34 protein-coding genes, 2 tRNA genes and 1 rRNA gene (1 of these 37 only partly in view) are annotated in these 51,913 nt (G+C 35.0%); 32 read left to right on the top strand and 5 right to left on the bottom strand.

What is annotated here, in order from left to right; translation table 11 throughout:
• Positions 1-195 precede the first annotated feature (195 nt).
• The 3 genes from rrf (at position 196) to ACFFLS_RS02110 (ending at position 539) form a co-directional block, all read left to right on the top strand.
• A 5S ribosomal RNA gene (gene rrf / locus ACFFLS_RS02120) occupies positions 196-305 on the top strand.
• Positions 306-374: 69 nt separating this feature from the next.
• Positions 375-447, top strand: a tRNA-Phe gene (locus tag ACFFLS_RS02115).
• A gap of 6 nt (positions 448-453) precedes the next feature.
• Positions 454-539: transfer RNA gene (locus tag ACFFLS_RS02110), tRNA-Leu, on the top strand.
• Positions 540-895: 356 nt separating this feature from the next.
• Here ACFFLS_RS02110 and ACFFLS_RS02105 read toward each other — a convergent pair.
• The 3 genes from ACFFLS_RS02105 to ACFFLS_RS02095 form a co-directional block, all read right to left on the bottom strand.
• On the bottom strand, positions 896-1,915 hold the full coding sequence (locus ACFFLS_RS02105) for a proline iminopeptidase-family hydrolase (protein WP_379685419.1): 1,020 nt from the start codon (positions 1,913-1,915) through the stop codon (positions 896-898).
• Between the two features lie 297 nt (positions 1,916-2,212).
• Positions 2,213-2,854 (bottom strand): response regulator transcription factor, encoded by a 642-nt coding sequence (locus ACFFLS_RS02100; protein WP_379685420.1) that lies wholly within the window; start codon positions 2,852-2,854, stop codon positions 2,213-2,215.
• Between the two features lie 12 nt (positions 2,855-2,866).
• Complete coding sequence (locus ACFFLS_RS02095; RefSeq protein WP_379685421.1) at positions 2,867-5,056, bottom strand: tetratricopeptide repeat-containing sensor histidine kinase; 2,190 nt, start codon at positions 5,054-5,056, stop codon at positions 2,867-2,869.
• 301 nt (positions 5,057-5,357) lie between these two features.
• Here ACFFLS_RS02095 and ACFFLS_RS02090 point away from each other — a divergent pair, with 301 nt between their 5' ends.
• The 22 genes from ACFFLS_RS02090 (at position 5,358) to ACFFLS_RS01985 (ending at position 39,607) form a co-directional block, all read left to right on the top strand.
• Complete coding sequence (locus ACFFLS_RS02090) at positions 5,358-5,807, top strand: PepSY-like domain-containing protein (RefSeq protein WP_379685422.1); 450 nt, start codon at positions 5,358-5,360, stop codon at positions 5,805-5,807.
• A gap of 125 nt (positions 5,808-5,932) precedes the next feature.
• The gene (locus ACFFLS_RS02085) at positions 5,933-6,961 is read left to right on the top strand and encodes a LacI family DNA-binding transcriptional regulator (protein ID WP_379685423.1); all 1,029 of its coding nucleotides are present in this window, start codon (positions 5,933-5,935) and stop codon (positions 6,959-6,961) included.
• 58 nt (positions 6,962-7,019) lie between these two features.
• Positions 7,020-7,856 (top strand): helix-turn-helix domain-containing protein, encoded by an 837-nt coding sequence (locus ACFFLS_RS02080; protein WP_379685424.1) that lies wholly within the window; start codon positions 7,020-7,022, stop codon positions 7,854-7,856.
• Positions 7,857-7,943: 87 nt separating this feature from the next.
• Positions 7,944-8,486: a YbhB/YbcL family Raf kinase inhibitor-like protein gene (locus tag ACFFLS_RS02075; protein ID WP_379685425.1), complete on the top strand. Its 543-nt coding sequence runs from the start codon at positions 7,944-7,946 to the stop codon at positions 8,484-8,486.
• A gap of 404 nt (positions 8,487-8,890) precedes the next feature.
• A complete protein-coding gene (locus ACFFLS_RS02070) occupies positions 8,891-11,035 on the top strand; it encodes an alpha-glucuronidase family glycosyl hydrolase (protein ID WP_379685426.1) in 2,145 nt (714 codons plus the stop codon).
• A 185-nt stretch (positions 11,036-11,220) separates the two neighbouring features.
• Complete coding sequence (locus ACFFLS_RS02065; protein ID WP_379685427.1) at positions 11,221-11,958, top strand: SDR family NAD(P)-dependent oxidoreductase; 738 nt, start codon at positions 11,221-11,223, stop codon at positions 11,956-11,958.
• Between the two features lie 113 nt (positions 11,959-12,071).
• Complete coding sequence (gene uxuA / locus ACFFLS_RS02060) at positions 12,072-13,244, top strand: mannonate dehydratase (RefSeq protein WP_379686372.1); 1,173 nt, start codon at positions 12,072-12,074, stop codon at positions 13,242-13,244.
• Between the two features lie 139 nt (positions 13,245-13,383).
• Entirely contained in the window at positions 13,384-15,990 is a 2,607-nt protein-coding gene (locus ACFFLS_RS02055; RefSeq protein WP_379685428.1) for a glycosyl hydrolase 115 family protein, read from the top strand.
• A 118-nt stretch (positions 15,991-16,108) separates the two neighbouring features.
• On the top strand, positions 16,109-17,254 hold the full coding sequence (locus ACFFLS_RS02050) for an endo-1,4-beta-xylanase (protein WP_379685429.1): 1,146 nt from the start codon (positions 16,109-16,111) through the stop codon (positions 17,252-17,254).
• Positions 17,255-17,544: 290 nt separating this feature from the next.
• Positions 17,545-18,978, top strand: a complete 1,434-nt coding sequence (locus ACFFLS_RS02045; protein ID WP_379685430.1) for an MFS transporter — start codon at positions 17,545-17,547, stop codon at positions 18,976-18,978.
• 23 nt (positions 18,979-19,001) lie between these two features.
• Positions 19,002-20,036 (top strand): glycoside hydrolase family 43 protein, encoded by a 1,035-nt coding sequence (locus ACFFLS_RS02040; protein WP_379685431.1) that lies wholly within the window; start codon positions 19,002-19,004, stop codon positions 20,034-20,036.
• 20 nt (positions 20,037-20,056) lie between these two features.
• On the top strand, positions 20,057-21,799 hold the full coding sequence (locus ACFFLS_RS02035; RefSeq protein WP_379685432.1) for a glycoside hydrolase family 43 protein: 1,743 nt from the start codon (positions 20,057-20,059) through the stop codon (positions 21,797-21,799).
• Between the two features lie 451 nt (positions 21,800-22,250).
• Positions 22,251-23,258, top strand: a complete 1,008-nt coding sequence (locus ACFFLS_RS02030; RefSeq protein ID WP_379685433.1) for a GntR family transcriptional regulator — start codon at positions 22,251-22,253, stop codon at positions 23,256-23,258.
• A 2-nt stretch (positions 23,259-23,260) separates the two neighbouring features.
• Positions 23,261-24,742 (top strand): xylulokinase, encoded by a 1,482-nt coding sequence (locus ACFFLS_RS02025; protein WP_379685434.1) that lies wholly within the window; start codon positions 23,261-23,263, stop codon positions 24,740-24,742.
• 9 nt (positions 24,743-24,751) lie between these two features.
• Entirely contained in the window at positions 24,752-26,077 is a 1,326-nt protein-coding gene (gene xylA / locus ACFFLS_RS02020) for a xylose isomerase (protein ID WP_379685435.1), read from the top strand.
• Between the two features lie 370 nt (positions 26,078-26,447).
• Complete coding sequence (locus ACFFLS_RS02015; protein ID WP_379685436.1) at positions 26,448-26,618, top strand: hypothetical protein; 171 nt, start codon at positions 26,448-26,450, stop codon at positions 26,616-26,618.
• Between the two features lie 628 nt (positions 26,619-27,246).
• A complete protein-coding gene (locus ACFFLS_RS02010; protein ID WP_379685437.1) occupies positions 27,247-30,417 on the top strand; it encodes a SusC/RagA family TonB-linked outer membrane protein in 3,171 nt (1,056 codons plus the stop codon).
• A gap of 10 nt (positions 30,418-30,427) precedes the next feature.
• Positions 30,428-32,059, top strand: a complete 1,632-nt coding sequence (locus tag ACFFLS_RS02005; RefSeq protein WP_379685438.1) for a RagB/SusD family nutrient uptake outer membrane protein — start codon at positions 30,428-30,430, stop codon at positions 32,057-32,059.
• A 30-nt stretch (positions 32,060-32,089) separates the two neighbouring features.
• Entirely contained in the window at positions 32,090-33,451 is a 1,362-nt protein-coding gene (locus ACFFLS_RS02000; protein WP_379685439.1) for a glycan-binding surface protein, read from the top strand.
• 17 nt (positions 33,452-33,468) lie between these two features.
• A complete protein-coding gene (locus ACFFLS_RS01995) occupies positions 33,469-35,676 on the top strand; it encodes an endo-1,4-beta-xylanase (RefSeq protein WP_379685440.1) in 2,208 nt (735 codons plus the stop codon).
• Positions 35,677-35,816: 140 nt separating this feature from the next.
• Entirely contained in the window at positions 35,817-37,439 is a 1,623-nt protein-coding gene (locus ACFFLS_RS01990) for a GH35 family beta-galactosidase (protein WP_379685441.1), read from the top strand.
• Positions 37,440-37,693: 254 nt separating this feature from the next.
• Positions 37,694-39,607, top strand: coding sequence for a sialate O-acetylesterase (locus ACFFLS_RS01985; protein WP_379685442.1), 1,914 nt, complete (start codon positions 37,694-37,696; stop codon positions 39,605-39,607).
• A gap of 417 nt (positions 39,608-40,024) precedes the next feature.
• On the opposite strand, the gene ACFFLS_RS01980 is transcribed toward ACFFLS_RS01985, so the two are convergent.
• On the bottom strand, positions 40,025-40,900 hold the full coding sequence (locus ACFFLS_RS01980) for a LysR substrate-binding domain-containing protein (RefSeq protein ID WP_379685443.1): 876 nt from the start codon (positions 40,898-40,900) through the stop codon (positions 40,025-40,027).
• A gap of 103 nt (positions 40,901-41,003) precedes the next feature.
• Between ACFFLS_RS01980 and ACFFLS_RS01975 the strand changes: the two genes are divergently transcribed.
• On the top strand, positions 41,004-41,756 hold the full coding sequence (locus ACFFLS_RS01975) for an MBL fold metallo-hydrolase (RefSeq protein WP_379685445.1): 753 nt from the start codon (positions 41,004-41,006) through the stop codon (positions 41,754-41,756).
• Between the two features lie 63 nt (positions 41,757-41,819).
• On the opposite strand, the gene ACFFLS_RS01970 is transcribed toward ACFFLS_RS01975, so the two are convergent.
• A complete protein-coding gene (locus ACFFLS_RS01970) occupies positions 41,820-42,425 on the bottom strand; it encodes an RNA polymerase sigma factor (RefSeq protein ID WP_379685446.1) in 606 nt (201 codons plus the stop codon).
• A 278-nt stretch (positions 42,426-42,703) separates the two neighbouring features.
• On the opposite strand from ACFFLS_RS01970, the gene ACFFLS_RS01965 reads away from it, so the two are divergent.
• The 6 genes from ACFFLS_RS01965 to ACFFLS_RS01940 form a co-directional block, all read left to right on the top strand.
• Entirely contained in the window at positions 42,704-43,849 is a 1,146-nt protein-coding gene (locus ACFFLS_RS01965; RefSeq protein ID WP_379685447.1) for a FecR family protein, read from the top strand.
• A gap of 223 nt (positions 43,850-44,072) precedes the next feature.
• Positions 44,073-47,645 carry a SusC/RagA family TonB-linked outer membrane protein gene (locus ACFFLS_RS01960; protein ID WP_379685448.1) on the top strand — a complete coding sequence of 1,191 codons (3,573 nt, stop codon included), beginning with the start codon at positions 44,073-44,075 and terminating at the stop codon, positions 47,643-47,645.
• A 17-nt stretch (positions 47,646-47,662) separates the two neighbouring features.
• Complete coding sequence (locus tag ACFFLS_RS01955) at positions 47,663-49,069, top strand: RagB/SusD family nutrient uptake outer membrane protein (protein WP_379685449.1); 1,407 nt, start codon at positions 47,663-47,665, stop codon at positions 49,067-49,069.
• Between the two features lie 66 nt (positions 49,070-49,135).
• Entirely contained in the window at positions 49,136-50,341 is a 1,206-nt protein-coding gene (locus ACFFLS_RS01950) for a redoxin domain-containing protein (RefSeq protein ID WP_379685450.1), read from the top strand.
• Positions 50,342-50,445: 104 nt separating this feature from the next.
• Entirely contained in the window at positions 50,446-51,579 is a 1,134-nt protein-coding gene (locus tag ACFFLS_RS01945; protein WP_379685451.1) for a redoxin domain-containing protein, read from the top strand.
• A 122-nt stretch (positions 51,580-51,701) separates the two neighbouring features.
• Positions 51,702-51,913, top strand: partial view of a M16 family metallopeptidase gene (locus ACFFLS_RS01940; protein WP_379685452.1) — the 5' portion only. The gene runs 2,560 nt beyond the window's last position; the window shows 212 of its 2,772 coding nt (coding positions 1-212); it begins with the start codon at positions 51,702-51,704; the stop codon falls past the right edge of the window.

The raw sequence follows: 51,913 nt of genomic DNA, 5'->3' as shown, positions 1-51,913 counted from the left end.
ATGTCACAGTCGAGTAGTACTAATAATCCGTAAGCTTATGTACGCCCTTTTCTCCCGGCTGCGGCCGGGAGAAGAAACTTTCTAGACAAATACTTCTTTTCTTTATCTCAGTATGTTAAGATATTGCTTAATTGATGATTAACAATTCATGATTGATAATTAATGATTAAAAGTTGCCCAAGCAACGAACAGCCTTAAGGTGGTTATTGCGGCGGGGCTCACCTCTTCCCATTCCGAACAGAGAAGTTAAGCCCGCCTGCGCAGATGGTACTGCATCATTGTGGGAGAGTATGTCGTCGCCTTTCTTTAGAAATCCCGATTTATACTAATCGGGATTTTTTATTCTTATTTCATGTAATGATATAAGTAAAATAGGTACCTTAGCTCAGATGGTAGAGCAATGGACTGAAAATCCATGTGTCCCTGGTTCGATCCCTGGAGGTACCACATAATGCTCGGATGGTGAAATTGGTAGACACGCTGGACTTAAAATCCAGTGAACAGCAATGTTCGTGCGGGTTCAAGTCCCGCTCTGAGTACTAAAAAAAACTTCAATTGGCTCTGCTAATTGAAGTTTTTTGCATTTATAGAGTTTTTTTTAAATGTAGTGAAACCAGCTTCAAAAGCTGAGGATTATGCAAAAAGATTGAATAATCTGAAGAGAAGAAAAGGGGATTAACACAAAAACCTTTGAACAGTAAAAAATTAAGTATAGATATTAGTTAGTTTCGTAACATTCTTATAATCCAATGCGTTAGGGATGGGAGCGGCATCTCGCGATTTAGAAAAACAAGGCTTTTTCGGCCGTAGTTTTTGTTAATCGGGAATATAGCGGACAGCCCGGCCCGGAGGGAACGCCATAATTATCTTTATACGTTAATTTATATTTGCAGTCTTAAATTTTGTTTTGATCAACATTATGAATAAACTGAATTACACCATTCATAAATATTTTTTGATCATCCCACATGGCTAAATGACTTCCGTTGGGGCAATACAAATAAACTCCTTTTTTTACCATTTTGCTTTGTTCTTCCATTGCCTTAGGATCCATTGTGTCGTATTTGGCACCAATCATTAAAGTGGGAATTTCGATTTCATGAAGCCTATTTTTAATGTCCCATTTTGCGAGTCTGCCACTAATTCCGAACTCGCTTGGTCCTTGCATCAATGTATATATTTCTGAATTTACATGTTTGCTGGCGCGATTAAGGCCATCTGGCCATTCCTTTAATCGACATAAATGTTCTTGGTAAAAATTTGGAATTAAAAGCTCCATATAACGTGGGTTTTCAAAATCTTTCTTGGCTTCCAAATCTCTTATTTCTTTTAAAATTTCTGGTTTCATTTGCTTAGCGAGAACTTCATCAGCATATTTTCCATATTCTGGAGCGCTGGCAACCATATTTGCGACAATTAAGCCTTTTAGATTTTGCTGATGTTTAAGAGCATATTCCATTGCCAGAATTCCTCCCCATGAATTTCCTAAGACATAAAAATTATCTTTATCTGCATTAATAGCTTTTCGAACCTGCTCAACTTCATCTACAAAGCGATCAATAGTCCATAAACTGCTGTCCTTTGGCTGATCACTATAGTAAGACCCAAGTTGGTCGTATTCGTAAAATTCAAATCCTTCACGTTGAAAGAATGTTTCAAAACATTCCATGTACTCGTGTGTCATTGCTGGGCCACCATGCAGTAATAGAATTTTTATTTTTGGATTATTTCCAAGTCGTTTAGTCCATACTTTAAAATTTCCGGCACGAGTCTTAATGGGAATCATTTTTATTCCGGCTTCTTCCACTTTTTCTTCAGCATTATAAGTGAAATAATCTTTTAAAGATGATGATTGGCTTTCGTTTTTACAAGAAACAATTGCTAAAGCTATAAATAATAAGAATAATTTACGCATAAATCGTATTTTTAAGTTTTATTAAAAATACGAAATTTATTCGCTCAGTCGAAAATGAAAAGAGGTGAACAGTAAAATCATTATTTATGATGATTTATTAAATATATTAAAATAATAATTTTGCAACTTTAATTACAATCAAGTTTTGATAGTAGGAAATTGTTTTTTTTATTATTACCAGCCTGAGTAATCTAACATAGCAATGGGGGGTTGTGCCGGATTATTCAGGTTTGGTTTTGATAGAAAACGAACCTAAAAAATTTTTCTATTGTTTTCTAATCTACTTTAGATAGAAAATTAATCTACCAAACCATTTTCGACCGCATATTTTACAAGACCTGCAGTATTTTTCGCATTTAGTTTAGATAATAAATTGCGACGATGCGTATTTACGGTATTTAAGCTTATAAATGTTTTCTCTGCAATTTCTGCAGTATTGTATTCGTGGGCAATCAGTATTAGGATTTCTTTTTCACGAGAACTGAGTTCTGTTAAGTTAGAAACCTGTTTTTCGATTTTTGAACTGTTTAGTGAGTGTTTTTCAGCCAATTCTTCTGCAAAATAGTTTTCGCCGTTGGCGATGGTATTGATGGCTTTTAAGAGTTCTTCTTTTTCGGCATTTTTTAATAAATAACCATTTACTCCGATTCTGATCAATCTCGAAATAATCATTACATTGCTGTGGGTACTGACAATTAGTATTTTAATGTTCGGATGTTTTTTACGCAGAATTTTGCTCAATTCAATTCCGTCCATATCTGGCATGCTGATATCCAAAATAATAAAGTCTACAACACCTTTATTTATAATTTCCAAAGCTTCAATCCCGTTTATAGCTTTGTCAACAATAGTAATATTTGATTCTTGTACTAAAAGAGAAATTAATCCTTGCAGAAACATAGTATGATCGTCGGCGATAAGTAGGTTTATGGTATTCATTTAACAAATATATTAGTTGCTTTTTAATTCATCAAGCTGATTTTTTAAATCGATGCCTTTTATTTTGGTTTTAGTTTTTGAATGCGAAATCGGAATTTCGATATTTACAATTGTACCACGTTTAGGTTTAGAATCAATTACAAAAGATCCTTTTAGTTTATTGATCCTATTTTCAAGATTGATAAAACCAATGCCTTTTGAATGATTTTTCATTTCAAAACCGATTCCGTTATCTTCAAATAAAAGATTTAGTATGTTTTCTACGTAGTTTAGTTGAATTTCTACTTCAGAAGCTTTGGCGTGTTTTATTGTATTAGTCAAAAGTTCCTGAATCATTTTAAACATTTCAATCTGAATGTTTTCTTTCAGATTATTGATTTCATTTTTTGGATATGGAAGCAGGATAATTTTTATCTGACTTGCTTGGCTGATGTTGACCAGATAAGATTCTAAAACTTCTAGGAATTTGTGCTGACTGAATTTTTTAGGAAGAAGTGTATGCGATAGACTGCGAACTTGTTGATATGTATCGTCTAATTGCATGCTAATTTTTTGAATCATAGAAAAGTCAGAAGGATTTAAATGATTTACCTGCAGTTTTATGGCGGCCAAATTGCCACCGATGCTGTCATGAAGCTCTTGAGAAATTCGTTCACGTTCCTTATCCTGACCGCTTATTGAGGCTTTAATAAGTTCTAATTCTTGCTCTCTTAAAATAGTATTGATTTCCTGTTGATTAATTTCGGCTTGTTTGCTGTTCAATAAACGCTGTGCCTTTAATCGTTTATAATATTGAAATAAAAGTCCGATGATGGGTACCAAAAGAACTAAAAATCCGACTATGGTGAAAAGTTTTGTTTTTTTCTGCTGATTGATTTCTAGAGTTTTTAGCTGCTGATCTTTCTTTAAAAGCGAAATCTCATTTCGTTTTTTATTGGAAGCATTCTGAAAAGCCAAAATGGTATTTTCATTATTTTTCTTTGAAATTTGTTCCTGTAGAAGCATATTTTCTAGAGCTTCTTCTTGATTGGCAAGTGCTAGTTTTTTTGCCTCATTTTCAAAACGCAATACTTCGATTTCTTTCTGTTTTTGAGCCGTTTTGTATTTTATTTCTAATTCGTTTATTTCTTTTATTTTCTGAAGTTGATTTATTGAATCTTTTAAATGCGTAGTCTTCTCAAAAAAGGAAAAAGCGCTTTTATAATCCTCCTCGTGAATGGCAATTTTTTTCAGTTCATCATAAATGTAAGTCTGATTCTGCAGTAATCCAAAGTGAACAGACATTTGAAGCGCTTCAGAAAAAATCAACTTTGCATCTTTGTATTTTTTTAATGAAATATAACTGTTTCCAATGCTGCTTCTTGAAATGACCGATAATTGATTCAGTTCTTGTTTATCAGCAATTGTAAGCGCTTCGCCAAATGCTTTTAGGGCTTCTTGGTGTTTGTTTTGGATTTGGTAATTTTCTCCTAATCCTAATAGAATAATGGTCTTTCCTAAATCGTTTTTGGTCTTTTCACAGAGAATTTTTCCTTTTTTATAAAAAATAGATGCATTATCGTAATCTTTCATGCGAGAATAAATATCCCCAAGGTTAATGTAACTTCCAAGAATTATCTCGTCATCGTCTTTACATTCAAGACATTGTTTGAAGAGTTTTATGGCGTTTGCATAATCCCCCAGTTCAGTATAAGCTTGTGCAAGACCATGAGTATGTGTGTAAAGTAGATTTTTCTCGTTGTACTTTTGAGAAGCTTCAATGCCTTTAATATGCCATTTTTTACTTTCATTAAATAAACCTCTTTTTTTATAATTAATTGCCAAGAGATTGTAGCCCAGCGAAAAAAGTCTATTTTTTAGAGAATCATTTACAACAGTATTATATTTTAAAGCCTGATGAGTGTAATAAATTGAGGAATCGATTATCGCTCTTTTGTTGAAATAATAGGCAAGAAGCAAATTTGTTCGTGCCAAAGCTCTATTGTCTGTTTTTGATTTTAGAATTAAATGTGCCTTTTTATATGCTTTTTTTTCTTCGCCTTTGTTGTATAAATCATAAAGCGCAAGTGTCTTTTTGTCCTTTTTGACAGGAATTGGTTTTTTGGAAACAAAGGATTTCTTTTTACTTTCAATCTGCGCATTCAGACTAAATGATAAAAAGACGAAGAGCAATAAAAAAAGTCTTCTGAACCAGATTTCCATACAATAAGTTTTATACTCAAACAGAAAAATGAGTAGTTTCTAAGTCTTGTAAATTTGGGATTTTATAAGATTAAATTGATTTTTTAACAGATGCTAAAAGTACTACAAAAGAATTAGAAAAAGATTTCTAAAAATAGTTTTTTTGAACCAAGTTGTGATATAAATTGATATTTATTTAATGTTTAATTTGTTGTATGTTAGTGTTTTGTGATTGTTTGAAAAGACTAAAACTTTCTTAAAAACATTTGAATGCATTTTTTCTTGCAGTAAATTAGTGAGACTATACTTAAAAAATCAGATTATGAAAACGAAAATATTTTTAGTCATGACATTGTTTATCCTAACAATCTCAGCCAGCGCACAGAAGAAAATTGAAGTTGCAGAACTTCCAAAACCGGCACAAGAATTCTTAAAGAAACATTTTAGCCATACTACGGTAGAAAAAGCCCAAAAAGATCCTGAACATGGAGAAAAAGGATACGAAGTTAAGCTGAAAGATGGTACAGAGGTAGAATTCTGGAAAGACGGATCGTATCGAGAAGTTGATGGCGGAGATAAACCAATACCGACTGCATTTATTCCGAAGGAAATAAAGGATTATGTTGCGAAAAATTATCCGAAGGAAAAAATCACTCATATCGATTATGGCCACAAAGATTTGGACGTTGATTTAACTGGGAAAATTGATTTGGAGTTTACAAAAGAGGGTAAGATATTGAAAGACAAGAAGAATAACATTCCTAAGAAATAGATTTTGAAAAGCGAAAATGTCTTCGATTACTTTTTTGAGGGCATTTTTGTTTCAATCAGCTTTTTTTTCGAAAGATGTTCTTGAGGGAAAATAACCTATATTTACATCTTCTATTAGTTGTTTTTATGGAAGAGAACAAACATGTAACGATTTATGATATTGCCGAGAGACTAAATTTGGCAACATCAACTATTTCAAGAGCTTTAAAAGATCATCACACCATAAGTGATAAAACGATAAAAAAAGTCAAGAAAACGGCTGAAGAAATGGGATTTGTACCAAATACTTTAGCGGCAGGTTTGCGTGGAAACAAAACCAGAACTATTGGAGTTTTGATTCCTACTGTTACACAGCCTTTTTTATCGTCACTAATCAGCGGAATCGAAATTACGGCTCAAAAGTCTGATTATACCGTAATCATTATGCAGTCGCACGACTCGTATGAAGAAGAAGTAAATATGGCGAAATCTTTATACAGCAATCGCGTAAGCGGCGTAATTTGTTCGCTGGCTATGGAAACGCGTGATACATCACATTTTCATCAATTCTCCAACAATAATATTCCGTTAGTTTTTGTCGACAGGGTTCCGAAAAATTATAATACTTTCAGAGTTGTTATCGATAATTATACAGCGGGTTATAAAGCAACTAAACATCTTATTGAGCAAGGATGTATTCGTATTGCACACTTAACTGCGGGGTCTGAATTAGGTAATTTGTACAACGAAAGAAAAAGAGGCTATATAGAAGCCTTAAAAGATCATAATATCGAAGTAGAAGAAGAACTGATTATCAATCTAAATTCGGTTACTTACGAAGATGGCGTAAAAGCAAGCAATGCTTTATTCGATTTAGATCCAATTCCCGATGGATTATTTGCGCCAGGAGATATTTTGGCCGTAAGTGCCGTTCAGACTGCAAAAAAACGAGGTCTGAAAGTGCCGGAAGACTTTAAAGTAATTGGTTTTAACAATGATCCGATTTCGCAGATTATCGATCCTAATTTATCCACAATAACGCATCCTGCAGAAAAAATGGGAAAAGCCGCCGCAGAAATCATCATTAAGAATTTGAAATCGGCTAAAAATGACGATGCCAAAGAGATTACTTTTTTAAATACAGAAGTCCTCGCGAGAGAATCTACCCAAAAATAAAATCAAAAACATTCTAAATAGTAAGGCTTATCATTCGTTTGATAAGTCGTTGACTTTTATGAAAACAATTACACTTCCGGACGAAATGAATTTAGAAACATCACAACACGTACATGTTGTTGGCTACAGTAGTTCTAAAGACGTTTCGAAACAGCAGATTATCTTAAATCAGAATATAATCAGTTTTTTGATTGAAGGAACCAAAGAGGTTATTTTTGATGATCAAGCGTTGTCTATTACGCCATCGAAGTTTATTGTCATGAGATCCGGAAATTGTTTGATGACAGAAAAACGAATCTCTGAAGCTTCTGGATATAAAAGTATTCTTTTGTTTTTTTCTAATGAAATGGTTCATAGTTTCATCAGAAAAATGGAATCGGAGAAATCAGAATCAATCCAACCAAAATCGGTTTATGCCTTTGATTATGATGATTTCTTAAAACGTTTTGTAGAGAGTTTGACTGATATTACTAAACTTTCAAAAAGCATTCAGACTAAACTGTTAGAGGTTAAGTTTGAAGAAATAATGCTTTATTTAACGGCTCAATACGGAAGCGATTTTTTGTATTCGTTAACCGCAAATAACGACAACGCTTCTCGAAAATTCGTTAGAATTATCGAAAACAGCCATTTAAGTAGACTGACTTTAAAAGAATTGGCTTTTTTGTGCAATATGAGTGTTTCTACTTTTAAAAGAGAATTCGAAAAATATTATTCGGAGTCGCCTATAAAATGGTTCCAGAACAAAAGACTCGAATATGCACATTACTTGCTGAGTCAGGAAAAAAGCCCATCTGAAGTCTATTTTGAAGCCGGTTATGAGAACCTCTCCAGTTTTAGTCAGGCTTATAAAACCAAATATGGTGTAACGCCAAAACATCACAAAACGATTTGAGCTTTTAGCAACAGTTTTTGAACCTTTTCCGATAATTTTTCAGCCATTCCAAATCTAACTTTGCTTAAAATTTTAAAAACAGATAAAATGAAAAAGCTAAGTATGATTTTGGCGATCTCAGCCATTTTTTCAACATCGATTTTTGCACAAAAAACATTTACTTTGACCAGTAAAGATTTGGGAGGGGAAACAACTAAAGTTCAAGAATTCAACGGATTTGGATGTTCAGGAGAAAATCAGTCTCCGCAGTTATCATGGAGAAATGCTCCGGAAGGAACTAAAAGTTTTGCCGTAACGATGTACGATCCTGATGCGCCTACAGGAAGTGGATTCTGGCATTGGGTTGTAGTTGATATTCCTGCAAATGTAAACGAATTGATAACCAATGCTGGAACTAAAAATCTTGTTCCGAAAGGAGCCATTCAAAGCGTTACCGATTATGGAATCAAAGGATTTGGAGGGCCTTGTCCACCAGTTGGTCACGGATATCATCAATATATCATCACCGTTTATGCTTTAAAAACCGATAAATTGGGAACAGACGAAAATACAAATCCCGCTGTAGTAGGATTTAATCTTTGGAACCAGACTTTAGCCAAAGCCAGTATTGTAGCTTATTATAAAAGATAATGATTTGAGGATTTAAAGTCTAAATCAAACCCCGTTAAAGCAGGATAGTTTTTTTAATTATCCTGCTTTTATTTGTTATACAGTTTTGTAAATCAAAACAATAGATTTTCAAGCTGTATAATGTGTATGAATAAAACAAATAGAACAAAAAGGTAAAGCAAAAATTGATGTAAATTGTTTGATAAACTGGTATGATAGAAATTTTTTAGAAAAAAAAGACACGTTTAATTTTTTTCTTAAACAGTAATCTTATATTTTTACGCAACCGATTGCAATTGTTGTTTTATTTAGAATAATGTATTTTTTGAATTAAAATTTTATCAAATACTTTTTAATGAAAACAAAATGCTGGTATTGTGAAAATAAGATTGTAAAGAATAAATTAAAACCAAATGACTTCAAAAATGAGATTTGTTTTCCTGTTTTTTCTGATTTCCTTTTCAACTTTGGCACAAAAGGATTATAAATTGTGGCTTCAATATAATAAAGTTGCCAATTCTTCATTAGTTTCAGAATACAAAAACAATTTTAAAAGCATTGTTGTTTTGGGAAATTCCGAAACCATTAAAATTGCTGAAAAAGAACTCAAAACAGGATTTTTGGATATGTTGGGAAATATTCCCGAAATCAAATCAGATATAAAAGGAGAGTGCAATTTAATTGTTGGTTCTCAATCAAATTTAAGTTCCCAAATCAAAACCGAACTGCAGTCTGATTTGGTTAAAATCAATGATGAAGGTTTTATTATTAAATCCATTTCCTTTAAAAATAAAAGACAAATCATCATTACTGGAAAAACTGATGTTGCTGTTTTATATGGAGTTTTTAATTTCCTGAAAATAGTGCAGACCAATAAATCGGTTCAAAATTTAAATATTGCTGATTCTCCAAAAACGAATATCAGAATTCTCAATCATTGGGACAATCTCGACAGAACGGTAGAACGAGGTTACGCAGGATTTTCACTTTGGAACTGGCAGAAGCTTCCTGATTTTATTGATCAGCGCTATATTGATTACGCTAGAGCGAATGCTTCAATCGGAATCAACGGAACGGTTTTGACCAATGTAAACGCCAATGCTTTAATTCTGACACCACAGTATTTAGAAAAAGTGGAAGCTTTGGCCAATGTTTTCAGGCCTTACGGAATAAAAGTTTATTTAACCGCGAGATTTTCAGCACCAATTGAAATCGGAAATCTAAAAACCGCAGACCCTAAAGATGCCCAAGTGATTCAGTGGTGGAAAAATAAAGCAACAGAAATCTATAAACGAATTCCGGATTTTGGAGGATTTTTGGTGAAAGCAAATTCAGAAGGTCAGCCAGGTCCGCAAAATTACGGAAGAAATCATGTCGACGGAGCCAATATGCTTGCTGATGCCGTTGCTCCTTTTAGTGGTGTCATTATGTGGCGAGCGTTTGTATATTCAGAGCACGATGCCAATGATCGTGCTAAACAGGCTTATGCTGAATTTCAACCCTACGACGGAAAATTCAAAGAAAATGTAATCGTTCAGGTCAAAAATGGAGCGATTGATTTTCAGCCTAGAGAACCTTTTCATCCTCTATTTGGCGCAATGCCTAAAACGCCTTTAATGATGGAATTTCAGATCACGCAGGAATATTTGGGTTTCAGCACGCATTTGGTTTTTCTGCCTAAATTGTTTCAGGAAGTTTTAGAATCTGATACCTATCAAAAAGGAAAGGGTTCAACTGTAGCCAAAGTTATTGACGGCACTTTATATCAAAATAAACTAACGGGAATTGCCGGTGTCGCTAATATCGGAAACGATTTAAACTGGACAGGACATCCGTTTGCACAGGTCAATTGGTATGGTTTCGGAAGACTGGCTTGGAATCCTTATTTAGATTCTGAAATTATTGCAGATGAATGGTTAAGAAGCACATTTTCTAACGATGAAAATTTCATTAAAACAGTAAAAAATATCATGATGGAATCGCGTGAAGCAGTTGTCAATTATATGACGCCGCTTGGTTTGCATCATATTATGGATACAGGACATCATTACGGACCAGGGCCGTGGGTTTCTGACTTGTCAAGACCCGAATGGAATCCGACCTATTATCATAAAGCAGACAAAAATGGAATTGGTTTCGATAGATCAAAATCGGGTACAAATGCCGTTACGCAATACGCTACAGAAGTTGCCAAACTTTTTGATAATTTAGAAACCTGTCCAGAAAAAGATTTTTTGTGGTTTCATCATCTTTCATGGGATTACAAACTGAAAAACGGACAAACGCTTTGGAATGGCTTGGCACTGAAATATCAAGAAGGCGTAAATCAGGTTAGAGAAATGCAGGATGTTTGGAACGAGACTGAAAAATATGTCGATAGCGAACGTTTTAACGAAGTAAAAATGCTGCTCGAAATTCAGCATAAAGAAGCAAAGTGGTGGCGTGACGCGTGTTTGCTGTATTTTCAGCAGTTTTCTGGGAAAGAGCTTCCTGCTGGGGTAGAAAAACCGACACAGACATTAGAGTATTTTAAATCATTAAAATTTCCTTTTGCACCGGGGAATGGATGAATAAAAAATAAAATAAACACATAGAAACATAGATTTATATTTAACTCAAAAAAAGATTAAAGAAAGAAACTAGTTTCTCACACATAGCCTATGTGTATTAATGCAAGTGGAACGTCTTTGTAGACAAAGAGAAACTATGTTTCTATGTGTTTAAAAAATTAAGCATAAAATTAGTGTAATAAATTATGAGCAAGAAAACGGCAATTGTAACCGGAGGAAATTCGGGATTAGGTTTTGCGACGGCAAAAAAACTTTGTGACAACGGAATCACAACGTATATAATCGGAAGATCGAAAGAAAAAACAGAAGACGCCTGTAAAGAAATAGGAGAAAATGCTATTCCAGTAATCTTTGATTTAAACGATTTGAAAGGAATTCCTGCAATGATCGAAAGTATTACCAAAAACGGTTCAGTCGATATTTTGGTTAATAATGCAGGAATCAATATGAAAAAAGAAATCCCAGAGGTGACTGATGAAGATTTTCTTTCGATAATTCATACCAATTTGTTGAGTGTTTTTTCTGTGAGTAGAGAAGTTATAAAAAACATGAAAGAAAACGGGGGAGGAAGCATCATCAATATCAGTTCGATGGCGTCACAATACGGAATTCCAAAAGTAATCGCGTATTCTTCAAGCAAAGGTGCTATCGAAGCGATGACTCGTGCTATGGCAACAGAATTAGCACCTTCGGGAATACGTGTAAATTGCATTGCACCAGGATTCATTAAAACCAAAATGTCTTCGACAGCACTTGATAACGATCCTGAAAGAAAAAACAAAGTATTAGGAAGAACGCCAATGGGGTATTTAGGAGAGCCTTCAGACATTGCAGATGCGGTTTATTATTTCGCTTTAAGCGAATCAAAATATACTACAGGTACAGTTTTGCCAGTTGATGGCGGAAATAGTATTGGGTTTTAGTGGACGCTGAAAATTGCTCGCAAAGACGCAGAGGCGCAAAGTTTTTATTTAAAAAGACTTAAAAAGAAAAATACTTTGCGACTTCGCGTCTTTGCGAGATTAAAAAAATGAGTATGATAAAAATGCAGCAAACCATGCGTTGGTTTGGACTTCAAGACAACGTAAAACTTATCGATATTAAGCAAGCGGGCGCAACGGGAATTGTAACCGCATTGCATCAAATTCCTGTTGGAGAGATTTGGACTGTTGAAGCTATAAAAGAAAGACAGGAAATCATTCGCAATTACGGACTGGAATGGACTGTGGTGGAAAGTCTTCCTGTTCATGAAGAAATCAAACGAGCTTCGGGAAATTATTTGCAATACATTGAAAATTACAAAATCAGTTTGCAAAATCTGGCGGAGTGCGGCATCAAAATCATAACCTATAATTTCATGCCGATTCTGGATTGGGTTAGAACGAATCATGATTTTATAAACGAAGACGGAAGCAAAGCTTTGCTGTACAATCAGGATGCGTTTACTTTTTTTGATGTTTTTCTTTTGAAAAGACCTAATTCTGAAAACGATTATTCTGATGCTGAAAAAGAAAAAGCGTTACAATTCGGAAATCAATTATTGGAAGATGAAAAAGCTTTATTATTTAAAAATGTTTTGTTGGGATTGCCGGGAAGTAAAATCAATTTTACGGCAGAACAAATCTTGTCTCTTTTAGAAAATTATGCCGAAATCGACAATCAAAAACTAAGGGAAAACCTGATTTACTTTTTATCAGAAGTAACGCCAATTGCGGAGAAAAACCAACAAAAATTAGCGATTCATCCCGATGATCCGCCGTTTTCGGTTTTAGGTCTCCCAAGAATTGTTTCAACTGAAGAAGATTTGAAAGCGATTTTTGATGCAGTTCCATCAATAGCTAACGGATTGTGTTATTGTACAGGTTCGTTAAGTGCCGATCCAAAAAACAATTTGGAAAAAATAATAGACGATTTCGGAGACCGAATTCACTTTTTACATCTGAGAAATACCATCCGCGAAAGCGAAACTATTTTTAGGGAATCAGAGCATTTAAACGGCGATGTTAAAATGGAAGTGATTGTTGAGAAATTATTGTTGCTAATGAATAAAACCAAAATAAGCCTCCCAATGCGTCCAGATCATGGTTTTCTACATCGAGTTGATGAAGCAACCGAAACTTATCCTGGTTATTCTCTAACAGGAAGATTAAAAGGTCTAGCGGAGTTAAGAGGTTTGGAAATGGGAATTGGGTATAAATTGAATTTGTAATTAAAGTTTTTTAAATCTAATACGCTGAGAATTTCTCGCAAAGTCGCAGAGTCGCAAAGTTTTGTTTTAAAAAAGCTTAAAAAGAATTGTTTTGCGACTCTGCGACTTTGCGAGATTAAATAAAAAAGTTTGTGACGCTATGTGTTCAAAAATTAAAACTTCATACCTAATCCTACTGTTTTTCCTAATCGGATTAAGCACAAATTCATATGCCATAAATCCAGAGAAATATGTAGTCAATCAGGCTTCTAATGAAAATTTTCCTTTAGTAAGTAAAGGCAAAATAGCTACGATTTTGGTTGACGATAAAGATTATGCAGGAGTTTTAAAAGTAACAGGGCATTTAGAAAATGATCTTTTTAAGGTTTCCGATTTACATTCGAAAAGAATCAAAAAGATTACCGAAGCAGAAGATTTTGTGGTAATTATTGGAACATTTGGAAAAAGTGAAATCATCAATCAATTAGTCCAAAAAGGCAAAATTGATAAAAATGGACTTCAAGGAAAATGGGAAAAATTTACCACTCAAGTTATCGAAAATCCGTTTAAAGGAATTAAAAAAGCATTGGTAATTGCAGGTTCAGATAAACGAGGAACGATTTACGGAATCTACGATTTATCGAATCAAATTGGTGTTTCTCCTTGGTATTATTGGGCAGATGTTCCAGTTAAAAAACAAACGGAACTGCATGTTCTGCATGGAATTCATTCGCAGGGAGAACCAAAAGTAAAGTACAGAGGAATTTTTATAAATGATGAAGCTCCGGCTTTAACTGGTTGGGCATTCGAAAAATTTGGCGGATTCAATTCGAAATTCTATGATAAAGTTTTTGAATTGATTCTGCGAATGAAAGGCAACTATTTATGGCCAGCCATGTGGGGCAGAATGTTTTATGTTGAAGATCCGCAGAACGCTGTTTTAGCCGATGAATACGGGATTGTAATGGGAACTTCGCATCACGAACCCTTAACGCGAGCACACGCTGAATGGGGAAAAGAAAAAGGAAAATGGGATTTTACTACCAATTCAGAAGCTTTGATTCAATTCTGGAAAGACGGAATTAAAAGAATGGGAAACAAAGAAACCATCGTTACCGTTGGAATGCGTGGCGACGGCGACGAACCGATGACTGAAGGAACTGCAATTAAATTATTAGAAAATATCGTAAAAACGCAAAGAAATATTATTGCAGAAGTCACGAAAAAACCAGCAGAAGAAACGCCCCAAATGTGGGCACTTTACAAAGAAGTTCAGGATTATTACGACAAAGGAATGAGCGTTCCCGATGATGTTACGCTTTTGCTTTGCGATGACAATTGGGGAAATATCCGCAAACTGCCAGAATTAGAGGCAAAACCAAGAAAAGGCGGTTACGGAATTTATTATCATTATGATTACGTAGGCGGGCCACGAAATTACAAATGGATTAATACTAATCAGATTGAACGTGTTTGGGAACAAATGGATTTGGCGTATCAATATGGAGTCGATAAAATCTGGATTGTAAATGTAGGCGATATCAAACCAATGGAATTTCCGATTGAGTTTTTCCTCGACATGGCTTGGAATCCCGAAAAGTTCAATGCTGGAAATTTAGAGCAATATTATGTTAATTGGGCAAAAGAAAATTTTGACAATCAATTTACAGAAGAAATCGCTCAGATTTTAAAATTATATACAAAATACAGTTCCCGAAGAAAACCTGAATTATTGGATCGTAAAACCTATAGTGTCACTAATTATAATGAAGCAGACGAGGTTATAGCCGATTATCAAAAATTGGTCAAATTGGCTACAATTATATATGAAAAATTGAAACCAGAATACAAAGATGCTTTTTATCAGTTGGTTTTGTTTCCTGTTTTGGCAAGTGCTAATTTAAATGAATTGTATGTTGCACAAGCTAAAAATCAATTGTATGCAGAACAGGGAAATGTCGTTGCAAATGATTATGCTGAAAAAGTAAAGAAGTTATTTGAAAAAGATGCCGAGCTCACGAATTATTATCATACCCAAATAGCCAATGGCAAATGGAATCATATGATGGCGCAGACGCATATTGGATATGATAATTGGCAACAGCCGGATAAAAATGTGATTCCGAAAACAAAGAAAATTGCGCCTGCAGTTCAAGCGGTAAAAGTGATTACCGATGAAGAGATTTTAAAAAAAGAGACATCAATTAGCAAAAAACAAGATTTAGCTCAAGCTCATGGTTTTATTGAGAACGACGGTTATATTTCAATAGAGAGTGAAAATTATTCTAAAGCAATAAATTCAAAAGAAGTAAAATGGACGACCATTCCAAATCTTGGAAAAACAGCATCAGGAGTAACTTTAAAACCTTCAAACATTAAGACGATTGAAATTTCAGAAAGATCTCCAAGATTAGAATACAATGTTCATTTTTTCAGTAAAGGAAAGATAAAAGTAAAAGCCTATTTTTCACCAACAATCAATTTTAAAATGGGTGACGGATTAAAATACGGAATTGCTTTTGACGATGAAAAACCGCAAATAATGAACCTTAATGCAGATTCTTCAGAAAAAGCTTGGGCAGAATCTGTTGCAAATAATATTAAAATAATAACATCGACACATACGATTGAAAACTCTGGAAATCACGTTTTAAAAATTTACGGAATTGATTCGGGTTTAGTTCTTCAGAAAATTGTAATTGAGACCGAAGAAGGTAAAATTATGGAGTCGTATTTGGGACCGCCGGAGAGTTTTAGGAAGGAATGATACACAACGTTTGTCATTTCGACGAAGGAGAAATCACACTCGGGATTCGACAAAGATTGGCGACATTCTGTGAGGAGTTTCTAGTGTGATTTCTCCTTCGTCGAAATGACAAAACTAAATGAATAAAACGATTAACTATTTAAACCAAAAAGATATGAAATGCATTAAACCTTATTTATTTGCCGTCACGGCCTTACTGACCATAAGCTGTACTTCGCAAAAAGAAACAGCTTCATTAAAAGACGCTTACAAAGACGATTTCTACATCGGAACCGCTTTAAGCGCTGATCAAATCGAAGAAAAAGACAAGAAAGTTGATTCTTTGATTCGAAAAGAATTTAATGCAATTACGGCAGAAAATATTATGAAATCCATGTATACGCATCCGCAGAAGGACAAATATGATTTTGCTTTGTCTGATAAATTTGTGGCGTATGGCGAGAAGAATAAAATGTTTGTTCATGGACATACTTTAATCTGGCACAGTCAGCTGGCGCCTTGGATGGAAAAAATTGCCGACAGTACAGAAATGAAAGCGTTTATGAAAGATCATATTACAACCATCGTTTCTAAATACAAAGGCAGAATTAATTCCTGGGACGTTGTAAACGAAGCGTTGAACGAAGATGGAACTTTAAGACAATCTGTTTTTTTGAAAACGCTAGGCGAAAAATATCTGGTTGATGCTTTCAAACTGGCTGAAAAAGCCGATCCAAAAGCCGAGTTATATTACAACGATTATAATATCGAAGAACCCGCAAAAAGAGCTGGAGCTATTGCTTTAATCAAAAAAATAAAAGCTGAAGGCGGAAAAGTTGACGGTGTTGGAATTCAAGGGCACTGGCGATTAGGAAGTCCGTCAATAGAAGAAATCGAAAAAAGTATTTTGGAATATTCTGCGTTAGGAATCAAAGTAGCGTTTACAGAATTGGATATTACCGTTTTACCAAATCCGTGGGATTTGAAAGGAGCAGACGTGAATCAGAAATTTGAAGGAAACCCTAAAATGAATCCGTATCCAGAAAAATTACCAGATTCAGTTCAGACACAATTAGCAGAACGTTATGCATCGATTTTTAAATTATTTTTAAAACATAAAGACACAATTAGCAGAGTTACGTTTTGGGGTGTTCATGACGGTCAATCCTGGCTAAATGACTGGCCGATAAAAGGAAGAACCAATTATCCGCTTTTGTTTGACAAACAATTAAAACATAAACCAGCTTACGACAGTATCTTAAAGTTGAAAGAAACTAAAGAATAAGCAGTCAAAACAGCTCAAGATTGATGAATTAATTAACAATCGGTTGTGGTGTGAAAATAACTTAAATAAAGCAAACTAAATTTGCATAATATGTTTTTTTGTCTAATTTTACACAACCGATTGTTTTGGTTCTAATTCAACGCAATCTTGTCATTTCGACGAAGGAGAAATCACACTAGAAACTCCGTACAGAATGTCGCCAATCTTTGTCGAATCCCGCGTGTGATTTCTCCTTCGTCGAAATGACAAAAAACAACTAACTAATCAATAAAATAACCACAAAACCACCAATGAATAACATTTCGCAAAAATTATCCATCAAAGAAAAAATTGGATACAGTCTAGGGGATTTAGCTGCCAATTTAGTTTTTCAGACTTTGATGACCTATCTGGCGTATTTCTATACCGATATTTACGGATTATCACCAACAGATTCTTCTATCATCATGTTGATTGTTGGATTAATTGCTGCTTTTATTTTTAATCCGATTATTGGGGTTTTGGCAGACAGAACGAGTACCAAATGGGGGAAATTCAGACCTTGGATTTTATTGAGCGCAATTCCGCTTGGAGTAGTGGCGTTATTAGCCTTTTCAACTCCAGATTTCTCTTATAAAGGAAAAGTAATTTATGCTGTTGTAACGTATACTTTACTGCTTCTTTTTTATGCAGGAAACAATCTGCCGTATTCTGCTTTAAGCGGCGTAATTACGGGCGATATGAAAGAACGAAACAGTATGTCATCCTACCGTTTTGTTGCAGTAATGTTTGCGCAGTTTTTCGTTCAGGTTTTCATGCTTGGAATTATCAAAAGTGCCGGAAACGGAGATAAAGCAATCGGAATCGAAAAAGTGATGACCGCTTTGGCGATTATCGGAACGATGATGCTTTTGATTACTTTTTTAACCACAAAAGAAAGAATTATTCCAAAACCAGAGCAAAAGTCAAGCGTAAAAGAAGATTTGAGCGATTTAATCAAAAACAGACCTTGGGTAATCATGCTTTCGCTAACGACTTTGGTTTTTGTGACTTTGGCTATGAAAGGCGGTTCGTATGTGTATTATTTTGAGAATTATGTAGATAAAGAACAATTAGCCGTTTTTATTCAGCCTATTTTGGATTTTCTAACAAATATCGGATTGAATCATTTTGGTAATGATCCTGTTTCGGCAGGTTTTGGACTCTTTAATGCAGGCGGTATTATCTTTATGATTGTCGGCATTACTTTGTCGAAAAATCTCGCAGACAAATACGGAAAAAGAAATGTTTTTGGCTTGTTTTTATTCATTTCGACTTTGTTTATTATCGCTTTCTATTTCTATCCGCCAACATCAATAAGCTTAATATTTTTCTCCCAAATCCTGCATGGATTTTTCTACGGAATCACAATCCCAATTCTTTGGGCAATGATTGCCGATGTTGCCGATTATTCGGAATGGCTTAATAATCGAAGAGCGACAGCAATTATTTTTTCAGCAATGATGGTAGGTTTGAAAAGCGGATTAAGCATTGGAGGTGCTTTAACGACATTATTCCTGGGCTATTTTCATTATGTCCCAAATACACCTCAGCAGTCGGAAACAGCTATAAATGGAATTAAATTATTAGTTAGTATTTTCCCTGCAATCCCTTTTTTGATTGGAGTCGGATTGCTGTTTTTCTATAAAATCGATAAAACGATGGAAGTGCAAATTGAAACAGAACTTAAACAAAGAAGAACTTAATTATTTAAAACAAAGATACCACTATGCCTGAAGATAGTATTGAACACATTAATTTTGAGGAAATTAATGATTTGGCGATTTCAAAGCCATTAGTATCGCATATGTACACAGCCGATCCTTCGGCGCATGTATTCAATGGGAAGATTTACATTTATCCGTCGCACGATATAGATGCCGGAATTCCGTTTAACGATAACGGCGACCATTTCGGGATGGAAGATTATCACGTTTTTTCGATGGACACGATATCATCTGAAGTTGTGGATAACGGAGTAGCACTTCATGTTGATGATGTGGCTTGGGCCGAAAAACAAATGTGGGCACCCGATGCAGGACATAAAAACGGAAAGTATTATTTGTATTTTCCAGCCAAGCGTGCCAACGGAATTTTCCAGATTGGAGTAGCGGTAGGTGATGCGCCGGAAGGCCCGTTTATTCCTCAGCCAGATGCTATAAAAGGGAGTTACAGTATCGATCCTGCTGTCTTTGAAGACGAAGACGGAAAACATTATATCTATTTTGGAGGTATTTGGGGCGGACAGCTTCAGAAATACCGAAATAATATATACGATGTCAACAACGAAGAACCGTTTGGAAATGAACCTGCTTTAGGGCCAATCGTAGCTATGCTTCGTGATGATATGCTGGAATTTGCCGAAGAACCAAAAGAAATTCAGATTCTAGATGAAAACGGAAAAGTGATTTTGGCAAGCGATAACGACCGTCGCTTTTTTGAAGCTTCATGGGTTCACAAATACAACGGAAAATATTATTTCTCTTATTCTACAGGCGATACACATTTTATCTGTTATGCTATTGGCGACAATCCGTATGGGCCGTTTACGTATCAGGGAAGAATTTTAAATCCTGTTGTAGGTTGGACTTCGCATCATTCTATTTGTGAAGTAGAAGGCGAATGGTATTTGTTTTACCACGATTCTAGCTTGTCAAAAGGCGTAACGCATTTAAGAAGCATGAAAGTAACCAAAATTGATTATCTCGAAGATGGTTCAATAGTAACAATTGATCCGTACGGAATAAGAAGATTGTTTGATTAAGATTTTAGCAATAAAATAAGATGTTTAAAAGAACCAGATTAGGTAGTACATTGGTCAGTGTAGTCATTTTAATGAGTGCTTTTTCATCATGTAAAAAAATTTCGCAAAAACCACAATCGGTTGTGTATTCCGATTATGCTGTTTTTGACTGGTTTGATTACCGAGGAAATGACGATGCGTATCAAAATCAGACGAGATCTGAGAACGAATACCTGAATCCGATTTTGGCTGGTTTTTATCCTGACCCTACCATCTGCAGTGCTGAAGGAAAGTTTTATCTCGTCAATTCTTCTTTTTGCTATTTTCCAGGGCTTCCTATTTTTGAAAGTACAGATTTAGTAAACTGGAAACAGATTGGAAATATTATAAACCGTCGTGAACAGGCCGATTTTGGCAATTCTCGTCTTTCAGGTGGAATGTATGCACCAACAATTCGATACAACAAAGGCATTTTTTATTTGATTTGTACCAATGTCAGCGGAGTCGGTAATTTTATTGTTACGGCTAAAAATCCGTCTGGGCCTTGGTCAAATCCGATTGCGCTTCCAGAAGTAAACGGGATTGACCCTGATATTTTCTTTGATGAAGACGGAAAAGTGTATATCACACATAACGGGCCTCCGCCCAATAATGTTTCAGTTCATGATGGCCATCGCGCCATTTACATGCTGGAATACGATTTGGAAAAACAAAAAACCACAACAGCTCCCAAATTGGTTATTAACGGCGGAACCGATATGGCTATAAAACCTGTTTGGATTGAAGGTCCGCATGTGATTAAAAAAAACGGATTTTATTATCTGATTTGTGCTCAGGGAGGAACAGGTTTTAATCATTCAGAAGTGGTTTTTAGAAGCACAAATATCTATGGGCCTTATGAAAGTTATGCCCATAATCCGATTTTGACGCAATCACATTTAGATTCAAATCGTAAAAATTTAGTTTCAACAACAGGTCATGTTGATTTTGTTGAATTGCCAAATGGCGATTGGTGGTCAGTATTTTTAGGCTGTCGTCCGTATCAAGGCGATTTGTACAATACAGGCAGAGAAACTTTTATGATGCCTGTAGAATGGAAAAATGGCTGGCCGGAAATTAAAGACGGGAACGAACCGATTCCGATGAAAAACAAACGTCCGAACCTTCCTCTTTCAAAAGAAAAAATAGAGCCGAATAATGGCAATTTCGTTTGGAAAGATGATTTTGATTTGAATGAATTGAATTTGAAATGGAATTTCATTAGAACGCCTTCTGAAAAATGGTACGAACTGATTGACGGAAAACTATTAATCAAACCAAGAAATGAATCGATTCATACCGAAACTAATTTTTCTTTTATAGGAAGAAGACAACAACATTTAAAATTTGAAGCTTCTGTTAAATTTGAGTTTAAACCAAAAGATAATTTAGCTGTTGCAGGTTTGACTGCTTTTCAAAATGAAAAACATTATTTGTTGATTGGAAAGCGATTGAATTCAGATGGAAAACAAGAAGTTTTTGTAGAAAGAACTGCTAGTAAAATCAATAATGGAACATCAGAGATTATTGCTAAAAAAGAGTTTGCAGATTCTGATAAAGCATTATTTGTGAAGATTGAAGGAAACGGAGGGAAATATAGTTTTTATTATAAAACGGCTCAAAATGCAGATTGGGTTTTATTAATTAAAGATGTAGACGGTTCTATTTTGAGTACAAAAGAAGCGGGTGGTTTTGTAGGGACGTATTTGGGGATGTATACGTCGAGTGAGCATTTTGAGAGATAAAGTTTTAGGTTTTTCGTATAAAGCCCCAGCGGGGCGATATATTGTTAGCCACAAATTGTGTCGCTCCGCTGGAGCTTTTAATCTGTCGGGTTGGGATTTTCTATAAATATTAGGCTCTTCCAGAGCTCTGAAAAGGTTATAAATATTGAGGATGAATGCGAACCTTGCGTAAACCTTTGTGTGCTTTGCGGTTAAATGATGTACGACAACTTATGAAAAAATAATGTTCTGTCACATCTTCTGAAACCGTTTTGCGTGAGGGATAGTAGTGGAAAGCCCACAGCCGTGAGGAACGAACAGGCGAGGACTTGCAACGGATAGCCCGACCCGGAGGGACACGCCCAAATTATTGAAATATAGAATTTTAAAAACTTAACATAATTAATATAAAAAACAATTTTTTATAAAAGAATTTTATCTACTTTAGCATAACAGAACGGAACAGAACGGTATGCCAAAAGAAGAAGAAAAATTTGAGTTTATAATCAATCATGAAAGTGATATTCCGAAGTATCAGCAGTTGGTGGATGGAATTACAAATTCGATTGCAGAGAATATTCTGCAAAAAGGAGATTTGCTTCCGTCGGTGAATGTGATCTGTAAAACGTATCAGCTTTCGAGAGACACGGTTTTTAAGGCTTATTCGATTTTAAAAGACCAAAATACGATTGAATCTGTACCGAATAAAGGCTATTATGTAGCGGGTGAAACAAGAAAAGTGCTTTTGGTTCTAGATACGTTTAAGGCTTATAAAGAGGTTTTGTATCATTCGGTTGTGAATAATCTGCCGGATAATGTGATTATTGATGTGCAGTTTCATCATTATAATATTGATGTTTTTAAAACGATCATCAATAACGGAATCGGGAAGTATTATAAATACGTGGTAATGAATTTTGATCATAAAGACATTGCTCCGGCATTGTCGGCAATTTCGAGTGATAAATTGCTTTTGATTGACTGGAATATTCAGGCAAAAAAAACGAACAATTATGTTTTTCAGGATTTTGGAAAAGCATTTTATGAGTCTTTGACAGAGGCGGTTGATTTGTTTAAAAAGTATAAAAAGATACAATTTGTCTATCCGGATTTTACGAATCACCCGTGGGAAACAGTGGAGTTTTTTAAGAAATTCTGTGCTGATTTTGGTTTTGAATATGAAGTCATTACCGATCCGAAAAAGTTCAATATCGAAAAAGGAATTGCTTATATCAGTGTAAGCGACAGGATTTTAGGACACTTTTTAGAGCAGTGCAAAGAGAAGGATTACGAACCGGGAAAAGACGTTGGTTTTTTGTCGTACAACGAAACCCCGATGAAGAAATTTATATATAAAGGAATTTCGGTTGTCTCAACTGATTTTAAAGAAATAGGAACCAAAGCAGCGGCATTTATTACGCATGACGAAGATACTCAGTGTTATGTGCCGACAAAATTAATAATAAGAGAATCATTGTAAGTATGTATTATATCGGATATGATATTGGAAGTTCTTCTGTCAAGGCAGCCTTGGTAGAAGCAGAAACGGGTAAAAAAGTTATCGTTTTGAATGAACCGCAAAACGAAATGGAAATCCTTTCGATTCACCCAGATTGGGCAGAACAGGATCCTGAAATGTGGTGGCAGCACATTTGTACAGCGACTAAAAGAGCGATTAAAGAAGCAAATATTGATGCCTCGAAAATTCAGGGAATTGGTATTTCGTACCAAATGCACGGATTAGTAATTGTTGACAAAGATAACGCTCCGTTGCGAAATTCAATTATCTGGTGCGACAGCCGTGCGGTTGAAATTGGGAATACCGCTTTCGCCGAAATTGGAGAACAAAAATGTATGGAGCATTTATTGAATTCTCCAGGGAATTTCACGGCTTCAAAACTGAAATGGGTTAAAGAAAACGAGCCTGAAGTTTACAATAAAATTGCTAAATACATGCTTCCGGGAGATTATATCGCTTTGAAATTGACAGGCGAAGTAACGACTACCAAAAATGGTTTGTCTGAAGGAATGCTTTGGGATTATAAAGAAAATAAAGTAGCCGACTGGCTTTTAGAATATTATGGAATTGATACAGCATTAACTCCAAAAATCGTTGAGAATTTCACAAATCAAGGTGTTGTTACAGAAAAAGCTGCTGCAGAATCAGGTCTTCCTGCTGGAATTCCGATTGCGTATAGAGCAGGAGATCAGCCGAATAATGCGTTGTCATTAAATGTGCTTCGTCCGGGAGAAGTTGCAGCAACAGGCGGTACGTCAGGTGTTTTCTATGCTGTGACAGAAACAAATTCAGGAAAAAGTACTCGTGTAAACAACTTCGTTCATGTGAATTATGCGGAATCAAATCCGAGAGTTGGGAAATTGCTGAATATAAACGGAGCAGGAATCCAATACCGATGGATGCGAAACAATATCGGAAATGAATCCTATGAGGAAATGAATGAAAAAGCATCTCAGATAAATGTAGGTTCGCAAGGATTGGTTGTCATTCCGTTTGGAAATGGTGCCGAAAGAATGTTCAATAATAAAAATATTGGATCTCATATTTTAAACCTGAATTTTAATATTCATACCAACGCACATTTATTTAGAGCATCTTTGGAAGCAATTGCCTTTTCTTTTGTGTACGGAATGGAATGCCTGAAAGATGATAATGCAACGATTAATGTCATAAGAGCTGGAAATGATAATTTATTCCGTTCCGAAATTTTCTCTAATACAGTGGCGACTTTAATTGGACATGAAATAGAAATTTACAATACAACCGGAGCAGTAGGAGCGGCAAGAGCAGTAGGATTGACAGATGGCGACTTTGAAAAATTTGGTTCAGGAATCACAACAAACGATCATGTAATGACCTTTTTGCCTCTAAAAAATAAAGAGGAATACGAAACGGCTTATAAAAAATGGAAACAAGAATTAGAATTAATATTAACAAATAAATAAAAAAATCAAATGATAGTTTTAGGAGATAAAGAATACTACAAAGGTATTGGCCAAATTAAATTTGAAGGAAAAGAATCAGATAATCCGTTGGCATTTAAATATTACAATCCAGACCAAGTTGTAGCTGGAAAAACAATGCGTGAGCACTTTAAATTTGCTATTGCTTACTGGCATACTTTCTGCGGACAAGGTAGCGATCCATTTGGACCAGGAACACAGCAATTTGCTTGGGATGCTTCATCAGATCCGTATCAAGCGGCAAAAGATAAGGCAGACGCTGCTTTTGAATTCATCAGCAAAATGGGATTCGATTATTTCTGTTTCCATGATTACGATTTGATTGCTGAAGGAGCAACTTTCGCAGAATCAGAAAAACGTTTGGCTTTCATTACAGAATACTTAAAACAGAAAAAAGCAGACTCTGGAATTAAATTGCTTTGGGGAACTTCAAACTGTTTCTCAAACCCAAGATTCATGAACGGAGCCGCTACAAATCCAGATTTTAATGTAGTAGCGAGAGCTGGAGGTCAAGTAAAATTAGCGCTTGACGCTACAATTGCTTTAGGTGGAGAAAATTACGTATTCTGGGGTGGTAGAGAAGGTTATATGTCTTTACTAAATACAGATATGGGAAGAGAATTAGACCACATGGCGCAATTCTTAGCAATGTCTAGAGACTACGCAAGATCTCAAGGTTTTAAAGGAACTTTCTTTATCGAGCCAAAACCAATGGAGCCATCTAAACACCAATACGATTTTGACTCGGCAACTGCAATTGGATTCTTGAAAAATTATGGTTTAGACAAAGATTTTAAAATCAATATTGAGGTAAACCACGCTACATTGGCACAGCACACTTTCCAACACGAATTGGAAGTAGCTGCAAAAGCTGGAATGTTAGGAAGCATCGATGCAAACAGAGGAGATTATCAAAACGGATGGGATACAGATCAGTTTCCAAATAACATTCAAGAAACTACTGAAGCCATGTTGGTTTTCTTAAAAGCTGGCGGATTGCAAGGTGGAGGAGTTAACTTTGATGCTAAAATCAGAAGAAATTCTACAGATTTAGAAGATGTTTTCTTAGCGCACATTGGCGGAGCTGATACTTTTGCGAGAGCGTTATTGACTGCAGATAAAATCATCACTTCTTCTCCTTATGAAAAATTAAGAACAGAAAGATACAGTTCATTCGATTCTGGAAAAGGAAAAGATTTTGCTGAAGGAAAATTAAACCTGAAAGATCTTTATACTATCGCTCACGAAAATGGAGAATTAAATCTTCAAAGCGGTAAACAAGAATTGTTTGAAAATATCATCAACCAATATATTTAATTGGTTTAGACTTTAAATATCCTAACAGTCCCGATGCATCGGGACTGTTAGGTTTCTACAAAATATTTAGTGAGACAGGAAATCTAAAAAGAATTTTAATTTTTAACATGATAGTTATAAAACGTTATTTTCTTTAAAAATGATTTTTTAGATAAAAACTTTGAAAATGTGTATTAAGATTATGGCTTTTTAAATTGAGATTTAAGAAAAACAGATTGAAGGTTTGGTTACTGTTTTTTGAAAATCGAAACGAATAAAAAGTCAGTTTGATAAAATAATAAGTGAGTATTTTTTATTGAAGGTTAGTCAATCGGAATGCACATTTTTCACTCACTAGAACGCACTGAGAACTTTGTCAAATTTATAAACTTTGACAAAGTTTTTTTATACAAAATTTTATATTAAACTTAAACCAAAACTTATTAATACTGTCAATCTTCAAGACATTGAAGAGGAACAGATTTTAGGTGTTTTAGACGGTGTAACCAATCCGCCTTTAATGGCAAAAGAAGGAAGTATAAGAGAACAAAACATCTATTGACAGTATTGGTTTGAAACAGTTTGCCGAAGACATCCAAAAGATGAATTTACGACAGCTTTTAGATTCATTTTTAGATTCATTTTAGAATCCTCTCCAAGACATTTGGAGAGGATTTTTTTTGAAATAAAAGCAACCGATTGTTTCTGTCTGTCTTTTGTAAGAAATGTATTGTTTAGTGGTTGACGGTTTGGTTAGTAGCATATAAGCCTCTACATTCTTTGTTTTATAAGGGGTTTAAAGATTTTTTCGAGCAATTCATTTTTGCAAGTTCACTACAACGTTTTAGTGGTTTTCTGTAAAACATGAAAATTTAACTTTTTATGTTTTTTTTAAGGTTTCAAGTCAAACTATTTATTATCTCTAACGTTTTCGTTGTTATAAATAGTCTTTTTGATGATTAATCAATATTTTAATAATATAAATAAATAATGCGTTTTTTTTTAACTAGTATTTTTTTTAAATCGAGAAAAAAAATTAACGCAACCGATTGTGTGTTGTTGTTTTTTGCATATATTTGTTTTGACCGTAAGTTATTATTTGTTGAATTTTTTTAACAGAAATCAAATTGCAGGTCATTTAAAAAAGAAACTAACTAAACCATACTATTAACTCATTAAACCAATTATTTATGACTAACTTTTTAATTACTAAAAGCAGATCTAAATACTTTAAGAATTTAGGATTCTTGTTCCTGATGCTGGTATTGTCTGTTTCAGTAAATGCTCAAACCAGTGTTTCAGGAACAGTTTCTGATGGCAGTGGTCCTATACCAGGCGTAAACATTTATGTTAAAGGGACTAAAACCAGTACTGTTTCAAATTTTGACGGAACTTTTACGCTCAGCTCTTTACCTGCAAATGCAGTTTTAAGTTTTAGTTTTATCGGTTATAAAACTAAAGAAGTCGCCACAGCAGGCAAAAGTAAAATCGATGTTTTGCTCGAAGAAGATTTAAGTAGCCTTAAGGAGGTTGTGGTAATAGGTTACGGTACTGCAAAAAGAGGCGATTTAACAGGAGCAATTTCTTCAGTAAATAGCACGGTAATCAGCCAATCTGTTGCCACGACTCTTGATCAGGTTTTACAAGGACGTGCAGCGGGGGTAAACATACAGGCAAATAATGGTGCTCCAGGTTCTAGTGCTTCTGTTCGTATTCGTGGTCTTAGCTCGATATCAGGACTTAATGAACCTATTTATGTAATTGATGGAGTTGTAATTGATGGAAATACAGGTTCAAATAATAATAATCCGCTTGCTGGAATTAACCCTGCGGATATTGCAACCGTGGATATATTAAAGGATGCTTCTGCAACAGCTATTTATGGTTCAAGAGCAGGTAGTGGTGTAATTATAATCACAACCAAAGCCGGAAAAAAAGGGGAGCTTGCCTTGAATTTTGATAGTTATGTCGGCTGGCAAAAAATACCAAAGCAATTGCAGGTTCTTAATCTAAGAGAATATGGAACTCTTAAAAATACTCGTGCAGATTTAGGTATCGTACAAAGAGATAATACTTTTATCAGACCTGAATTATTAGGAGATGGAACTAACTGGCAGGATGAATTATTTACAACTGCTATGATGCAGAGTTATAATTTATCGGGTTCGGGAGGTTCAGATACAACTACGTATTCTTTTGGTATTGGTTATTTAGATCAGGAAGGAATTGCAATCGGATCAGGATTTAATCGTTTTAATCTTAGAGGTGTTATCGATTCGCAGATAAAAAGCTTTTTAAAGGTTGGTGTAAATTTAGCAGTAAACAAAACAAATCAGATAAATACTTTTTCAGATAATGCTTTGATATTAACTGCCTTGAAACAGACTCCAAATGTCGCGGCTCGTAATGCAGACGGAACTTTTGACGGGCCTGATACAACAGAATTTGTACAGAACAACCCTTTGGGATTGGCTTTAATGAGAGATAATTTTAACCGAAATTATGGTCTTAGAGCAAATGCCTATATGGAAATTACATTCTTTAAGGATTTAAAGCTAAAATCCCAATATTCTGTAGATTATAATTTTGGAAACAATTATACTTTCAATCCTTCGTACACTTTCGGAGCTCTTGTTAATGACGTGAGAGAAGGTTCAAGAACGAAATCTTTAAACGACAACTGGATCTGGAATAACACTTTAACTTATAATAAAACATTTGGGAAACATACAGTAACTGCAATGGCAGGTCAGGAATTTGTAGAAAACTATCGCGACAATTTGTATGGCTATCGTTCTGGTTATATTACAAACGGAGCGACAGATTTAAATGCAGGAGATTCTACAACGGCAAGAAACTCCAATTCAAGTTTTAAAAGTGCACTTAGTTCTTATTTCGGAAGATTATTTTATTCCTTTGATGATAGATATTTGCTGACAGCGACTTTAAGAAGAGACGGTTCATCTCAATTTGCTAAAGAAAATCAATGGGATTGGTTTCCATCAGCAGCTTTGGCGTGGAAAGTCTCTAATGAAAGTTTCTTAAAGGAGAACAAGACCATTAACAATCTAAAATTAAGATTGGGATGGGGTCTTGTGGGGAATCAAAATGTTCAATATGTGTATCCTTATACCTCAATTTACGGAACATCGGCTACCAATTGGGGGGCTGGTCAGATTGCAACTAATACCGCAAATCCTGATTTGGGATGGGAAAAAACAAAATCTAGCAACCTTGGTTTTGATCTAGGATTGTTTAACAACAGGATAGAATTTACCGCAGATCTTTACTACAAAAAAACGGAAGGATTGTTACTACCTCTATCACTTCCTGCATATGCGGGAACAACAGGGCAGGGGTCGACTACGCCACCAATCTACAACATTGGTTCTATTGAAAACAAGGGAATTGAATTGACCTTGAATACTATAAATATGGAGCGTAATGACTTTGTGTGGAAATCAAATATCACTTTTTCTATGAACAGAAACAAGGTTCTTGCTCTTAATTCAGATTCTGGAGTGTATGACCAAAGAGTTCAGCAAGGTTCTGATGTAACGATTGTAACACGTACTGCTGTTGGAAAACCGATAGGACAATTTTATGGATATAAAGTGATCGGACGTTTTGAGAAAGCAACTGATTTCTATTACAAAGATAAAGACGGAGTAGTAAAACCTACTGCATTACCAGAAGGAATGGTAATTGGAGAAAATGGTGTATGGGTCGGGGATTATATCTTTGAAGACAAAAATAAAGATGGGGTAATCAATGAAAAAGATACTGATTATATCGGAAATCCGGAACCTAAATTTGTATTTGGTGTAGGAAATACTTTTTCGTTTAAAGGCTTTGATGTCAATATATTTCTGACAGGATCTTATGGAAATGAAGTATTAAACTATCAGAGACGCTGGTTAGAAAATCCACGTGAAAATACGAATCTTTTAAAAACAGCTTTAGGATACGCACAATTAGAGTTGATTGATCCAAATGGCCCAAACGATTATCGAAATGTTCAGATTGTTGGAGGTGATCCTTATATGCCAAGAATCGCGGCTTCATCTGCCGCTTCGGCTTCCAACTATCGTCTAAGCAATCGATTTGTAGAAGATGGATCTTATGTACGAGTAAAAAATATTTCAATTGGTTACAATCTTCCAAAAAGCTTGTATTCTAAATACGGTATTTCGAATATCAAAATATATTCGAACACTCAAAATGTATTGACATTTACTAAATATAAAGGATATGATCCTGAAATAGGTGCGGCGAATCAAAATAACCTTTTATACGGCGTTGATAATGGTCGTTATCCATCACCAATAATTACTACGCTTGGACTAACTGTTAATTTCTAAAAACTGCAAAATGAAAACAAAGAAAATATTTTATACGGCTTTAATTATTGCATTGCCATTCGTTTGGACGAGTTGCAGCGATATTTTAGACGTTGAACCAAATGATGTCATTACAAAAGAAAATTTTTATAAAACAGAATCTGATTTTCAGGCTGCAACTGGTCCGTTGTACAATAGAGTTTGGTTCGATTTTAATGATAAATTCTATTACGGATTAGGAGACGGACGCTCAAACAACCTATATGCGCCCTATTCAGATTATGTTTATCCTTTTACAGATTTGACAGAAACTGGATTGACAGGTCCTTTAGTGTCGGCTTGGGGATCATTGTACAATGTGGTACAGCAGTCAAACAATGTTATAATCGGAATTTCAGGAAGCACAGTAGGCGAATCTATTAAAAATAAATATATCGCCGAGGCGCGTTTTATGAGAGGAACTGCTTATTGGTATTTAGCTTCTTTATGGGGTGATGTCATAATTTCTACAGATCCAAAAGAGTTGGTAAAAAATCCGGTAGTCAATAAGAATCCGTTAAAAGATGTTTATGAATTTGCAATGCGTGATTTAGAATTTGCTGCAAAGTATCTTCCTGAAACTGCTGGTCAGTCTGGCAGATTAACAAAATACAGTGCTTTCGGAATGTTATCTCGTGTTTATCTTTCTTATTCCGGAATCAGCGATAATCCAAACAGCGGTGCTCGAAATCAAGAATATCTTGATTTGGCAAAAAAAGCGGCTCAAAAGGTAATGAGTTCAGGACCATATAGTTTAATGAGCAGTTATGCTGATTTATTCATGATTGAAAATAACAATAATTCCGAATCCATGTTTGCGCTTCAATGGGTGCCAAACGGTGAATTTGGAGTTACCAATACTCAGCAAGCTTATTTTGCTTTGGGATCAGATATTACAGGAGATGATGCCGCTTGGGGTTATTGGACAAGAGCTTCTTATGATGTTTTGAAAGAATACGAATCTAAAGATCTAAGACGTAAATCAACTTGGATGGCAGACGACGATCATTATCCTGAAATTAATAAAGCAAATGGCGGTTATACTGTCGATCACAGCAAAGAATTTTTGACTGTGAAAAAAGGAGTGGTAGGATCAACCAAAGACAATTCTAAAATTTCGCGTATGAATTCGGCATTAAATACTTATATGCTGCGTTTGGGTGAAGTTTATTTAAACTATGCAGAAGCAGCTTTAGGAAACAATACTTCTACATCAGATGCGATGGCTCTTGAAGGTATTAATAAACTACGCATTCGCGCTGGACTTGATCCGAAAACAACTTTAACGTATGCTGATATTATTCATGAAAGAAGAGTAGAATTAGCAATGGAAGGACAATATTGGTATGATTTAGTTAGAAGAGCTTATTACAAACAGCAAGAAGTAATAAATTATGTAACAGGTCAAAATAGAGGAACGATACAGCCGATTCTTTATGATACTCCAACCAATACCGTATCTATTGATCCTGCAAGAAGCAGCAGTCCGCGTTCTATTGGTGTAATTGATGCTACTATTTTTGTTCTTCCTTATCCGGAATCTGAATTGGTTCAAAATCCGCTTTTAAGAGAAAATCCGGTGCCATATCAGTTTACAGAAGAAAGAATTAAGGATTTATTCTAGAAGTAAAAAACAAATCTAAAAAAGATTAACATGAAATATATTTTAAATAAAAAGTATTGGGCACCCATCGCATTCTTAGGAATCATGGTATTTGGAATGCTGTTTACGTCTTGTGATAATAATGATGCTGATGGAAGATCAATTACAATTACCAAAGTGTTTTTGGAAGATGTTAATTCATCAGTACCAGATAGAGAAGTTAGTTTTGCCCGATTAGGTCAATCTTTGCGTATTGAAGGTTCTGGTTTTACTGGTCTTAAAAAAGTGTATATCAATGGATATTCTACGTATTTTAATGTCGTTTTTGTATCCGATAATTCGATGCTAGTAAATGTTTCTGCAGATACTCCAATTTTAGATGCAGATGCATCGGTTAGAAATACAATTCGTTTTGCAAATGACTCTCACGAATTTACATTTCCTTTTGAGATTCGTTCTGGTAAGCCAGGAATTACGAATATTTCTAATACAATGCCAAATGCAGGTGAAACTATTACAATTTCTGGAACAGGTTTAACAGAAGTGAGCAAAGTAATTTTTCCTGGAAATATTGAAGTGACAACTGGAATTACTTCAGATGAAGATGGTGAATTCTTTAAGGTTGCAATGCCTAATGGTGTTTCAGACAATGGTGGTTCATTATTCGTTCAGACTTCAAATGGAGGTGTGTATTCTCCAGCCTATTTTAATTGTAAAAGAGGAATTTTATTGAATTTTGACGGAAGAGGAACTCAAGGTTCGTGGGATAGAGCGACTATGATTTTGCCAACTGATTTAGAAACAGCAGTCTTAGGAACAGGAAACACTTCTCAAGGAAAATATGTACCGCATCATCCTTCTCGTATGCCTGCATTCGAAGCCAATAAACCTCGTCAGTCAGAAGTTTGGACAGCAGGAACTGGTGTTGATAACTGGAGAACGCAATTGACTCCTTTTATTCCTGCAAACACGCCACTAGATAAAGTAGCTTTACAATTTGATGTTTTTGTTCCAGATGCATGGAAAGATTCAGGCTTCTTAAAAATATGCATGGTAAATAATTTTAATGGAGGAGAATGGACAGGTGCAGTTTACAATTATGTTCCATGGATTGTAGACGGTAAATCAGTGGCTTTTCAGACCACAGGCTGGAGAACAGTAACTATTCCATTAAACAAATTTTATGCATGGTCTAAAGAAGCATTTACTTTCGAAACAGTATTAGCTTATCGTGAAGCGCAAACATATCAGAATTTCGGAATCTATTTTGAAAATTCGGATATAAAACTATCAAATGTAACAGGAAATGCAAGCGAAGTAGAATTCCCTGCAAAGGCAACTTCTGTAAAAGTGTACACAGACAATTGGAGAATTGTGCCATTGGATACACCTGTTTACAATGATTTTAACTAACTAAAACCTAAACCAAAATGAAATATATCAAAATATTACCAATAATTGCTTCATCGCTGTTGCTGTTTTCTGCCTGTGATGACAATCTGATGGAATGGGAAAAAGACCCTGAGCATGGTGCGGTAACTGGTGCTGAACTTCCGTTAGAACTAAGAGAAAAAATCAGCCGTTACGAACCTTTAAAAAATTATACCGACCTTATTTTAGGAAACGGTATTGGTGTCGATTTGTATATGAGCGACGAAACGTACCGTAAAATCGTTAATGAGAATTTTGATGAGGTTGTTCCGGGTTATGCCATGAAACACGGTGCTATGGTGAATTCAAAAGGAGAAATAAACTTTTCTACGATTGATGCTTTTGTAGCCGAAGCAAAAAAAGCTGGACTAAAGATTTACGGACATACTTTAATCTGGCATTCTAACCAAAATGCGAGTTACTTAAACGGTATTATTGCACCAACAGTAATTCCGGGTTCAAGCGGTACAAATCTCTTAGATCTGGCTTCAATTAAAGCAGGAACTTTTACAGGCTGGACCAGAAATAATCCAGGAAAAGGAATTACAACGGTTGCCAATTCAGGATTGACTAGTACTTCAGCGGCAATTCAGCTTGCTTCTAGTACAAGCTCTTCTGCAGCTTACAATTTGCAATTAACATCTCCGAATGTTCCAATCGTTGCGGGACATAATTATGAGATCTCATTTTACATAAAATCAGATGTTGCAGGTAAAGGACGAATTTCCTTCAACGCTTCATTGAACAATCAGTATCCGTATAAAGATTGGTTTGCAACTGGCGGAACGTGGACAGAAGCTTTTGCCACAACTTCTGCATGGCAACAAGTTAAAATTAAATTAGCGCCAAGTGATTTCAAAACAGGAAGCACAAGTTTTCAGTTTAATATTGATTTAGGATATCTTCCAAACGTAACTTATTTGATTGATGCTAATACTTTGGCAGTTGTAGATCTTGATGCATCAGCAACTCCAGTTAATTTAATCACAAACGGAGATTTTGAAGGTGGAAATCTTAACGGCTGGACTGGTTGGGGGAATGGTTCGTCAAGATCTATTTCTGCTAATGGAGAAGGATATAATGGAGGATATGCGATGAAACTTACAAACCCAACAGCAGCAAACAATTATAGTGCTCAGCAGGTTTATACTTTAAGTTCACCTTTAACAGTTGGACAAAATTATACCTTTACTTGTATGATTAAGGCCGAGGGAGCAGGAACGACAGTACAAGTTCAAACCCAAAATACAGCTGGTAATGCTGCAGACTATTATGGAGGTTTAAGTGTTGGTACATCTTGGACGCCTATTTCTCTAACTATTAAACCAACAAAAACAGATCTTACAAAAGTGATTTTTGATTTTGGGCAGTATGCAACTACTTATCTTATTGATAAAGTGGTTTTAACTACAGAAGTTTCCGGTGGTCCAACACCACCAATAACAATCGACAAAACCGATGCCGAGAAAACAAAAATAATCGGTGATGCAATGAAAGACTGGATTTCTAAAATGATGACCCACTATAAAACAAGCGTTTTTGCATGGGATGTCGTTAACGAGCCAATGAAAGAAGACGGAACTTTAAGAAGCGGAAATGAAGGCGATACAGCTACAGATTATTTCTCATGGGTAAAATATCTTGGAAAAGACTATGCTGTACAAGCTTTTAAATTAGCTCGTCAGAACGGAAATGAGAGCGACAAGCTTTTTATAAACGATTACAACTTAGAATCAAGACTGGACAAATGCGAAGGATTGATAAAATATGTGGAATACATCGAAAGCCAAGGCGCCAAAGTTGATGGAATCGGAACACAGATGCATATTGGTTTAACAACTGATAAAGAGAAAATTGTTCAGATGTTTCAGAAACTGGCCGCATCAGGAAAACTGATTAAAATTTCCGAGCTTGATATTCGATTAGGAACCAAATCGCCTACAGTTGCACAACAAGCTTCGCAGGCAGAAATGTATCAATATGTAATCGATATGTACAAAAAACATATTCCACCGGCACAGCAGTACGGTATCACTATTTGGGGAGTTTCAGATCATGAAAAAGAACACGAATTCTGGCTTCCAGACGAATCTCCAAACCTTTGGGATGCCAATTACGCTCGCAAGCATGCTTACAAAGGAACAGCAGACGGTCTTGCCGGAAAAGATGTTAGTTTAGGATTTTCAGGTGAGTTGGTAAAACCTTAAATAACAGAGTTGGTGATGATCCATAGTATGAACCCTTAAATGGGTTTGTATTATGGATTATTTATTTTCTTAACTTATACAAATCAATTTTTTGTTAAGTAAAAGACAAAAAAATTAATTTCAAACTTAAAATATAAAGAATGAGTTTCTTAAAAAAAAGCCTTCTTCCAGCAGTTTTTCTTCTGATAAATTTCGGCTACAGCCAAAACAAAATACCGCATTTTCAGAAAAAAGGAGACAAAACACAGCTGATTGTAAACGAAAAACCATTTTTGATTCGAGGCGGCGAATTAGGAAATTCTTCCGCGTCCAGTATGGAAAGTATGGAAACAATTTGGCCGAAATTGGCTGATATGAACCTTAATACCGTTTTGACGCCAATATACTGGGAACTCATAGAAAAAGAAGAAGGAAAATTTGATTTTACTTTGGTCGACGATTTGATTCTTCGCGCACGAAAAGAAAATCTTAAATTGGTTTTTCTATGGTTTGGATCATGGAAAAACAGTATGTCAAGCCACGCTCCAGAATGGGTAAAACTTAATCAGAAAAAATATCCAAGAGTTAAAGATGATAAAAATAAAAGTCACGAAATTTTGACGCCTTTCAGCGAAAATAATTTGCAGGCCGATTTGAATGCCTTCAAAAGATTAATGGAACATATTAAAGATTTCGATCAAAAAGACCAAACCGTAATCATGATTCAAGTTGAAAATGAAATCGGAATGCTGCCAACAGCTCGTGATTATCATCCTTTAGCGAATGCAGCTTTTCAGCAACCAGTTCCAGAGGATTTGATAAAATATTTAGAAAAAAACAAAGAGAACTTGGTTCCTGAATTTTTAGAAATCTGGAAAAAAAATGGATTTAAAACCAAAGGAAACTGGGAAGAAGTTTTTGGAAAAGGTCTTCATACAGATGAAATCTTCATGGCTTGGTATTTTTCAAAATTTACCAATTTAATTGCTAAAACAGGAAAAGATATTTATCCGATTCCGATGTTTGTAAACGCAGCTTTAAATGCGCCAGAAAAAAAGCCTGGACAATATCCAAGTGCTGGACCGTTGCCACACATTATGGATGTTTGGAAAGCAGCAGGAAATTCGATAGACTTTTTAGCGCCCGATTTCTATAATCCATCTTTCAAACAGTGGAACGATTTGTTTACGCGTCAAGGCGATCCGTTGTTTATTCCGGAACATCGTTTTGATGAAACAGCGCCATTTAAAGGTTTATATGCAATCGGACATTACGAAGCGATTGGTTTTTCTCCGTTTTCGATAGAATCTGTTGCAGATGCTAAAAAAGAACCTTTAGGAAAAATCTATGATTTAGTAAAACAGCTGACTCCTGTAATTGAAAAATACAAAGGACAGAAAAAAATAGACGGCGTCTTGTTGGATAAAGAAAATAATACGCAGATTATTAAAATGGGCGATTACGAATTCACTTTCAAACACGATTATACCTTAAATTGGTCGGACGGAGCAAAAGCTCCCGTTTGGCCAATGTCGAGTGCGATTATTATCGAAATTGCAAAAGACGAATTTTATATTGCAGGTTCAGGAATTGTGGTGACTTTTAAATCTTTAAAAGAGAAGGTAAATGCTGGAATTTTAAAAACGGATCAAGGAATATTTGAAAACGAAGTATGGAGAACCATTAGGCATTTTAACGGAGATCAAACCCATCAGGGAAGACATTTACGAATTTCAGTAGGTGATTACGAAATCCAAAAAATAAAATTATATAGTTATGAATAGGTTTTTTAGCCACGAATTTCACAAATTACACAAATTCATACTTTGCATATAATATTGCAATCGCACGAATTTTTTGATTTGTGAAATTGATGACAACTATAAAAAATTAGTGTCAATTTGTGAATTGCTTCGCCTGTTCGCTATCGCTCGAGTCGTGGCGAAAAAAAATTAGCCACAGATTAAAAGGATTAGAAAGATTTTTTTTAATAATCTGTGTTAATCTGTTTAATCTGTAGCAAAAAAAAACATATAAAATGAAAAACAAAATAACATTACTAGCTGTTCTTTTAAGCTTTGCAATCAATGCTCAAATAAAACTTCCAAGACTTATCAGTGATGGAATGGTTTTACAGCGTGATACCAAAGTCAATATTTGGGGATGGGCATCGCCAAATGAAAAAATCGAACTCGATTTCAATCATAAAAAATACCAAGCAACAACGGCTCAAGATGGAAAATGGTCAATCCAGCTTCCGTCTCAAAAAGCGGGTGGGCCTTATGAAATGACCTTAAAAGCATCGAATACAATTGTACTCAAAAACATTCTTTTTGGTGATGTCTGGCTATGTTCGGGACAATCGAATATGGAGCTTCCTATGGATCGCATCAAAGACAAATACAAAGAAGAAATTACAAAATCTTCTAATCCTAAAATCCGACAATTTTTAGTTCCCGACGAATATTATTTCGAAAAAGAAAGAAATGATTTTTCGACTGGTTCGTGGGTCGAAGCAAATCCCGTAAACGTTTTGCAGTTTACAGGAGTGGGTTATTTCTTTGCTTTAGAAATTTACGAAAAGTACAAAGTTCCAATCGGATTGATTAACAGCGCTTTGGGCGGTTCTCCCGCAGAATCATGGATCAGCGAAGAAAGTATTAAGAAATTTCCCGAATATTATCAGGAATTTTTAAAATTTAAAGATGGAAAACTCGAAAAACAAATTGACGAAAATGATCGTAAAGTCAGTTCAGAATGGTATAAATTAGTAAACAGTACCGACATCGGACTCAAAAATAAATGGGCAAATTCAGTAGCTATTTCCGATTGGCCTACGATGAAAATTCCGGGTTATTGGGCAGATGGCGAACTCGGAAAAACAAACGGTTCGGTTTGGTTTAAAAAAGATTTTATGCTTGAAAAAGTAAAAGAAAATCAGGCAAAATTGATTTTAGGCCGAATTATAGATGCCGATTCCGTTTTTGTAAACGGACATTTTGTTGGAACGACTTCGTATCAATATCCGCCAAGAATTTACTCTTTTAATGCCAATGTTTTAAAAGAAGGAAAAAACGAAATCACCATTCGAATTATCAGCAACTCAGGAAAAGGAGGTTTCGTAACCGACAAACCGTATGAGCTGATTGTAGGCGACAAAACAATCGATTTAAAAGGAGATTGGAAATACAAATTAGGCTCAAAAATGGAGCCGCTTCCGGGACAGACTTTCGTACGCTGGAAACCTGTTGGACTTTACAATGCCATGATTGCACCACTCAAAGAATATCCTATAAAAGGTGTTTTATGGTATCAAGGCGAATCCAATACTAAAAAGCCATCTGAATATGGTGCTTTAATGGAAACTTTAATTGCGAATTGGCGTACGTTATGGAAACAGGAAAAACTGCCGTTTTTATTAGTGCAGCTTCCAAATTTCATGGAACCAAAATTAGAACCTGTTGAAAGTAATTGGGCAGCTTTAAGACAGCAACAATTAAATATGCTGAAAGTCCAGAATACAGGGTTGGCTATAACAATTGATTTAGGCGAATGGAACGATATTCATCCTTTAGACAAATATGATGTTGGGAAAAGATTAGCGCTTCAAGCAAGAAAATGGGTTTATGGAGATAAAAATGTAGTGGCTTCTGGCCCGATTTTTCAATCGATAAAAAAGAATGGAAATAAACTGATTTTGAGTTTTTCTGATATTGGAACAGGATTGCAAATCAAAAACGGAAGTGAGTTGAAAGAATTCGCCATTGCAGGAATCGACGGTAAATTTGTCTGGGCAAAAGCAGTTATTGAAGGCGATAAAGTTGTAGTTTGGAATGAGGCAATTTCAAATCCTGTAAAAGTGCGTTACGCTTGGGCTGATAATCCTGTTGATGCTAATTTATATAATAAGGAAAAATTGCCTGCTTCTCCTTTTGAGGTGGAGTTGAGGTAAATTTTTTATTTCAATCTCGCAAAGACGCTAAGGCGCAAAGTTACTTCTGAAGAAAAAAAAACTTACCGACTTAGCGCCTTTGCGAGAATTTTTTCTAAGCTGAATGAAAAGCATTTTTTCAAGTTCTCTGCCAATTTTGAAGCAGAGTTGTGATAAATTTATTTCAATCTCGTAAAGACGCTAAGGCGCAAAGTTACTTCTGAAGAAAAAAAAACTTACCGACTTAGCGCCTTTGCGAGAATTTTTTCTAAGCTGAATGAAAAGCATTTTTTTCAAGTTCTCTGCCAATTTTGAAGCAGAGTTGTGATAAATTTATTTTAATCTCGTAAAGACGCTAAGGCGCAAAGTTATTTCTGAAGAAAAAAAACTTACCGACTTAGCGCCTTTGCGAGAAATTCTTTAAGCCTAACAAAAGTATCACTTCAAATTCTCCACTAACATTTTCAAAAACACAGTAACTGCTTTTTTCTCATAAACTTCCTTCAAAGAAATAAGCATTGCAGTTCGCGTCATGTTTTTACCGCTTATCGGAATTGCGTACAAATCTTTTTCGTTTTCGATTGTAGTTTTCGTTAAAATCGTATGCCATTTTCCCGTTTTAATTAATTCAAGCAAGGTTGGAATATCGTTTATTTCAATCGTAACTTTTGGATGTAGATTACTTTTTTCAAAAGCTTTGCTAATAAATTGTGTCGTACTGAAACCACCCGCAGGCATTGCAAGAGGTAGTGTGCTGATTTCTTCGAGCGAAATGGTCTTTTTATTTTTTAAAGAAGTTTCAGATGAGGTCACCAAAGCCATTGGAGATGTAAACAATTCCAGATACTTAAAATGTGCTTCAGAAGCAATTTCTTCAAAGGTCAGAATTACGTCAAGTTGAAAGTGATTTAGTTTATGAATTAATTCTTGTGAAGTTCCGAAGATAATTTCGAAATGGATTTTGGGATAGTCGGAGCTGAACAAAATCAGCGCTTTTGTAACCACATGACGCAAGGCATATGTCACGCCGATTGCTACTTTTCCGGTTTCAAGATTATTCAAATCTTTCAATAATTCCAGTCCATCAGAAGCTTTTTTGACAGATTGTTGCGCATAAACGGCAAACAATGCTCCGGCTTCAGTCAGCGTAATTCTCTTTCCGATTCGGTTAAAAAGAAGAACTTGTAATTCATCTTCCAACTGTTTTATTTGTTGTGATAGCGTACTTTGGCTGATGTAAAGTGCAGTGGCAGCTTCAGTAAAATTTAGTAATTCTTTTGCTTTCAAAAAATATTTAAGCTGTCGGAGTTCCATTTCTAAATCGGTTTTATCGATTGATTATATCGAAAAATAAGGTTTTACAAATATATAAATTCTTAAGAACTTTGTTTTATTGAAAAATTGAAAGCAAGACAAAATGAAAATTATAGCTTTACAGGAAGGAAATTACATAGCCAATTCTCAAAAAGAATTCCAGCTTTTGACTGATGAAACAATCGATTCTGGCTTAAAAATGGCCATTCAGCCTTTTGTTGTTATTACTGATAATGACGTTGTTTTACTAGATTTCGGTTTAGGATTTGTCAATAACGGCGTTCCGTTTATTTATGAAATTCTAAGAAAAAGTAATATCGAACCGGAGCAGATTACCAAAATTTTGGTTTCGCATCTGCATAAAGATCATATTGAAGGTATTGGTTATTTTGAAGAAAATCATTTCGTTCAAAATTTCCCAAATGCTAAGATTTACATTCAAAAACGAGAAATAGATTTTGCGCTACAGCAATTGCAAAATCCGTCTTATGTTCCTGAACTATTAAATCAGCTTGAAAAATTACCCAATGTCGAATTGCTAAATCAAGACAGCGGAAACATTACAGACGAGATTTTCTTCGAAGTTTCGGCTGGACATACTCAATTTCATCAAGTTTTCTGGATTAAAGCCGACAACGAAATTGTATTTTACGGAGCCGACGATTTACCGCAGAAAGCATATTTAAAAATTCCTGTTGCTTACAAGACAGATTTTGACGGAAAGCGAGCGATGGCATCAAGAAAAAAATGGGAGCAAGAAGCAAAAGAACAAAATTGGAGTGTGCTTTTTTACCATGACATGAAAACACCTGTTGTTGAATTCCAATTGGAGGAAGAATTAATGAAACAGAATTAAGTATCAAGACGATTTGAAGAAGTGAAGACTTATTCTTTGAAACAATAAAAAGGAAAATTCAGATTAATTATTTAGTCTGAATTTTTTTTTAAAGGAAAACAAAAGAAACAACACATTTTTTATTTTTTCTTCGAGAGAGATACGCAGAATAGAAAATGCTTTTGTAATCTGTGCCTCAACCGTTTTGATTGAAACGTCTAAATGTTCGGCAATTTCGATATTCGTCAAACCTTCTTTTTTACTCAAAATAAAAACTTCTTTGCATTTTGGAGGCAGATTCTGAATTTCCTTATTGACAGCATTTAGAATTCTCTGAAAAGATTCAGCATCGTCTTCCTGAATAATGCCGTTTAAAGCATCATGATATGATTTTTCTAATGAAAACAAAGACTGATTTTTTCGATACAAATCGATAAACTCGTTGTAGACCAGTTTGTAAAGAAAACTTTTTAAGGCATGATCCGTTTTTAATCTGCCGCGCTGTTCCCAAACCTTAATAAAAACATTCTGCACGATGTCTTCGGCGCTGTAAACATTTTTCACCAAACTGTTGGCATAAACGCATAGTTTATGATGATAGGTATCAATAAGATACGTATAAGCGCTCTCGTCTCCGTTTCTAAGAGACTCGATTAGGAGGTTATTATCGCTGTAATCATCAAACTTCATATAAACAAATATATTAATTTATAGTTTTTGAGCTTAAAAAGGGGTGTTATTTTCAATAAAAACGGTTCTTTTTTTCTTTTCTATTTGAAATTTATTACAAATATGAAGAGTGAAAAATCTTAGACAAATCATTTTACTCTTTAATTTCTATAAAATTAGTAGTGTTTATTGAAAGAAAAGACTTGTGAAAAATAAAAAAATCAGCGAAATCAAAAAAACTTTATCAAATTGTTAGGGTTTTGTTTTTTGGCTTCGTAATAATATTAAAAATAACGAAAATGACAGTGAAAAAGTCAGAGCAACTAATTGTGAAATTTATCACAAATCAAGCCTCAAAAGATGAAATAGAAGAACTGACGGAGTGGTTAAAAGAAGATGAAAATCAAATTGTGTTTAAGGATTTTGTAAAAACCAATTACGCAATAGATACTGTAATGAACAATTTTGATTCTGCGGAAGTGAGAAAACAGCTTTCAGAAAAAATGGAGCAGGAAAATAATGTTTTTTACAAACGCAGATTTTCATCTTATTATAAATATGCCGCCATTTTGATTGTGGCGCTGGGCGGGTTTTATTTTTATAAAAATTCAAACAACCTGACGGCATCAAAGCAAAATACAGTCATTCCGAGAGAAGATGCAATCGTATTGCAGTCTGGAAATAAATTTTCACAAGATATTGATTCGTCTGAGATAAAAAATATTACCGATAGTGACGGAAATATTATTGGAAAACTGGAAAAAAACAGGCTGGTTTATGTTCATTCATTAACAAATGGTAAAGCGGTCTACAATACATTACGAATTCCGTATGGTAAAAAGTTTGAAGTACAGCTTTCAGACGGTACAATTGTTTATTTAAATGCTGGAACGTCATTGACTTATCCGGTTCAGTTTTTAGAAAACCAAAACAGACAAGTTTCGCTGACAGGTGAGGCATATTTTGAGGTGAGCAAAGACAAACAACATCCGTTTACAGTAAATACGCAAGAAGTAAATGTAGAAGTTTTGGGAACTAAGTTTAATGTGAATACGTATAATGAAAGTATAAGCACTGATGTTGTTTTGGTTGAAGGAAAAGTGTCACTTTATAAAGATGACAAGGAGAAGGTTTTCTTAAAACCAGGATTTAAAGGTTCGAATCTAAAAGGGCAAACCTCAATAACAACAGAACAAGTCAATACCGATTATTATACCGATTGGGTAAAAGGAAGCTTGGTCTTTAAGAATGAATCGTTCGGACAGATTATCAGAAAATTGGAACGTCATTATAACGTGACTTTTATAAACCAAAATAAAATGCTTGAAAAAGAAGTTTTTAACGCCCGTTTTGATAACGAACCGATAGAAGTAGTACTGAAATATTTCAGCGACAGCTACAAAATTGATTATGATATTGATAGGGATAAAATCAGGATTAAGTAGAGAATATAGAATATAGAATATAGAATATAGAATATAGAGATTAGTTTAGAAAAAATCTAAAATCTAAAGTCAGAAATCTAAAATAAAAAAAGCCTATGTAACAAACCCCAGAAAAGAAAGGGATCGTTATTTATAAAAAAAACCGGAAAATGCGCCAACATTTTCCGGTGGGTAAATGCGGTCAGTTAATTAACCAACCAACATTAAAAAACATTTTAAAAGTATGAAAAAACTCTTGAACACAATCAGGTTCGACAAACCTTTTGTGAAATTTGATTTGAAAATGAAATTGACCACATTATTACTAATAACTACATTATCGGTTATGCATGCGGGAGTGTCGTATTCGCAAAAAGCAAAAATGTCTTTCAGCGCCAATAATATGACAGTTGCAAAAGCACTGGAAAAACTTGAATATACTACCAATTACAGATTTGTTTACAATGTAAGATCAGTGGATTTAAACAGAGTAATTGATGTTAATATTAATAACGCTTCTATAGAAGCAGTTTTAAGTACGATTTTTAAAGATACTGGTACAGATTACAAAGTATCTGGAAATCATGTTGTTTTGATATCCAAACAGCCTCCAGTACAAAAGGCGTCGGAAGTAAAAAAAGAAGAAGCCGATTTTATAGTAAAAGGCCGTGTTACCGATGAGAAAGGAATGCCGTTGGTAGGTGCTGCAATTTCTGATAATGGCTCAGGAAGAGGAGTAAATACCGATTTTAATGGTGAATACCAGATTATTGCAGTAAGCAGCGAAACAACTTTGGCTTTTGCTTATTTGGGATATGTTAGGCAGGAAATTAAAGTAGAAGGAAGAAGCGTAATCAATGTTGTTCTTAAAGAAGATGTTCAGCAGTTAGGAGAAGTTGTATTGACGACGGGGTATCAGAATATTTCAGCTGAGCAGGCTACCGGATCTTTTTCAAAATTAAAATCTTCCGATTTTAAAGAACAGCGTTTAAGCAGTTTAGATAAAATTTTAGAAGGGCGTGTTGTTGGTTATCAAGGAGGAAAAATACGAGGAACCACTTCTATGAGAGGTTTAACAACACCTATGTATGTAATTGACGGTTTTCCTGTTGAAAATACAAAATTTACAGAGAATTACAATCTTGAGGAAGGACTTCCCAATTTGAACTTAGAAGATATTGAAACTATTACGGTTCTTAAAGATGCAGCGGCTTCGTCAATTTACGGAGCGCGTGCGGCGAACGGCGTTGTGGTAATTACAACTAAAAAAGCAAAGGCAGGAAGAATGAATATTTCGGTTTCAACGAATTTGACTGTCACTCCATATAGAAATTATACAGGAAATCTTACTGATTCAGCTGATATTATTGGTTTAGAAAGAGGATGGGCCACTGGAAACCCAAATCTTCAGGGGGCAGGTGCAGGTGCCTATGCGCAGTCATTGCTTAATAACGCCGCTTTTACAAGTCTGGGAATGAATACTATTTTAAGAGGTTATGCTGGGACTATTTCACAGACAGATGCAGATAATCAATTAAATAGGCTGTCTGCCCAAGGATATAGATATTATGATGATGTTGCGAGATATGCTAAACGAGACCAGTTTTTTACGCAGCACAATATTAGTTTAGGAAAAGCTTCTGAGAGTAACAGTTTTAATGCCTCTTTAACTTATAAGAGCAACAAATTAGAAGATATATATTCGGAGAACGAATCGGTTGGGATTAATTTGAAAAACTCAACAGAAATTACCAGCTGGCTGTCTTTAGATTTAGGAACTTTTGTCAGCTTTGGTAAAGGGGATTTACAAACTTATGCCCCATTAATTCCTGGGTTTAAATATCAGCCTTATAATCAATTGATTAATGATGATGGTTCTTATTTTACATCGACAGCAGCTTCTCGCTACAATAATTTTACGCTTCAGTCTATGCAGAATTACGGTTTGTACAGCATGGATGTAACACCAATGGAAGAGCTGAGAAGAAATGTGAGCGAGACTAAAAATTTCATGAATAGAACCTTTGCTAAGTTCAACATAAAATTCAGCAAAACACTTACTTATAATGCGATGTTTCAGTATGAATATGGTGTTGACCGAACTAATTTTTTAAGAGAAAAAGAATCGTTCAGTGTTAGAAATCAGGTAAACGGAATGGTAACTATAGCTAATAACGCTGCAGTTTACAATCTACCTTATGGAGATATTTTAAAAGAAACCAATCAGTTCACCAATGCTTATAATTTCCGCCAGCAGCTAAATTTTGATAAGGTGTTTAATAATAAACATGATGTGTCAGCGATTGCTGGTATGGAAGTACGTCACAACAAAACAGAGTATAGAGATGATACGCGTTATGGCTGGGATGAGCAGACGCTTTCATTTACTCCGATTAATCAGGCTAATCTGCTTAATGTCTACGGGTCAGTATTTGGGGGTTATATGAGCATAAACAATTTTTCTGCAGAGAAAGAATTTCTAAATCGTTATATTTCTTTTTACAGTACAGGAGGATATACCTACGATAGAAAATATTCGCTATCAGGTAGTTTACGTTGGGATCGTTCGAACCTTTGGGGCACTGACAACAAATACCAAAATAAGCCGACTTGGTCTGTGGGTGCGGGATGGAATATTGAAAAAGAATCATTCTTTGCAGCTTCATGGGTAAACGCGCTTAAACTTCGTGCTTCTTACGGTATAGGTGGAAATGTAGCCAAAGATTCTGCACCTTATTTAACTGCATACTACTATGCTAATCCAAATGTCGGTGGTAATCAGGGAGCTGTTGGTTCAAGACCAAACCCTGAATTGTCTTGGGAAAAAACGACAACAACCAATGTTGGGTTAGACTTTTCAATATTTAATAGGAGATTAAACGGGACATTTGATTTTTATAACAAAAAAGGCCAGGATTTATTGGCCAGCAGCGTTGGTATTCCAACCGAGGGGTTTGGATACAGCACTTATACGATAAACAACGGAGAAATGACCAACAAAGGTTTTGAGATTAGTTTAAATGGTACAATTGTCAAAACGCCTTCGTTCTCATGGAATGCTTCGGTTTTATATGCTAATAACAAAAATAAAGTAGATTATGTAAACGTAGTAGCTCCTGTCTCTTATCTACAGTTGGATGTTCCATATGCTTATCCTCGAGTTGGCAATAATTATAATTCTATTTACGGTTACAAATGGGCAGGTTTAAGCAACACTGGCCTACCTCAGGTTTATGATGCATCGGGAACTGCTGTAATTTATAATCCTGCCGATTTAGAAGCTATTGAAGATTATGGATCAACAGTCCCTACTCACAGTGGGTCGTTTCACACGTCGGTATCTTATAAAAACTTTTCACTTTCGGCATTGTTTATATATGAGTTAGGGCATAAGGTTAGAAATACCTTTTTACCAATGCTAAATAACAATTATTCAGGTGCTTTGGGAGCCTATGTAACTGATATTGCCGTTGTAAATAAAAGTATAGTGAACAGATGGCAGCAACCGGGAGATGAGGCATTCACGAATATTCCGCGTGTAGTATACGAGTATGAATCTGATTTTAGTTATGACTCTCGAGATATTTACCGTTATGCAGATATTAACATTCTGGATGCTTCAAATGTGCGATTAAGCAATATTTCATTTGGTTATCAAATGCCAAAGACATTAACTAGAAAAATAAACTTAGATGATATACGCTTCAATCTGAATGCAGAAAATGTTTATACATGGGCTAAAAGCAGTGATGCAAAATACATGTTGAATGGTTACCAGTCTCCAAGTTTTGTACTGGGGGTAAATGTTAATTTCTAATTTTTAAAGACTAGACTATGAAAAATATATATAAAAAACTAGCATGTTTATTGGCTTTAGGATTGACTTTTGTTTCTTGCAACGATTATTTGGATGATGTTCCAAAAGGTTCTAAAACACCAACAACCTTGGCCGATTTTGAAGCATTTATAAGGGATGAATATGGAAATCAAATTGTAAATGTTGCTCAGGCCTTAAATTTATTGAATGACAATTATGTTACAGTTGCTAATTTATCAGGCGACAGATTGACGAAAGCTAATTATATGTGGGATGAAACTGCTGACCGCATTCAATTAAATCAGGGAGATGAAATTACTTATTATAGAAGTTATGCAGGAATTTCAAGCTTTAATTTAATTATTGCTAATGCATTAACAGCTACTGAAGCTACAGATGAACAAAGAAGAATTGTATGGGCTGAAGCCAAAGTGCTTCGAGCAATGAGTTACTACAATTTAGCTAACTTTTATGCAGATACTTATACTGCATCGACTGCAGGTACAAAATTATCTGTTCCTTTGATTACCAGTGCTGATATTAATGCACCTAGTAAACAGTTAACCATTCAGGAAATGTATGATTTTATTTTGAATGATGTTAAAGAAGCATTGCCTTATCTGCCGAAAGTTTCCCAAACGGCTTTACATCCTAATCTAGGTGCAGGTTATGCTTTTTATTCACGTGTTTATCTGCAGATGAATAATTATTCAGAGGCTTTAAAATATGCTGATCTTGCTTTGGCTGAAAACAATAGGCTGTATGACTGGGTTGGTTATTACAATACCAATAAAGCAATTATTGATGTTCCGAATTCATATACAGCTACTGCATCTCCGATGGGATACAATTATGTAGAGAATTATACTTTTAGACATGGCTCTATTTACTACCTGTCAAGAGAATTTAATATTCCGGTTGAGCGCGCACAGCATTTTGAAACGAATGATGTTAAATTTAAGTCACGTTGGAAACCTATTACTGTTGGTTCAGAGAATTATTACAGAACAACTTTGTCCGGCATGTTTAATTTTGGAGGAATTACAACAGTTGAAGTTTACCTGATTAAAGCAGAATGCCTTGCCCGTGCTAATCAGATAAGCGATGCATTAAATGTATTGAATACAGTTCGTAAAACCCGTATTCTTCCGGCATCGTACCAAGATATTTCAACTGCGGATAAAACAACAGCTCTTAATGCTATTTTCAGAACAAAGAACAATGAACTTATTAATACATTGATTCCTTTTGCAGATGCACGCCGCTTAAATGCAGAAGGAGTTTATAAAGTTAGTTTAACAAAAACTGTAGAGGGAACAAATTACAGCTTAGCATCAGATTCTTATTTGTGGACAATGCCTTTCCCGCAAGGAGCAACGCAAAATCCAGGAAACGGAACCATTACACAAAACGTAGACAAATAATAATAACTTAAAGGCTTCCTGATTAGGAACTCCGAAATGGAAGCTTAAAAAAAAATGTCAATCAAAATGAACATAACTAAATATAAAATAGTAGTGTTGTGCATCTGTCTGTTTACAATTTCGAACAACAGTATCGCACAAAAGAAAAAAACAACGGCTTCTGCAGCTACATCTTATACAATTGACGCAACTATTACAGGACTTACTGATGGGATGACTGTAAAATTAATTCCTGGAGCAACACATTCTTCTGAGTTGCCGGTCGCAGAAACAACAATTAAAGACGGTAGATTTACCTTTACTGGTAAATTAAATGAACCCCGTTTTTTCTACATCATTTTTGGTAAAGACAAAGGCAATATTTCAGTGATGGCTGAAAATGCTAAAATAAAAGTGACGGCTGATTGTTCAATTTCTACTCAGGAAGGAGAATATATTTATTTTAAAAATGTTACTGTTACAGGTTCAAAATCACATAATTATTATAAAAAAGAAACAGCTTTCAGAGATGAACTAGAAAGAGATTATAGGGATTATCATACTAAAGAATCAGATGAATTAAGCAGTTTAATAGGGGCAGCAAGAAAAGAAACAAACACTAAAAAATTAGATTCACTTCAAAATCTTCCGGTTTGGAAAAAATTTGAGGCAGATGAAAAAGCTTTTTTCACAAAAGTTGAAAAATTGACTACAGATGTTGTAGCAAGACACAAAACAAATTGGTGGGGACCATTTTTTATGATGACGCAGTTTTCGTACTTAACGCCAGACCAAAAGCCATTGTACGAACAATTCTCCGATGCAGCAAAAAAAAGCTATTACGGACAATTGGTTGACAAGGAAATAAATCCGAAATCTCTTGTTGGTACCAATGTAGCAAATTTCAAATTAAATGATAAAGACGGAAATTCTAAAAGTGTAAAAGATATTGTTTCGGGCAAAAAATACATTCTGATAGATTTTTGGGCTTCTTGGTGCGGACCATGCCGTAAAGAAATTCCAAATCTGAAAAATGCTTACGAGTCTTATGCAGAAAAAGGATTTGAAGTTTTGAGCATTTCTATTGATAAAGATCAGAAAGCGTGGCTAAAGGCATTAGAGCAAGAAAACATGAAATGGCCGAATTTATATGATGACGACAAAGTAAGTAAGGCATTCAATGTAAAGACAATTCCGGCAACTTATTTGGTTGATAGTAAAGGTGTAATTATCGGCGATAATTTAAGAGGTCCAGAATTAGAAGCAAAACTGAAAGAACTTCTGAAATCTTAGATTTCTTAGTAATCAGTATTCAGTTTTTAGTGTTCAGTACTTGTTTGCTGAAAAAATAGAAAATAAAAAAAGACATCGCAGTCCAAATAAATAAAAAATAACACATGAAAAATACCATTTTAAAACAAGGTTTGCTGGCGTTAGCACTTTCAACCACAATCATTTCTTGTTCAAAGAAAGAAGGATATACAATTAACGGAAATATTACCGGATTAGATAAAGGAACCGTTTATCTAGAATATGCAGATGAAAAAGGAGATAAAAAAATCATCGATTCTGCTGCCGTAAAAGATGGCGTTTTTACATTCAACGGAAAAGTTGCAGAGCCTTTGCTTCATACTGTTAAAATCAAAGGACAGGATTACGGAACCTATTTTATTTTAGATAATGAAGACATCAAACTAGAAGCCAAAAAGGATTCTATGTTTACAGGGAAAATAACCGGAGCTTCACAAAACGGATTCTACAAATCGTATTACGATAACGAATTCAAAAAAATACAAGGAGTTGCTGGTCCGATTTACAAATTATCTGATTCGTTGACTCAAGGAGGAAAAGTAAAATTGACTTCAGAACAGCAAACCATGATGGATAAAAAATGGAAAGATCTTGGCGCTTTCGCGGATGACCTTACAGATAAATTCATCAGAAAAAATAAAGACAATTTAGGAGGAGCCTTAGTAATCGAAGACCGAATTGTCTCTTATGGAACTCCTGAAAAAGTAAAAGAATATTACGCGATTTTATCTCCAGAAATCCAAAAATCGTTTTATGGGAAAAAATTGAAAGCTTCTATCGATTTGAACGAAAAAACAGCAATTGGCGTTACAGCTCCTGAGTTTTCTCAAACCGATGTTAGTGGAAAAACGGTGAAATTATCAGATTACAAAGGAAAATATGTTTTGGTAGATTTCTGGGCAAGCTGGTGCGGACCGTGCCGTAAAGAAAATCCAAATGTGGTTTTGGCTTACAAAACGTATCACGATAAAGGATTTGATGTTTTGGGAGTTTCTCTTGATGACAAAAAAAATCTTTGGGAAAAAGCAATTGAAAAAGACGGTTTAACTTGGACGCATGTTTCAGATTTAAAAGGATGGCAGAATGAAGCTGCTGTTTTATACGGTGTAAAAATGGTTCCAACAAATTACTTAATTGGACCTGACGGAAAAATTGTAGCTAAAAATTTGAGAGAAGCAGAGCTTCAATCTAAATTGAAAGAAATTTTCAGTAAGTCTTAAATTAGTTCACAGTTTTCAGTATTTAGTGTTCAGTCTCGTTTCGGTCAAAGTTTTCAATTCTGGAGTTAGACTGAGCATTAAAAACTGAACACTGAGCACTCCAATAAAAAATCAACAAAAAAATGAAAAAATACATTTTAATGGGCTATTGCTCATTGGCTTTCTGTACGCTTTTATCAGCGCAGAGTAATTTGGTTAACTTTAAGAAAATAAAAGAGTTAGGTGGGATTGAAGAGTATTTGTACCAACCAAACGGAATGAATATTCTGCTTTTGCAAGACAATGCTTCGCCGGTTGCAACCGTACAAATCGTTTACCGCGTAGGTTCTAAACA

The organism is Flavobacterium procerum (assembly GCF_042431625.1).
Taxonomy (GTDB): domain Bacteria; phylum Bacteroidota; class Bacteroidia; order Flavobacteriales; family Flavobacteriaceae; genus Flavobacterium; species Flavobacterium procerum.
This window is presented reverse-complemented; position numbering and strand designations above follow the sequence as displayed.

What these genes read in the sequence shown, in the direction of transcription:
- ACFFLS_RS02105 (WP_379685419.1), bottom strand. Translation starts at nt 1,915, where the DNA reads ATGCGTAAATTATTCTTATTATTTATAGCTTTAGCAATTGTTTCTTGT.
- ACFFLS_RS02100 (WP_379685420.1), bottom strand. Translation starts at nt 2,854, where the DNA reads ATGAATACCATAAACCTACTTATCGCCGACGATCATACTATGTTTCTG.
- ACFFLS_RS02095 (WP_379685421.1), bottom strand. Translation starts at nt 5,056, where the DNA reads ATGGAAATCTGGTTCAGAAGACTTTTTTTATTGCTCTTCGTCTTTTTA.
- ACFFLS_RS02090 (WP_379685422.1), top strand. Translation starts at nt 5,358, where the DNA reads ATGAAAACGAAAATATTTTTAGTCATGACATTGTTTATCCTAACAATC.
- ACFFLS_RS02085 (WP_379685423.1), top strand. Translation starts at nt 5,933, where the DNA reads ATGGAAGAGAACAAACATGTAACGATTTATGATATTGCCGAGAGACTA.
- ACFFLS_RS02080 (WP_379685424.1), top strand. Translation starts at nt 7,020, where the DNA reads ATGAAAACAATTACACTTCCGGACGAAATGAATTTAGAAACATCACAA.
- ACFFLS_RS02075 (WP_379685425.1), top strand. Translation starts at nt 7,944, where the DNA reads ATGAAAAAGCTAAGTATGATTTTGGCGATCTCAGCCATTTTTTCAACA.
- ACFFLS_RS02070 (WP_379685426.1), top strand. Translation starts at nt 8,891, where the DNA reads ATGAGATTTGTTTTCCTGTTTTTTCTGATTTCCTTTTCAACTTTGGCA.
- ACFFLS_RS02065 (WP_379685427.1), top strand. Translation starts at nt 11,221, where the DNA reads ATGAGCAAGAAAACGGCAATTGTAACCGGAGGAAATTCGGGATTAGGT.
- uxuA (WP_379686372.1), top strand. Translation starts at nt 12,072, where the DNA reads ATGATAAAAATGCAGCAAACCATGCGTTGGTTTGGACTTCAAGACAAC.
- ACFFLS_RS02055 (WP_379685428.1), top strand. Translation starts at nt 13,384, where the DNA reads ATGTGTTCAAAAATTAAAACTTCATACCTAATCCTACTGTTTTTCCTA.
- ACFFLS_RS02050 (WP_379685429.1), top strand. Translation starts at nt 16,109, where the DNA reads ATGAATAAAACGATTAACTATTTAAACCAAAAAGATATGAAATGCATT.
- ACFFLS_RS02045 (WP_379685430.1), top strand. Translation starts at nt 17,545, where the DNA reads ATGAATAACATTTCGCAAAAATTATCCATCAAAGAAAAAATTGGATAC.
- ACFFLS_RS02040 (WP_379685431.1), top strand. Translation starts at nt 19,002, where the DNA reads ATGCCTGAAGATAGTATTGAACACATTAATTTTGAGGAAATTAATGAT.
- ACFFLS_RS02035 (WP_379685432.1), top strand. Translation starts at nt 20,057, where the DNA reads ATGTTTAAAAGAACCAGATTAGGTAGTACATTGGTCAGTGTAGTCATT.
- ACFFLS_RS02030 (WP_379685433.1), top strand. Translation starts at nt 22,251, where the DNA reads ATGCCAAAAGAAGAAGAAAAATTTGAGTTTATAATCAATCATGAAAGT.
- ACFFLS_RS02025 (WP_379685434.1), top strand. Translation starts at nt 23,261, where the DNA reads ATGTATTATATCGGATATGATATTGGAAGTTCTTCTGTCAAGGCAGCC.
- xylA (WP_379685435.1), top strand. Translation starts at nt 24,752, where the DNA reads ATGATAGTTTTAGGAGATAAAGAATACTACAAAGGTATTGGCCAAATT.
- ACFFLS_RS02010 (WP_379685437.1), top strand. Translation starts at nt 27,247, where the DNA reads ATGACTAACTTTTTAATTACTAAAAGCAGATCTAAATACTTTAAGAAT.
- ACFFLS_RS02005 (WP_379685438.1), top strand. Translation starts at nt 30,428, where the DNA reads ATGAAAACAAAGAAAATATTTTATACGGCTTTAATTATTGCATTGCCA.
- ACFFLS_RS02000 (WP_379685439.1), top strand. Translation starts at nt 32,090, where the DNA reads ATGAAATATATTTTAAATAAAAAGTATTGGGCACCCATCGCATTCTTA.
- ACFFLS_RS01995 (WP_379685440.1), top strand. Translation starts at nt 33,469, where the DNA reads ATGAAATATATCAAAATATTACCAATAATTGCTTCATCGCTGTTGCTG.
- ACFFLS_RS01990 (WP_379685441.1), top strand. Translation starts at nt 35,817, where the DNA reads ATGAGTTTCTTAAAAAAAAGCCTTCTTCCAGCAGTTTTTCTTCTGATA.
- ACFFLS_RS01985 (WP_379685442.1), top strand. Translation starts at nt 37,694, where the DNA reads ATGAAAAACAAAATAACATTACTAGCTGTTCTTTTAAGCTTTGCAATC.
- ACFFLS_RS01980 (WP_379685443.1), bottom strand. Translation starts at nt 40,900, where the DNA reads ATGGAACTCCGACAGCTTAAATATTTTTTGAAAGCAAAAGAATTACTA.
- ACFFLS_RS01975 (WP_379685445.1), top strand. Translation starts at nt 41,004, where the DNA reads ATGAAAATTATAGCTTTACAGGAAGGAAATTACATAGCCAATTCTCAA.
- ACFFLS_RS01970 (WP_379685446.1), bottom strand. Translation starts at nt 42,425, where the DNA reads ATGAAGTTTGATGATTACAGCGATAATAACCTCCTAATCGAGTCTCTT.
- ACFFLS_RS01965 (WP_379685447.1), top strand. Translation starts at nt 42,704, where the DNA reads ATGACAGTGAAAAAGTCAGAGCAACTAATTGTGAAATTTATCACAAAT.
- ACFFLS_RS01960 (WP_379685448.1), top strand. Translation starts at nt 44,073, where the DNA reads ATGAAAAAACTCTTGAACACAATCAGGTTCGACAAACCTTTTGTGAAA.
- ACFFLS_RS01955 (WP_379685449.1), top strand. Translation starts at nt 47,663, where the DNA reads ATGAAAAATATATATAAAAAACTAGCATGTTTATTGGCTTTAGGATTG.
- ACFFLS_RS01950 (WP_379685450.1), top strand. Translation starts at nt 49,136, where the DNA reads ATGAACATAACTAAATATAAAATAGTAGTGTTGTGCATCTGTCTGTTT.
- ACFFLS_RS01945 (WP_379685451.1), top strand. Translation starts at nt 50,446, where the DNA reads ATGAAAAATACCATTTTAAAACAAGGTTTGCTGGCGTTAGCACTTTCA.